The organism is Aromatoleum sp. (genome assembly GCF_032027225.1).
Taxonomy (GTDB): domain Bacteria; phylum Pseudomonadota; class Gammaproteobacteria; order Burkholderiales; family Rhodocyclaceae; genus Aromatoleum.
In genome coordinates this window covers 170,399-215,000 of the sequence record NZ_JAVSMM010000007.1, presented here as the reverse complement: position 1 = coordinate 215,000, position 44,602 = coordinate 170,399, and the positions used below count along the sequence as shown (strand labels likewise).

The 44,602-nt window shown below is 63.9% G+C and carries 39 protein-coding genes (2 of these 39 cut by a window edge); 22 read left to right on the top strand and 17 right to left on the bottom strand.

Translation table 11 applies throughout. The features are described from left to right. Positions 1-240 carry the 3' portion of a thymidylate synthase gene (locus ROZ37_RS10530; RefSeq protein WP_312659300.1) on the top strand. Its footprint begins 555 nt before the window's first position, so the window shows 240 of its 795 coding nt (coding positions 556-795); its start codon lies beyond the left edge, outside the window; it ends in the stop codon at positions 238-240. Continuing rightward, positions 237-743 (top strand): dihydrofolate reductase, encoded by a 507-nt coding sequence (locus tag ROZ37_RS10525; protein WP_312659298.1) that lies wholly within the window; start codon positions 237-239, stop codon positions 741-743. Before ROZ37_RS10530 ends, ROZ37_RS10525 begins: the two co-directional genes overlap by 4 nt. Before the next feature lie 59 nt (positions 744-802). Here the strand turns inward: ROZ37_RS10525 and ROZ37_RS10520 are convergent, their stop codons facing one another. From ROZ37_RS10520 to apbC, 3 genes are all read right to left on the bottom strand, one after another. Next, entirely contained in the window at positions 803-3,055 is a 2,253-nt protein-coding gene (locus tag ROZ37_RS10520) for an arginine/lysine/ornithine decarboxylase (protein WP_312659297.1), read from the bottom strand. A gap of 134 nt (positions 3,056-3,189) precedes the next feature. Next, positions 3,190-3,756: a dCTP deaminase gene (gene dcd / locus ROZ37_RS10515; protein WP_312659296.1), complete on the bottom strand. Its 567-nt coding sequence runs from the start codon at positions 3,754-3,756 to the stop codon at positions 3,190-3,192. 118 nt (positions 3,757-3,874) lie between these two features. Then, on the bottom strand, positions 3,875-4,966 hold the full coding sequence (gene apbC, locus ROZ37_RS10510; RefSeq protein WP_312659295.1) for an iron-sulfur cluster carrier protein ApbC: 1,092 nt from the start codon (positions 4,964-4,966) through the stop codon (positions 3,875-3,877). Positions 4,967-5,315: 349 nt separating this feature from the next. Between apbC and ROZ37_RS10505 the strand changes: the two genes are divergently transcribed. The 4 genes from ROZ37_RS10505 (at position 5,316) to ROZ37_RS10490 (ending at position 10,133) form a co-directional block, all read left to right on the top strand. Continuing rightward, on the top strand, positions 5,316-5,723 hold the full coding sequence (locus tag ROZ37_RS10505) for an OmpA family protein (protein WP_312659294.1): 408 nt from the start codon (positions 5,316-5,318) through the stop codon (positions 5,721-5,723). A 67-nt stretch (positions 5,724-5,790) separates the two neighbouring features. Then, positions 5,791-7,956, top strand: a complete 2,166-nt coding sequence (metG, locus tag ROZ37_RS10500; protein ID WP_312659293.1) for a methionine--tRNA ligase — start codon at positions 5,791-5,793, stop codon at positions 7,954-7,956. Positions 7,957-8,088: 132 nt separating this feature from the next. Beyond that, a complete protein-coding gene (locus tag ROZ37_RS10495; protein ID WP_312659292.1) occupies positions 8,089-9,777 on the top strand; it encodes a SulP family inorganic anion transporter in 1,689 nt (562 codons plus the stop codon). 53 nt (positions 9,778-9,830) lie between these two features. Further along, on the top strand, positions 9,831-10,133 hold the full coding sequence (locus tag ROZ37_RS10490; RefSeq protein WP_312659290.1) for an acylphosphatase: 303 nt from the start codon (positions 9,831-9,833) through the stop codon (positions 10,131-10,133). A gap of 257 nt (positions 10,134-10,390) precedes the next feature. Here ROZ37_RS10490 and ROZ37_RS10485 read toward each other — a convergent pair whose 3' ends face one another. From ROZ37_RS10485 to ROZ37_RS10465, 5 genes are all read right to left on the bottom strand, one after another. Then, positions 10,391-12,409, bottom strand: a complete 2,019-nt coding sequence (locus ROZ37_RS10485; RefSeq protein WP_312659289.1) for an MtrB/PioB family decaheme-associated outer membrane protein — start codon at positions 12,407-12,409, stop codon at positions 10,391-10,393. A 16-nt stretch (positions 12,410-12,425) separates the two neighbouring features. After that, positions 12,426-13,364 carry a DmsE family decaheme c-type cytochrome gene (locus ROZ37_RS10480; protein WP_312659288.1) on the bottom strand — a complete coding sequence of 313 codons (939 nt, stop codon included), beginning with the start codon at positions 13,362-13,364 and terminating at the stop codon, positions 12,426-12,428. A 76-nt stretch (positions 13,365-13,440) separates the two neighbouring features. Further along, positions 13,441-14,013, bottom strand: a complete 573-nt coding sequence (locus ROZ37_RS10475; protein WP_312659287.1) for a NapC/NirT family cytochrome c — start codon at positions 14,011-14,013, stop codon at positions 13,441-13,443. Positions 14,014-14,051: 38 nt separating this feature from the next. Beyond that, positions 14,052-14,381, bottom strand: coding sequence for a c-type cytochrome (locus tag ROZ37_RS10470; RefSeq protein ID WP_312659286.1), 330 nt, complete (start codon positions 14,379-14,381; stop codon positions 14,052-14,054). A 173-nt stretch (positions 14,382-14,554) separates the two neighbouring features. Then, positions 14,555-16,183, bottom strand: coding sequence for a methyl-accepting chemotaxis protein (locus tag ROZ37_RS10465; RefSeq protein ID WP_312659285.1), 1,629 nt, complete (start codon positions 16,181-16,183; stop codon positions 14,555-14,557). Between the two features lie 264 nt (positions 16,184-16,447). Here ROZ37_RS10465 and ROZ37_RS10460 point away from each other — a divergent pair, with 264 nt between their 5' ends. Next, positions 16,448-17,047 (top strand): peroxiredoxin, encoded by a 600-nt coding sequence (locus ROZ37_RS10460; protein ID WP_312659284.1) that lies wholly within the window; start codon positions 16,448-16,450, stop codon positions 17,045-17,047. A gap of 171 nt (positions 17,048-17,218) precedes the next feature. On the opposite strand, the gene dnaE is transcribed toward ROZ37_RS10460, so the two are convergent. The 6 genes from dnaE to ROZ37_RS10430 all read right to left on the bottom strand — a co-directional run bounded on the left by dnaE (position 17,219) and on the right by ROZ37_RS10430 (position 25,960). Continuing rightward, the gene (dnaE, locus tag ROZ37_RS10455) at positions 17,219-20,713 is read right to left on the bottom strand and encodes a DNA polymerase III subunit alpha (RefSeq protein WP_312659283.1); all 3,495 of its coding nucleotides are present in this window, start codon (positions 20,711-20,713) and stop codon (positions 17,219-17,221) included. Between the two features lie 43 nt (positions 20,714-20,756). Continuing rightward, the gene (locus tag ROZ37_RS10450; RefSeq protein WP_312659282.1) at positions 20,757-21,125 is read right to left on the bottom strand and encodes a hypothetical protein; all 369 of its coding nucleotides are present in this window, start codon (positions 21,123-21,125) and stop codon (positions 20,757-20,759) included. A 27-nt stretch (positions 21,126-21,152) separates the two neighbouring features. Next, complete coding sequence (locus ROZ37_RS10445; protein ID WP_312659281.1) at positions 21,153-22,127, bottom strand: quinone oxidoreductase; 975 nt, start codon at positions 22,125-22,127, stop codon at positions 21,153-21,155. A 79-nt stretch (positions 22,128-22,206) separates the two neighbouring features. After that, positions 22,207-23,352 (bottom strand): phospholipase A, encoded by a 1,146-nt coding sequence (locus ROZ37_RS10440; protein ID WP_312659279.1) that lies wholly within the window; start codon positions 23,350-23,352, stop codon positions 22,207-22,209. A 33-nt stretch (positions 23,353-23,385) separates the two neighbouring features. After that, entirely contained in the window at positions 23,386-23,586 is a 201-nt protein-coding gene (locus tag ROZ37_RS10435; protein WP_312659278.1) for a DUF2905 domain-containing protein, read from the bottom strand. 73 nt (positions 23,587-23,659) lie between these two features. Next, positions 23,660-25,960, bottom strand: coding sequence for an NADP-dependent malic enzyme (locus ROZ37_RS10430; protein ID WP_312659277.1), 2,301 nt, complete (start codon positions 25,958-25,960; stop codon positions 23,660-23,662). 373 nt (positions 25,961-26,333) lie between these two features. On the opposite strand from ROZ37_RS10430, the gene ROZ37_RS10425 reads away from it, so the two are divergent. Then, positions 26,334-27,113, top strand: coding sequence for a ParA family protein (locus ROZ37_RS10425; RefSeq protein WP_312659276.1), 780 nt, complete (start codon positions 26,334-26,336; stop codon positions 27,111-27,113). Between the two features lie 138 nt (positions 27,114-27,251). Here the strand turns inward: ROZ37_RS10425 and ROZ37_RS10420 are convergent, their stop codons facing one another. Next, complete coding sequence (locus ROZ37_RS10420; protein WP_312659275.1) at positions 27,252-29,471, bottom strand: UvrD-helicase domain-containing protein; 2,220 nt, start codon at positions 29,469-29,471, stop codon at positions 27,252-27,254. Between the two features lie 330 nt (positions 29,472-29,801). On the opposite strand from ROZ37_RS10420, the gene ROZ37_RS10415 reads away from it, so the two are divergent. The 9 genes from ROZ37_RS10415 (at position 29,802) to ROZ37_RS10375 (ending at position 38,589) form a co-directional block, all read left to right on the top strand. After that, on the top strand, positions 29,802-30,128 hold the full coding sequence (locus ROZ37_RS10415; RefSeq protein ID WP_312659274.1) for a hypothetical protein: 327 nt from the start codon (positions 29,802-29,804) through the stop codon (positions 30,126-30,128). Between the two features lie 293 nt (positions 30,129-30,421). After that, complete coding sequence (gene leuS, locus ROZ37_RS10410) at positions 30,422-33,136, top strand: leucine--tRNA ligase (RefSeq protein WP_312659273.1); 2,715 nt, start codon at positions 30,422-30,424, stop codon at positions 33,134-33,136. 12 nt (positions 33,137-33,148) lie between these two features. Then, on the top strand, positions 33,149-33,655 hold the full coding sequence (gene lptE, locus ROZ37_RS10405; protein WP_312659272.1) for an LPS assembly lipoprotein LptE: 507 nt from the start codon (positions 33,149-33,151) through the stop codon (positions 33,653-33,655). Further along, entirely contained in the window at positions 33,652-34,659 is a 1,008-nt protein-coding gene (gene holA / locus ROZ37_RS10400) for a DNA polymerase III subunit delta (RefSeq protein ID WP_312659271.1), read from the top strand. Before lptE ends, holA begins: the two co-directional genes overlap by 4 nt. Positions 34,660-34,836: 177 nt before the next feature. After that, on the top strand, positions 34,837-36,114 hold the full coding sequence (locus tag ROZ37_RS10395; RefSeq protein WP_312659270.1) for a glutamate-5-semialdehyde dehydrogenase: 1,278 nt from the start codon (positions 34,837-34,839) through the stop codon (positions 36,112-36,114). After that, positions 36,078-36,623: a methylated-DNA--[protein]-cysteine S-methyltransferase gene (locus tag ROZ37_RS10390; RefSeq protein ID WP_312659269.1), complete on the top strand. Its 546-nt coding sequence runs from the start codon at positions 36,078-36,080 to the stop codon at positions 36,621-36,623. The genes ROZ37_RS10395 and ROZ37_RS10390 overlap by 37 nt, the downstream gene beginning before the upstream one ends. Further along, positions 36,620-37,537 carry a site-specific tyrosine recombinase XerD gene (gene xerD / locus ROZ37_RS10385; RefSeq protein WP_312659268.1) on the top strand — a complete coding sequence of 306 codons (918 nt, stop codon included), beginning with the start codon at positions 36,620-36,622 and terminating at the stop codon, positions 37,535-37,537. The genes ROZ37_RS10390 and xerD overlap by 4 nt, the downstream gene beginning before the upstream one ends. Before the next feature lie 56 nt (positions 37,538-37,593). Next, positions 37,594-38,085 carry a Cys-tRNA(Pro) deacylase gene (gene ybaK / locus ROZ37_RS10380; RefSeq protein ID WP_312659267.1) on the top strand — a complete coding sequence of 164 codons (492 nt, stop codon included), beginning with the start codon at positions 37,594-37,596 and terminating at the stop codon, positions 38,083-38,085. A gap of 129 nt (positions 38,086-38,214) precedes the next feature. Then, positions 38,215-38,589, top strand: a complete 375-nt coding sequence (locus tag ROZ37_RS10375) for an H-NS histone family protein (protein ID WP_312659266.1) — start codon at positions 38,215-38,217, stop codon at positions 38,587-38,589. Between the two features lie 54 nt (positions 38,590-38,643). Here the strand turns inward: ROZ37_RS10375 and ROZ37_RS10370 are convergent, their stop codons facing one another. Then, positions 38,644-39,021, bottom strand: coding sequence for a dihydroneopterin aldolase (locus tag ROZ37_RS10370; protein WP_312659265.1), 378 nt, complete (start codon positions 39,019-39,021; stop codon positions 38,644-38,646). A gap of 41 nt (positions 39,022-39,062) precedes the next feature. Between ROZ37_RS10370 and plsY the strand changes: the two genes are divergently transcribed. Further along, the gene (plsY, locus tag ROZ37_RS10365; RefSeq protein WP_312659264.1) at positions 39,063-39,656 is read left to right on the top strand and encodes a glycerol-3-phosphate 1-O-acyltransferase PlsY; all 594 of its coding nucleotides are present in this window, start codon (positions 39,063-39,065) and stop codon (positions 39,654-39,656) included. A gap of 85 nt (positions 39,657-39,741) precedes the next feature. Here the strand turns inward: plsY and tsaD are convergent, their stop codons facing one another. After that, positions 39,742-40,776, bottom strand: a complete 1,035-nt coding sequence (tsaD, locus tag ROZ37_RS10360; protein WP_312659263.1) for a tRNA (adenosine(37)-N6)-threonylcarbamoyltransferase complex transferase subunit TsaD — start codon at positions 40,774-40,776, stop codon at positions 39,742-39,744. A gap of 144 nt (positions 40,777-40,920) precedes the next feature. Here tsaD and rpsU point away from each other — a divergent pair, with 144 nt between their 5' ends. The 4 genes from rpsU to rpoD all read left to right on the top strand — a co-directional run. Then, positions 40,921-41,133 carry a 30S ribosomal protein S21 gene (gene rpsU, locus ROZ37_RS10355; RefSeq protein ID WP_011238288.1) on the top strand — a complete coding sequence of 71 codons (213 nt, stop codon included), beginning with the start codon at positions 40,921-40,923 and terminating at the stop codon, positions 41,131-41,133. Positions 41,134-41,227: 94 nt separating this feature from the next. Continuing rightward, a complete protein-coding gene (locus ROZ37_RS10350) occupies positions 41,228-41,674 on the top strand; it encodes a GatB/YqeY domain-containing protein (RefSeq protein WP_312659260.1) in 447 nt (148 codons plus the stop codon). Positions 41,675-41,708: 34 nt separating this feature from the next. Then, positions 41,709-43,526 carry a DNA primase gene (dnaG, locus tag ROZ37_RS10345; RefSeq protein WP_312659258.1) on the top strand — a complete coding sequence of 606 codons (1,818 nt, stop codon included), beginning with the start codon at positions 41,709-41,711 and terminating at the stop codon, positions 43,524-43,526. 51 nt (positions 43,527-43,577) lie between these two features. Continuing rightward, on the top strand, positions 43,578-44,602 hold the 5' portion of the coding sequence (gene rpoD, locus ROZ37_RS10340; protein ID WP_312659257.1) for an RNA polymerase sigma factor RpoD. 964 nt of this gene lie beyond the right edge of the window; the window shows 1,025 of its 1,989 coding nt (coding positions 1-1,025); it begins with the start codon at positions 43,578-43,580; its stop codon lies beyond the right edge, outside the window.

Here is a 44,602-nt window from a genome sequence, read left to right as displayed (position 1 = left end):
ATGATGGTCGCACAAGTGTGCGACTTGGCACCGGGTGACTTCGTCTGGACCGGCGGTGATTGCCACCTCTACCTGAACCACCTCGAGCAGGCCAAGCTACAACTGGAGCGAGCACCTCGACCGCTCCCGTCGCTGCGCTTGAATCCGGAAGTGCGCGACATTTTCGCGTTCAGGTTCGAAGACTTCGCGCTCGAAGGTTACGACCCGCATCCTCACATCAAGGCGGACGTCGCAGTATGAGTGCGCGCCACCCCGAGATCATTTTCGTCGTTGCGGTTGCGCGCAACGGCGTGATCGGCCGCGAGAACCAGCTCCCGTGGCGCCTGAAGGCGGACCTCGCGCATTTCAAGGCGACGACGCTGGGTCATCCGATTTTGATGGGTCGAAAAACCTGGGAATCGCTCGGGAGGCCGCTGCCAGGACGTCGCAACCTCGTCGTCACGCGGAACACTGCCTACCCTGCTCCCGGAGCGGAAGTGTTCCCCGATATCGACGCAGCACTAGAAGCGGTCGGAACGGGCAAGGTTTACGTAATCGGCGGCGCCGAACTCTTCCGACAACTGTTGGATCGCGTCGACGTGCTCGTCCTCACCGAAGTCCTTGCCGACGTATCCGGAGACGTTTATTTCCCGACATTCGACCGAGGGGCTTTCACCGAGGAGCGGCGCGAGAGCCACCCGGCCGACAGCGAGAACGAATACCCGGTCGATTTCGTCGAACTGAGACGAAAGCCGGCGCGCTAGACGCCGCGCGCGCGGCCAACCCCAGCGGCAAGGAAACGCCCCGCCGCTTCCCCTTCGCATCAGCCCTGCTTTACGCAGTCGACGAAGTAGGCCACCGTGCCGTCGGTCTGCACTCGTACGAGCCCATGAATATCGGTCTCGAATCCCGGGAAGGCCGAGTTGAAATCGCGCGCGAACTTCAGGTAGCGCACAATTGTGGCGTTGAAGCGCTCGCCGGGGATCAACAGCGGGATTCCGGGGGGGTACGGCGTGACGAGCATCGCCGTCACACGACCCTCCAGTTCATCGATCGCGACGCGCTCGATCTCCCGATGAGCCATCTTCGCGAATGCGTCGGCGGGTTTCATCGCCGGCACCATATCCGACAGATACATCTCGGTTGTTAGCCGGGCAACGTCGTGGGCCTTGTAGAAGGTGTGGATTTGCGCGCACAAATCCTTCAGGCCGACCTTTTCGTAACGCGGATGCATCCCGATGAATTCGGGCATCACGCGCCACAGGGGCTGGTTCCGGTCGTAGTCGTCCTTGAACTGCTGAAGTTCCGTGACCAACGTGTTCCACCGGCCCTTCGTGATTCCGATGGTGAACATGATGAAAAACGAATACAGGCCGGTTTTCTCGACGATGATTCCGTGTTCTGCAAGATAGCGGGTGAGAATCCCTGCGGGAATGCCGGAGTCCGCGAAATCGCCATCCACGTCCAGCCCCGGCGTGATCACGGTAGCCTTGATCGGATCGAGCATGTTGAATTCGGGCGCGAGGTTGCCAAACCCGTGCCAGCGCTCCCCTGCCCTGAGCATCCAGTCTTCGCGCTCGCCGATGCCCTCCTCGGGCAGATACTCGGGCCCCCAGACCCGGAACCACCAGTCCGCGCTGCCGAATTCGGCGTCAACCTTGCGCATCGCGCGGCGAAACTCGACCGCTTCGGACAGCGACTCCTCGACCAGCGCCGGACCTCCCGGCGGTTCCATCATCGCGGCAGCGACGTCGCATGACGCGATGATCGAGTACTGCGGCGACGTCGACGTGTGCATCAGATAGGCTTCGTTGAACACATCGCGATCGAGGTTGCGCGTCTCGGAGTCCTGCACGAGGATCTGCGATGCCTGCGACAGTCCGGCCAGCAATTTGTGCGTCGATTGCGTGGAGAACACCATCGATTGCTTGCAGCGCGGGCGGTCGGCTCCGATCGCGTGATAGTCGCCGTAGAAATCGTGGAACGCGGCGTGCGGTAGCCACGCCTCGTCGAAATGCAGCGTGTCGATCTGGCCGTCGAGCATCTCCTTGATCGTCTCGACATTGTAGACGACGCCGTCGTAGGTCGATTGAGTGATCGTCAAGATGCGCGGCTTCTTGCTCGCAGCCTCGCGCGCGAACGGATTCGCCTCGATCTTCCGCCTGATCGTTTCCATGCGGAATTCGTCGAGCGGGATCGGGCCGATGATGCCGTAGTGGTTGCGGGTCGGCGTCAGGAATACCGGTACCGCGCCAGTCATGATGATCGAGTGCAGGATCGATTTGTGGCAATTCCGGTCGACGACGACGATGTCCCCGGGCGCGACCGTCGTATGCCAGACCATCTTGTTCGACGTCGACGTGCCATTGGTCACGAAGTACAGATGGTCGCAATTGAAGATGCGCGCGGCGTTGCGCTCCGAGGCGGCGACGGGGCCGGTGTGGTCGAGCAACTGTCCGAGTTCCTCGACGGCATTGCACACGTCGGCGCGCAGCATGTTCTCGCCGAAGAACTGGTGGAACATCTGCCCCACGGGGCTCTTCAGGAACGCGACTCCGCCAGAATGCCCCGGGCAGTGCCAGGAATAGGACCCGTCGGCCGCGTAGTGCGTGAGCGCGCGGAAGAACGGCGGGGCGAGACTTTCGAGATAGTTCTTCGCTTCGCGCATGATGTAGCGGGCGACGAATTCGGGAGTGTCCTCGAACATGTGGATGAACCCGTGCATTTCGCGCAGCACGTCGTTCGGGATGTGCCGGCTCGTGCGAGTTTCACCGTGCAGGAAGATCGGGATGTCGGCGTTACGGAAGCGAATTTCCTCGACGAACGCGCGAAGATCCGCAATGGCCTTGTCCGACGCCTCGGGCGACGAGAACTCCTCGTCATCGATCGACAGGATGAATGCCGAGCCGCGACTTTGCTGCTGCGCGAAGGATGTGAGGTCCCCGTAGCTCGTGACGCCCAGCACCTCCATCCCTTCGTCCTCGATCGCCTTCGCGAGCGCGCGAATACCGAGGCCGCTCGTGTTCTCGGAGCGGAAATCCTCGTCGATGATGATGATCGGAAAATGAAAGCGCATCCTTTTTCTCCAGCGTCGCCGCGAGCGCGCATCTTAATCGCGCAATGTCTGCTTTCCTGTTACGGAAAGCACGAAAGGGCCGTCATGCGGCCCGGTCCATCATCGAATGCTTTCAGTGCGGATGAGTTCGTGGTTTAGATTTTCGGCAGCGTCACGCCCGTCTGACCGAGATATTTGCCGCCCCGATCCTTGTACGACGTGGCGCACTCCTCGTCGGACTCGAAAAACAGCATCTGCGCAATGCCCTCGTTCGCGTAAATCTTCGCGGGCAATGGCGTCGTATTCGAGAACTCGAGCGTGACGTGCCCTTCCCACTCGGGCTCGAGCGGCGTCACGTTGACGATGATCCCGCAGCGCGCGTAGGTGGATTTCCCGAGACACACGGTGAGCACGCTGCGCGGGATGCGGAAATACTCGACCGTGCGCGCGAGCGCGAACGAGTTCGGCGGAATGATGCAGACGTCGCCGACGAAGTCGACGAAGTTGCGGGCATCGAAATCCTTCGGATCGACGATCGTCGAGTTGATATTCGTGAAGATCTTGAATTCGTTGGCGCACCGGACGTCGTAGCCGTAACTCGAGGTGCCATACGACACGATTTTTCCGGAGTCGTTCTGGCGAACGAGTTCGGGCGCGAACGGCTCGATCATGCCGTGCTGCTCCGCCATGCGGCGGATCCACTGATCGGACTTGATGGACATGGGGCGCGGTTTCCTCTGACGCAGGCCCGGCACCCGCCGGACGCGAAAAATCGCGTAGTTTAGGGCAAGCGCGGCGGGACCGAAAGCACGAAAAGCGGCCCCGCAGGACGCCCCCAGATCAGGTGTTCTTGATGACGATGTTCGGGAACTTGTGCGTCATGTCCTTCGCCTTCACGGCTACGCGCACGGCGACCTTGCGGGCTATCTCCTTGTAGAGCGACGCGATGCGTCCGTCCGGGTCCGAAGCGGTCGTCGGCGCGCCGTTGTCGGTCTCCTGCCGAATCTGGAGATCGAGCGGCAGCGCGCCAAGAAACGGCACGTTGTAGTCGGCGCACAGCTTCTCGCCGCCACCGGAACCGAAGATCGGCTCCTCGTGGCCGCAGTTGGAACAGATGTGGATGCTCATGTTCTCGACCACGCCAATGATCGGGACACCGACCTTCTCGAACATTTTCAGCCCCTTGCGCGCATCGAGCAGCGCGATGTCCTGGGGCGTGGTGACAATCACCGCGCCCGTCAGCGGAACAGTCTGCGACAGCGTGAGCTGGATGTCGCCGGTGCCCGGCGGCATGTCGATGATCAGGTAGTCGAGATCCTTCCAGTTTGTCTCCTTGAGCAGCTGGTTCAGCGCCTGCGTCGCCATCGGCCCACGCCAAACCATCGGCGTCTCGACATCGACGAGGAAGCCGATCGACATGACCTGCAGCCCATGCGCTTCGAGCGGCTCCATCGTCTTGCCGTCGATGGACTGCGGCCGCTGATCCCCGATTCCGAGCATCTGGGGCTGGGACGGACCGTAAATGTCGGCGTCGAGAATACCCACCCGCGCACCTTCGGCGGCGAGCGATAGCGCGAGATTCACCGACGTCGTGCTCTTGCCGACGCCGCCCTTGCCCGACGCGACCGCGATGATGTTCTTGACCCCGGGCAGCAGCTTCACGCCCTGCTGGACCGCGTGCGCGACGATCTTGCTGCTGATCTCGACCGTGACCCGGCCGACGCCGGAAAGCGACGACACCGCCGACGACAGCAGCTCGCGAAGCACCTCGTGCTGGCTTTTGGCGGGATAGCCGAGAACGACATCGAGGTGCACCTCGTCACCGCTGATGCCGACGTTGCGGATCGAACGCGTCGCGATGAAATCCTTGCCGGTATTGGGATCGACGACGCTCTTCAGGGCTTCGGTTACGGATTCCTGGGTAAGACTCATGGATACGGTCCTCGGAGATCGAAGGCCCGCGAACGGGGCCACAACGGAACAAATCATACATAAGCTGCGCCGCGCGCTCACCCTCGACGATAAAAGGGCGATTCGCAAAGCATCGTCGACCGCTAAAATGTTCGGCCTTCAATTCGTTTCCAACACGTGAGGGACCACCGCAAGGATGTCACCGTTCAAGGCCCTTTCCGCAGTTACCGCGTTCGCATTCCTGTCCGCTTGCGCGACCGCGCCCCAAGTGACCGAACCGGAAGCCACTACACCACCGGGGCAGGACGCCCCACCCGTCCCCAGGAAGGCCGGCCCGGCCTCCGATTGGCCCGCCGAACGCGGACGCATCATGAAAGGCTTGAGCGGGTCGGGCGACATCGCGCTTCAGGTTCGCGACGACGGTGCGCTGCAACTCCTTCTGCCCGGGGCCGACGCATTCTCGCGAGGAGCCGAGGAGCCAAAGGCATCGCTCCGGGACGCGCTCGACCGGATCGCGGCCGTGCTCGCGCCGATGACGGCGACCGACGTCCAGATATTCGGCCACACGGACAGCATGGCGAGCGAGCTGCACAATCTTCAGCTGTCGATCCGCCGGGCCGAGAAGGTCGCCGAGTATCTGCGTAGCCGTGGGGTCGCGCTGTCGCGACTGCGCGCCGACGGCAAAGGCGAGTCCGAACCGATTGCGGACAACCGGACCGAGGAAGGACGTGCGAAGAACCGCCGGGTCGAGATCATCGTCCGCCCCCTTGTTCGATAGATCGCGCCTGCGGCTTGCGCCGCGCCGCCCTTTGTTACACTCCTGTTTTTGATCGTTGCCGCTCACCATGTCCCGAAAAATCCTGGTCACGAACGCACTGCCCTACGCCAACGGCGACATCCACCTCGGTCATCTCGTCGGCTATATCCAGGGCGACATCTGGGTTCGCTACCAGCGCATGCGCGGGGACACGGTCCATTACGTTTGCGCGGACGACACGCACGGCACACCCGTGATGCTCCGCGCCGAAAAGGAGGGGATCACGCCGGAGGCGCTGATCGCGCGCGTTCATGGCGAGCACCTGCGTGATTTCACCGACTTCGGCGTCGCGTTCGACAACTATCACAGCACGCACAGCGAGGAGAACCGCGCCTACGCAGAGGACGTCTATGCGAAGCTCCGGGCGGCGGAGCTGATCGACACGCGGGCGATCGAGCAGTTCTACGATCCGGTGAAGGAGATGTTCCTGCCGGACCGCTTCATCAAGGGCGAATGCCCGAAATGCGGGGCGATCGACCAGTACGGGGACAACTGCGAGGTGTGCGGCGCCGCTTACGCTCCGACCGATCTCAAGAATCCTTACTCCGCAGTATCGGGCGCGAAGCCGGTGCTGAAGACGTCCGAACATTTCTTCTTCCGGCTTTCCGATGCACGCGCCGTGGCGTTCCTCCGTGACTGGACCGGGGGCACGAACGCAGCCGGCCACCGCCGCCTGCAAGCCGAGGCCGCCAACAAGATGAAGGAGTGGCTCGGCGACGCGACGACCGGCGAGAACACGCTCTCCGACTGGGACATCTCACGCGACGCGCCCTACTTCGGCTTCGAGATTCCCGGCGCACCCGGTAAATACTTCTACGTCTGGCTCGACGCGCCGATCGGCTATCTCGCGAGCTTTCGCAACCTCGCCGCGCGCCGTGACGATATCGTCGTCGAGGACTACACCGACGGACGTCGCGCCGAAGCGGCCGGAACCGAGATGGTCCATTTCATCGGCAAGGACATCCTGTACTTCCACGCGCTGTTCTGGCCGGCGATGCTGCAATTTGCGGGCTACCGCACGCCGTCGCAGTTGTGTGTCAACGGATTCCTGACCGTAGACGGCTCCAAGATGAGCAAGAGCCGCGGCACCTTCATCACCGCACGCTCGTACGTCACGCAGGGCCTCAACCCCGAGTGGCTGCGCTACTACTTCGCGACGAAATCGAACGGAACGATGGAAGACGTCGACCTGAACCTCGACGACATGATTGCGAAGGTCAATTCGGACCTCATCGGCAAGTACGTAAACATCGCGAGCCGCTGCGCCGGATTCATCGCGAAGCGCTTCGACGGCAAGCTGGGTGCGAGCGACGCCACTGCCACCGCGGATTTCGAAACCGCATTCCAGTCCGGTGCGATCGCGGAGGCGTACGATGAGCGCGACTACGGCCGGGCGCTGCGCGAGATCATGCGGCTCGCCGACGTGGCGAACCAGTACGTCAATGATCACAAGCCGTGGGAACTCGCGAAGCTCGACGGTCAGGAGGCGCGGTTGCATACCGTCTGCAGCACGGCGCTGACGCTGTTCCGCGACCTCACGCGCTACCTGAAGCCCGTGCTGCCGGCCCTGGCAGCGAAAATCGAAAGCTTCCTTTCGATCGAGCCGCTCGACTGGCAGGGCTCGTGGGAGCCGCTTCCGGCGGGACATGCAATCAATGCCTACGCACACCTCATGACCCGGGTCGAGCGCAAGCAGATCGATGCGCTGCTCGACGCGAACCGCGAGTCCCTGGCTCCGGCCATCGCCGATACGAAGACCGCCGCGAAGGCCGCCGAGCATTCGCAGCAGCGCCATGCCGAAAAGCAGCAGAAGTCGGCGCAGGCCGCGGAAACGGCGATGGAACACATCTCGATCGACGATTTCTCGAAGGTGGATTTGCGCATCGCGCGCATCGTCAGCGCGGAGCACGTCGAAGGTGCGGACAAGCTGATCCGGCTGCAACTCGATATCGGCGAGACGGAAAACGGCCAGATGAAGCCGCGCCAGGTGTTCGCGGGCATCAAATCGGCCTACGACCCGGCGACGCTCGTCGGGCGCCTCACCGTGATGGTTGCAAACCTCGCGCCGCGTAAGATGAAGTTCGGTCTAAGTGAAGGCATGGTGCTGGCTGCGTCGGATCCAGACGGCAGGACCGGCGGACTCTACATCCTGTCGCCCGACACCGGAGCGACCGCGGGAATGCGCGTCAAGTAGAGGTCCGCACACCTGACATGCCTCTGACCCCCTCGAAACGCTGGATGGTGCGACAGCGCACCGCGCCCGGGCTGCTGAATCTCGTCAGCACCCGGCGCACTCAGCAACGAAACGAGGAATTCAGGAGGCTTCATGATCAGGTTTCGGCCAAAACTTTTTGACACCCTGCCCGGCTACAGTCGGGCCGCATTCACACAGGACTTTTCGTCCGGCATCACGGTCGGCGTCCTCGCCCTGCCGCTCGCGATGGCATTCGCGATCGCCAGCGGCATGAGCCCGACCGCCGGCATCTGGACCGCGATCGTCGCGGGTTTCCTGATCGCCGCGCTCGGCGGCTCTCACGTGCAGATCGGAGGCCCGACCGGCGCGTTCATTCCCATCGTGTACGCGATCGTCGCCGATTACGGCGTTCAGAGCCTGCTGATCGCGACGATGATGTCCGGCGTGATGCTGTTCGCGATGGGCGCTTTCCGCCTCGGCAACATGATCCGCTTCATTCCGGTGTCGGTCGTCATCGGATTCACGAACGGCATCGCGGTCGTCATCTTCATCTCGCAGATCAAGGATTTTCTCGGCCTGTCGATCGACAGTCTGCCCGGCGAGTTCTTCGCGAAGATGGAAGTGCTGTTCGGTGCGCTGGGTACGATAGACGGCCCGACGGTGGCGGTCGCCATCGCATCGATCGCCGTGCTGCTGTCGTGGAATCGCGTCGCGACCCGCGTGGCGTGGATGCGCCGGCTTCCCGGCCCCCTCGCGGTGCTGATCATCGCGACCGCGGTCAACGCGCTATTCCAGATGCCGGTCGACACGATCGGCAGCCGCTTCGGCGGCATCCCGCAGGAAATCCCGCCGATCGGGTTGCCTGAGCTTTCCCTGGGGACGCTCGGCAAACTGATCGCGCCGGCCGTGACGATCGCGCTCCTCGGCGCAATCGAGTCGCTGCTGTCGGCCCGCGTCGCCGACAGTCTCATCGACAACCGCCACGACCCCAACCAGGAGTTGATGGCGCAAGGGATTGCGAATATCGCCGCACCACTGTTCGGCGGCTTCGCGGCAACCGGCGCCATCGCGCGCACCGCGACGAACATCCGCACCGGCGGCCGCACTCCCGTCGCCGGCATGGTCCACTCCCTCGTGCTCCTCGCGGTCGTGCTCGCGCTCGCGCCACTCGCGAGCCATATTCCGCTCGCGACGCTGTCGGCGATCGTCGTCATCGTGTCCGTCAATATGGGCGACTGGCACGCGTTCAGCTGGAATGAACTCAAGCGCTACTCGGCGCAGTATCGGCTGATCCTGCTCGGCACCTTCTTCGTCACGGTCGTCTTCGATCTGACGCTCGCGGTGGAACTCGGGATGGCGCTCGCAAGTCTGTTTTTCATCTACCGGATGTCGGATCTCACGCGCATCGAGCGGGTCCAGCTCGAGGATCACTACGGCGTGGTAGCGCTGTCCCGCCCCGACGGAACGCCGCGCATCCTCGCGTACCGTGTGTTCGGCAGCCTCTTCTTCGGCGCGGCGAACAAGCTCGAGAACCTGATGCTTATGCAGGACGGCCATCCCGACGTGGTCATTCTCGACATGGAAAAGGTGATCAACATCGACACGACCGGACTCGACGCGCTGCAGACCCTGCACCGCACGCTGAAGAAGCGCGGCGCCGATCTGATCCTCTGCGATCTCAACGCCCAGCCGGCATCGATTGTCGCGCGCTCCGGGTTCCGCGATTCGCTCGGCGAAGAGCAGGTCGTCGCGAATCTCACCGAAGCGCTGATGCGCGCGCAGAGAATGCGCGGGCATGAACCGGAGTTGTCGTATGTATGACGCGGCTGTGATCCGCAGTCCGAACGCGTGGGAGCGTTGCACTGAGATCCTCGATGCGTGAGCAGCATGACGAGTCCGGGCGCACTGCGCTGCGGCTCACCGTGTATGGGCGGGTCCAGGGGGTGAGCTATCGCGCTAACGCCCAGACCGAAGCTTTGCACCTCGGGCTGCAAGGATGGATACGCAACCGGCACGACGGTGCGGTCGAAGCGCTGGTGATCGGACCGCACTCGCGGGTCGACGCGTTTGTCGAATGGGCGCGCAACGGGCCGCCGGGCGCACGAGTCGACCGACTGGAAGTGTCGATCGCCGAGTTCGAGAAGGTAGACGCGTTTTCGGTGTGGCCCACGGTCTAAGGCAAAAACCTCGGGAGCACGTGGGCCTCAAGGGAATAGAGCGCCCTGAAAGCCGACTGAAGACGAAAGCTCGACGGTCCCCATGAGACGCACGAAAGAAGCCGCGCACTTCAGCGACGCAGGCGACGAGCCCACGCCACGAACATACAATGAGGGCGGTTAGAGTCCGTCGCTGACCGTTCCGGAAGTACAAAGTAAAACGGCCCGCCTGTCCGAAAACAGGCGGGCCGTTTGCCGTCACTCAGGCCGTCAGCCGATCAACGCCATGCGTAGCGCATCGAGACGCCGATGAAGGTTGCTTTCTGGCTGTCGTCTTGCGACAGAGTCGTGCCGTCGGAGTACGCGAAGCTCGACCAAACCCAATCGTTCGTGCTCCAGCGGTCGTGGATCGCATCGAAGCGCACCGAGAGGTCTTGGCGCATCTCGTATTCGGCGAACAGCTTCAGCGTCCGGAGAGTGTACTTCACGTCCGGGAGCAACGCGGTCGCGGTCGGCACGCCACTGAGACCGTAGTCGCTGCGGTCGTGGGAGTACTGGATGTCGCCCCCGACCTTCCAGCGCTCGTTAAGCTTCCCGCGCAGCCCGAGGCCGAACGCCTCGGTGCGCTGCTTCACCTCGGCCGACCACGGCGTGTGGACCGTGCCGATGCGCGTGCTCGAGTCGTTGTCGATCCGCGACTTCTCGCGGGACGCCCACCCGAGAGCCTGCCACGCGTCGGAGATCGAGTACGACGCGTCGAGCGACACGAAAGTCGAGCGACCGTCGTCGAGCCCGAGCTTGGCGCCGCTATAGTCGTCGCGCGAGACGTCCGCGAGCAGTTGCACCGACAGCTGTTCGGCGGGAGCCCAGTCGAGTTTCAGGCGGACCTTGTCGCGCTCCCGGTCCGCAATATGCAGCGGAGCGACCGGACCAGTCACAGGGAACGAGGCGGGGTTCTGGAAGCGGGAACCGTCGCGGTCGCTATTCACATAGCCGATCGAGCCGTTCAGCGTCTCCCCAAGCGACCGGCGGAGCTCGACCCGGTACGAGAGCTCGTCGGTCTCCTCGCGATAGTTTACCTGCCGCACAGCGATGACGTTGCGGCGACGTTCCTCGTAGTCGACACCACCGATCACGCGGAAATCGGCGGGCAAGAGGTAACTCGCTTCGACCTTTCCGGTCCTGCTGCGAAGCGAACGAGGTTCGTTGAACGCATTGACGGTCGTCGACACGGGCGGGAAATACTGCCGCACCGGGGTCTCGTCGTCACGGTCCTCGTACTTGAAGTTCGCCAGCAGTGAGAGCTTGGGCATCGGACGTGCCGTCAGGCCCGCTTGAAGCAACGTCGTCTCGACACGTCCGTCTAGGTTGCTGCGGCCCGGCGCCGACGCGACGATGAAGCTGTCGTCCTGAGTCGCGATGCCGCGTGCGACCTTGAAGTTTGCGCGGGTCGTCGGCGTGAAGCTGTAGCCGCCGGTCAGGTAGAGTTGATGCGCCTCGTTGTCCGGCGGCAGTGCGATCGGACTCAAATTGTTGACATTCGCCCCCGACGCAAACGGAAAGACCGTTAGCGACCGGTTGTCGTTGTTGAAGAACGAGCCGTAGTAGCCACCCGAAAGCTGCAGTTTCTCCCCGGTAAAACCGAGGATCACATCGACCTGACGCATGGTCTGGTCGATCGGCTCGGCGAGAAACTGCCGGCCGTCGAATCGACCGCGACCGAACAGCCGGTCGCCTTCCTTGGTCTCGTTCTTGAAGCGAACCTGAACGTCGAGCCCGTTGCCGAGGAATTTCTGACCCGTGATCGTCACGCCCTCGCGTTCCGTCTTCAGTCTCTTGTCGAATCCCGCGCCAATCGCGACCGGCGTCACCATCTGGATGTCGTCGCCGATCCCCCGCAGCCCGGTGTTGACGACGTACTGCGAATAGCGCGGGATCTTGCTGTACTCGATACCGTAGCGCCAGTTGCCCTGGCGCTCGTGCTCGACGCGTACGCTGCGGGACTCGAGCCCGAGGTTACGCGCATCGAACCGGTACCAGGTGCCTGTGGCATCGTCACGACGCAAGTAGTCGACATTGCCGATCGCATAGAGCCCGCTGTCCTTCAACCCGCTGTACTGACCGAAGCGGATCACGTCGTCGCTCAGGTAACCCGCGCCGAATTGGACCGAGCTTTCCGGACGGATCAGTCGGGTCACCTCTTCGTTGTCCTGCGCGAGCGCCGATCCGAACACCATCGACAGCGACGCGGCTATGACGGTCAGCCCTTGAGGGCGAATCTGGGTCGTCTTTTTCATGATCGTTCTCCCCTTCTTAGCGACGCAAGCCGCGCCCGTCTGCGGTCGAGGGATTGTTGGAACCGTGGATCTGCGTATGGCAGTTCACGCATCCGCGGCCGACCGCGAATGCCGAGTTGCCTTCGACCGTCGGAACCGTACCCTGGTGAGTACTCGGCTCATGGCACTGCTGGCACAGGAACGGGGCCCGCTGCTTCAACAGGTTGTCATTCACCGTACCGTGCGGGTTGTGACAGATCGTGCAGTCTTCGGTGACCGGCTGATGACTACGCACGAACGGTCCGCGCTTCTCCATGTGGCACGTGTAGCAGGTCTCGACGACGCTATCCCGGACCATCATCTTCTCGCCCGCCGTGCCGTGAGGATTGTGGCAGTCGGAACACGCGACCTTGCCTTCCTTGATCGGATGGTGGGACGGACGGTTGACCTGGGCGCGCTGCTCCTTGTGGCACGCGAAGCACACTTCCGGCTGGGTCTGCTTGTCGCGGACCTTGTCGTGCTGCGTGTGCACCTGGTGGCACGACGTACAGGCAACATCACGGGCGGCGTGCAGGTTCGTCTGCCAGTGGATGCGCTTGCCGCCCTGGTGGCAGTTCAGGCAGGCCTGGTTGCGCTTTTCGACCGGGGTCTTGGAGTCCTTGACGTAATTAACGTCCGGCGACGGGCGCTCGGAAACGCCTTCGGGCTTGTTGATGTGCGTCGGGCTCTCGCCGTGACAGCTCGTACAGGTCGGCGTGCGCTCGTCCGCGACGGTGCCGTGCTTCGTCTTGCCGATGGCCAGCACCGGATATGCCTCGGTCTCATCGTGACAGCGCGTACACACTTTGTCGCCGGTCAGCACGAGGTCCTTTCGTTCCCCGTCATCCGCCCCCCAGGCGTTCGCTCCGCCGAGCAAGGCGATGCTCAGCAGTGCGGCCGGCATCCAGCGCCGAACGCTTCTCAAATCGATTTTCATCTTGTTTTCCCCTTCTTGCTTGATGCGGTTACAGCCAATTACCCGACAACTCTTGCGAGTTCGCCGGAATCCTTCCTCACTTCGCGCTGAAATCGATTTCCTGCGGCCCCGGGCCTTCCGGCTCCTGGTGGGCGATGCCGAAGTGGCATTCGACGCAGGTCAGGTTCTCGCGCTTAGCGCGTTCGTGTCGGGTTTGTGCTCGCTCGGATTGCAGTTCCGAACTCATGGCACTTTCGCTATGGCAGTTCCGGCATTCGCGGGAATCGGTGCGCTTCATCGTCGCCCATACCCTCTTTGCCAGTTCGTAGCGGTGCTCTTCGAATTTCTCGGGCGTATCGATCTTGCCCGTCAGCTTTGCCCACAGTTCGCCGGTGGCCTGCACCTTGCGGACGAGCAGCGGGCCGGTGTCGCGCGGGACGTGGCAGTCGGGACAGGTTGCCCTGACGCCCGACGCATTGCGGTCGTGGGGAGTTTCCTTGTATTCCGCGTAGACGTTGTCCCGCATCTCGTGACATCCGATGCAGAACGCTTCGGTATTGGTCCACTTCAGGCCTGCGATCGCGCCGCCCCCGATCACGAGGGCGACGATTCCGGCGATCGCCAGCAGGAACCAGGGAGACCGCTGTCCCAACCACCGAGTAATTGTCATGCTGCCTCGCTGGCCCGTTAATGGGCTTCAATTCATTTTTAAAGCGAAAGGATCCACTGAACGACGTTCTTGACCTGCGCCGGATCGTCCGTCTTCAGGGTCTCGTGATCTTCTTCCTTGCCGTCGACCTTCACTTTGCTCGGCTCGGTGACGTGCTTGGTCAGCTTCTGCTCGGCGTCGGTTTCGCCCTTGTGCTTGGCGGAGACTTCCTTGTACGACGGGCCATCCTTCTTCTTGTCGATCGCGTGACAGGTCAGGCACTTGCTCTTGCGAACGAGCGCTTCGGCTGCCTTGGCGTCGACTGCGGCAGCAGGCAGGCTCACGGTGGTGGTGGCGATCGCGACCGCGATCAACGACAGATATTTCATGCTCGACTCCTTCTGCAGATGCTGCGGATAAGGATAAATCCGCGTTGAACTCAGGGTTTCTTATAGCCCGGGAAAACCCTTACAACAATGACGGGTACTACGGATGTTGCAAAATGTGTACACGTTAGAAACGGCCGCTTGACGAAACGAAACTGTTCGCCAAGCCCCTGAAATCAAACCCGGAAACGGCGGATTTCATCGCGCAGTTCGGAGGCCAGGCGCTCGAGGCTCTGGGTCGCGGCCGCCACGTCGTCGAGCGACATGCTCGTCTTCTGCGCCAGACCGGCGATCATCTCGACGCTGTTAGCGGCGAGGTTGCTCGCCTGCATCTGCTCCTCCGTCGCGGTCGCGATGCTGTTCATGCCGTCCGCAACGCCACCTGCCGTCGTCATGTTGCTTTGGAGGGCCGCCGAGACGTGCAGCATCGACTCGCGGATCAGTTGCAGCGCTTCCGAACCCTGCGCAATCGCGGCCCGGACGTTCTCGGACCCGCCGTTGAGGTTGCGCGTGACGTCGTCGATGTCGCTTGCCGAGCGGGTCGATTTCTCCGCCAGCTTGCGTACTTCGTCGGCAACGACGGCGAAGCCGCGGCCGTGCTCGCCGGCGCGAGCGGCTTCGATCGCGGCATTGAGCGCAAGCAGGTTCGTCTGGTCGGCGATCTCCTTGACCCGCGCGGTGAGACTAGAGATCGAGTCGGTGTGCTGGATGAACTGGCCGACCGTGTCGGTCATTTTGCTCACGGCCGTTTCGACGTCGCTGAGACGCCCGGTCAACTCGGACACATCCGCGTTGCCCTGCTCCGCGCGCGCGAGGCTGGTACGCGCGAGCTCGAGGACTTCGCCGCTCGCCTGGGCGACCGACACGATGCTCGCCGCCATCTCCTCGACCGCCGACGCGGCCGACGCGGATTTCTCGGACTGTTCGCCCGCTCCGCTGCGGATCTGCCCGGTTCCGGCCTGCAGCTCGGTTGCCGCGCTGGACACCTGATCGGCCGATGCGGAAATCTTGCGGATCACGCCCTGGAGCTTTTCCATCACGCGGTTGAAGTAGGCCGCCGCCTGCCCCACCTCATCCTGCCCGTTGATGGGCAGCCGCTGGGTGAGGTCACCTTCGCCATCGGCGATGTCGCGAAGGCGGTGGGCCATCGCGCCGAGCGGGGCGGCGACGAAACGCTGCAGGAACATGAAGACGCACAGAAGCACGATGCCCAGCGCAACCGCAGCGCCCCCGATCAGCTTCGTGCGAGCCGCGCTCATCGCCGCATCGGTGCGGGCGAGGGAGACTTCCATCGTCACCGCACCCAGCACCGTACCGGCCGGGAACTCATCGTGGCACTCCATGCAGTTCTTGCCGAGGTAGTTTTCGCTGCTGATCGCAGGGAACACCGCCTTCAGCACCTTGCCGTGCTGGGGATCGTCGCGGACCTCGAAGAGCGGCTTGGCGCTCTCGATGACGGTTTTCTCGTCGGGACCTACGCGCATCTCCTCCTCGTCCCCGTCCCCGAACTGGTGCACTACCGGTTGCCCGCGGACCACGCGCAGGTCGGTCATGCCCGACGACTGCTTCACCTGATCGAAATAGATCGCCCGGTGCCTGATCGTCTTCGTCGTCTTCATGAACACGAGCGCCGCCATCGTCATCTGATTGACGCTCTCGGCGAAATCATGCGACTGCTCGATCGCCATGCGCTCCTGTTCGGCCGACACCCAGACGACGAGCGTCGTTCCGACGGCGATCAGCAGGGTGCCGATCGCGAGGATGAGGCGCACCCAGATAGGGGAGTTCTTGAGTCTTTCGATCATGACGATTTCCAATTTTCGCGAGATGCGGGACGGACGTACGGCCGACGGATACCAGTTCGGCTGTAAGTAACGGTAACTTGCGCGGAACATTTAACAAATGTCGAATTCAATGGGAAACGGCCCGCATTTCACGAATCGCGGGATACGGCGACAGGCAGCGATAGACAGCGGCTATCGACACCTCAGTGCAATTGCAATTTGACTGCCCCTGAGCGCTGGGTGAAGATGCCGCTGCACTAATCCCACCGGACAAGGAGAGATGACATGGCAGTTCTCGTAGGCAAGCAGGCCCCGAATTTCACAGCGACCGCCGTCCTCGGCAACAACGAAATCAAGGAAATCACGTTCTCCGAGTTCACCCGGGGCAAGTATGCGGTCGTGTTTTTCTACCCGCTGGACTTCACCTTCGTCTGCCCGTCCGAACTGATCGCGTTCGACCATCGGCTCGAGGAGTTCAAGAAGCGCGGCGTTGAGGTGCTGAGCGTTTCGATCGACAGCCAATTCACCCACCTGGCATGGAAAAACACGCCGGTCAACAACGGCGGCATCGGTCAGGTGCAGTACGCGATGGTCGCCGACGTGAAGCACGAGATCTGCCGCGCCTATGACGTCGAATCCGCGGGCGGTGTCGCGTTCCGCGGGTCGTTCCTGATCGACAAGTCGGGCGTCGTGCGCCACCAGGTCGTCAACGACCTGCCGCTGGGACGCAACGTCGACGAGATGCTGCGGATGGTCGATGCGCTGCAATTCACCGAAGAGCACGGCGAGGTCTGCCCCGCCGGCTGGAACAAGGGCAAGGCCGGCATGAAGGCCGACCCGAGCGGCGTCGCAAGCTACCTGTCGCAGCACGCCCAAGAGCTCTGATCGGCGCGATCCGCATCGATAAAAAAGCCGCGGACTCGCAAGAGCCGCGGCTTTTTGTTGGTGGAATTCCAAGCGTCCAGGTGTGCCGAGGCGTCATGCGTGCGGCGCTTTTCCCCGAGCGGGGCGCGGATTCTCTCCCCCCGTCCGCGACCGAACCGCCAACGACAGGGGTCAGTTCGGGTAAAGCACCTCGACCGCATCGTTCGGCAGCCATTCGCGCAGCCCGTCGAGCAGCGCGTCGTCGATCCGCACCCGCCAGCCTTCGCCGAAGGGGAGCTCCGCCTCCGCCTGTTCATTGCGGTAGCGCACGCGGACCGGGCAGCCGCCGGCGCGGAATGGCGTCAGCAGCGCCTGCAGACGATCGGCGGCGGCCGCGGCACCGCCCGACGCTTTCACTTCCCTGTTCACGACGAGTTGCAGCGCGCGAGCAAACCGGGACCGTGCTTCGCCGAGCGTCATCAGTTTGTCGGCGACGATACGCAGGCCGCCCGTGAAGTCGTCGTTGCTGACCTTGCCTTCGACCACCAGGACTTCGTCCGTGACGATCTTCGCGCGCTGTCCGTCGAAGAGCTCCGAAAACACCGAGACTTCACGAACCTGGCTGCCGTCGTCGAGCACGACGAACGCCATCTTGCCGCGTGCGGTCATCTTCGTCCGCACGTCCATGACGACGCCGGCGAGCAGCGACAGGTCGCGCGACGGCTCGATGTCGGCAAGCGGCCGACGGACGAAGCGCCGAACTTCCTTGCGGAAGCTGTTGAACGGATGGCCCGACAGAAAGAAGCCGATCGCGAGCTTCTCTTCCTTCAGCCGTTCGCGCTCGGTCCATGGACGGGCATGCACGTATTCGGGCGGCGCTCCCGCGGCCTCGGGGATCAGATCGAACAGCCCGCCCTGCATTGCGTTGGCCGCCGCCTGCTCGGCGGCTTCCATCGCCAGGCTCACCGTCGCGAGCAGGCGCGCGCGATTCGCAGTGCCGCTCGGTTCGATCAGGTCGAACGCGCCCGAGCGGATCAGCGCTTCGATGACCCGCCGGTTCACCATGCGGCGATCGACGCGCCCGCAGAAATCGAACAAATCCTTGAACGGGCCGCCGACCTCACGCGCTGCGAGGATCGCGCGTACCGCCGGCTCGCCCACGCCTTTCACCGCGCCGAGGCCGTAGCGGATCGTCTTGCGGTCGGTCGGCACGAAGCGGAAGTCCGAGGCGTTGACGTCCGGCGGCAGGATCGTCAGCCCGTTCGCGATCGAATCCTCGAAGAAGATCTTGATCGTGTCCGTGTTGTCGAGGTCGGCGGACATCGTTGCGGCCATGAAGGCCGCGCAGTGATGCGCCTTCAGCCACGCGGTGTGATACGTGACGACCGCATAGGCCGCGGTGTGCGACTTGTTGAAGCCGTACTCCGCGAACTTCGTCATCAGGTCGAAGAGCTGCTCCGCGAGCGCCGGGTCGTAGCCCTTCTGCTTCGCACCGGCGGCGATCGTCTCGCGGTGCTTCGCCATCTCGTCGGCCTTCTTCTTGCCCATCGCGCGGCGCAGCATGTCGGCGCCGCCGAGCGTGTAGCCGCCGATGATCTGCGAGATCTGCATCACCTGTTCCTGATACACGATCACGCCGTAGGTCGGCTCGAGACTGGCCTTCAGGTCCGGGTGGAAGTAGTCGATCTCCTGCTGGCCCTTCTTGCGCAGGATGAAGTCGTCGACCATGCCGGAGCCGAGCGGGCCGGGGCGGTAGAGCGCAAGGACCGCGATGATGTCCTCGAAGCGGTCGGGCGCGAGCTTCTTGAGGAGCTTCTTCATCCCGTCCGATTCGACCTGGAAGATCGCCGTCGTATTGGCGTCCTTCAGGATCTGATAGGCGGCGGGGTCGGTGAACGGGAGTGCTGCAAGATCGGGCTTCTCGCCGGTCAGGCGTTCGACGTATTCGACTGCGAGCTCGATGATCGTGAGGTTGCGGAGTCCCAGGAAGTCGAATTTCACGAGGCCGACCGCCTCGACGTCGTCCTTGTCGAACTGCGATACCGGCGTCGCGTCGTCGCCGTCGGCGATGTACAGCGGGCAGAAGTCGGTGAGCTTGCCGGGCGCGATCAGTACGCCGCCCGCGTGCATGCCGACGTTGCGAGAGAGGCCTTCGAGCGGCTCGGCGAGGCTCCACAATTCCTGCACCGACTCGCCGTCGTTGCCGTCCTTCATCATCTCGCCGACCTGCGGCTCCATCTCGTACGCCTTCGCGAGCGAGACCGGCTTCGCGCCCTCGATCGGGATCAGCTTCGACAAGCGATCGCACAGGCCATACGGCAGATCGAGCACGCGGCCGACGTCGCGCACGACCGCTTTCGACGCCATCGTTCCGAAAGTCGCGATCTGGCTGACCGCGTCCTTGCCGTAGCGATCGCGCACGTATTCGATGACGCGGTAGCGATTGTCCTGGCAAAAGTCGATGTCGAAGTCGGGCATCGACACGCGCTCGGGGTTCAGGAAGCGCTCGAACAGCAGCGCGTACTCGGTCGGGTCGAGGTCGGTGATCTTCAGGGAGTACGCGACGAGCGAGCCCGCACCTGAACCCCGGCCGGGCCCGACCGGCACGCCGTTGCTCTTCGCCCACTGGATGAAGTCCGCAACGATCAGGAAGTAGCCGGGGAAGCCCATCTGGATGATCGTGTCGGTCTCGAACTTCAACCGTGCCTCGTAGCGCGGCCGCTCCTGCTCACGCCGCTCGGGATCCGCGTAAAGGTGGGCGAGCCGCTCCTCGAGGCCCTTCTTCGCCTCCAGCACGAGGAAGTCGTCGAGGCTCATGCCGTCCGGCGTCGGAAACTGCGGCAGGAAGTTCTTGCCGAGTTGCACCGTGAGCGAGCAGCGGCGCGCGATCTCGACCGAGTTTTCGAGCGCCTCGGGCAGATCCGCGAAGAGCTCGCACATCTCGTCCTGGCTCTTGAGGTACTGCTCCTCGGTGAAGTCGCGCGGGCGGCGCCTGTCGGCGAGGACGTAGCCCTGCGCGATGCACACGCGCGCCTCGTGCGCCTTGAAGTCCTCACGCTTCAGGAACTGCACCGGGTGCGTCGCGACGACCGGCAGCCCGAGGCGGCCGGCGAGCTGCACCGCGTGGCGGATGTACGTTTCCGTGCCCGGGTGACCGGCGCGCTGCAACTCGATGTAGAACGCATCCGGGAACAGCGCCGACCATTCGGCCGCGAGGCGCTCCGCCAGTTCGATATTGCCGTTCGCGAGCGCCTGCCCGACGTCGCCCATCGTCGCGCCGGACAGGCACAGCAGATCGGCCGCCGCACCGTCGGCGAACCATTGCTGGCGCATCTCGGCGCGGCCGCGGAACTTGTTGTCGAGATAGGCGCGTGTCAGCAGTTCGCAGAGCTGCCCGTAGCCCTTGCGGTTCTTGCAGATCAGCAGCACGCGGAACGGCTTGTCGCGGTCGGCGTCGTTCGTGATCCACGCATCGACGCCGACGACCGGCTTGATCCCCTTGCCGCGCGTGCCCTTGTAGAACTTGACCATCCCGAACAGGTTCGCGAGGTCGGAAATGCCGAGCGCCGGCATGTTGTCGGCAGCGGCGCGAGCGATCGCCGCATCGATCTGGACGATGCCGTCCGAGATCGAGTATTCGGAGTGCAGGCGGAGATGGATGAAGCGCGGATCGTGTGGGGCGGTCATGGGGCCGGATTTTACCCGATGACCCGCCTCCCCACGCCGCGGATCAACGGCCGCCGGCCGCTTCGCGCGCCTGGGCCAGCGCCTGCTTGCGCATCCGGTCCGCCTCGAGGATCTCCGCCTGCTGCTCGGCCGACAAGGGCGCGCCGAGTTCGACTTCGAGCGCCGCGATGAGCCGCATCGCCGTCGACGTGATGCGATGCTCATCGGGCATCGCCTTGCGCACCTGCTTCGGGGTGGTCCCGGTGATCCGCGCGACTTCGGACACGAAGTGATCCTCGATACGCCGGTTTGCGGCGGCGACGAACGCGGTTTCGGCCGGATTCATCGCCCCGCGCCCTGCTGGCTGCGCCACCGCCGACGGAACGGGCTGCGTGGCCAGCACCAACAGCGACAGCAAGATTGTGCGCTTCAAGCGGCGTGGGTCCATATCACCTCGATATCACGGCAACAGGATCGTCGAGCCGGTCGTGCGGCGGGCTTCCAGGTCGCGGTGCGCCAGCATCGCGTCCTTCAGCTGATAGCGCTGATTGACTTCGATCCTGACCTTGCCGGAGCCGACGACCTCGAAAAGCTCGTCCGCCATCGCGACGAGGTCTTCCCGCTTCGCCGTGTAGGCGGCAATTCCGGGGCGCGTAATGTACAGCGACCCCATCGTGTTGAGCAGACTCAGATCGAACGGGGGCACCGGCCCCGACGCCGCACCGAACAGCACCATCATCCCCAGCGGTCGCAGGCAGCCCAGCGAATCCATGAAGGTGTCCTTGCCGATCGAGTCGTATACGACGGGAAGACCGGCACCGCCGGTGATTTCCCGGACGCGCTCGGCGAAGTTCTCGCGCGTGTAGACGATCGGGTGATCGCAGCCGTGCGCCTGCGCGAGGCGGGCCTTTTCATCCGAGCCGACGGTCCCGATGACCGTCGCGCCGAGCGCCTTCGCCCATTGGCACGCGATGAGGCCCACGCCGCCGGCGGCCGCATGGATCAGCACGGTATCGCCCGGCTGGACCCGATACGTGCGACGCAACAGGTATTGAGCGGTCAGTCCCTGCAGCATCATCGCTGCGCCCTGCTCGAACGAAATCGCGTCGGGCAGCTTCACGACGCGGTGGGCGGGAATATTGCGGACCTCGGAATACGCGCCGAGCGGTCCGCCGCCATATGCGACGCGGTCGCCGGGCGCGAAATCGCTGACGCCTTCGCCCACCGCCTCGACCACGCCCGCGCCCTCGACCCCGATCCCCGAAGGCAGCGGCACTGGGTAGAGGCCGCTGCGGTGATAGGTGTCGATGTAGTTCAGACCCACCGCGTGGTGCCGCAGCCGCACTTCACCCGCTGCAGGCGCGGGCACATCGACATCCTCCCACTGAAGCACTTCGGGCCCGCCGGTCTGATGGAAGCGAATCGCGTTGGGCATGAACCTCTCCTTCTGTCGGAAATTGCGTGGCCGGGCAACAGCCCGCCGGCGTCGCCGGTAATCTTCGCGGGACGTTGGGTCAGCGCTGGATCGAGAAGCCGATTCTAAACTGCGTGTCCTGAGACTTGTTGTAGTCAAGCAGTGTTTCACCGACGCCGTCGAAAACCTGCAGATGCAGATAGATCGCCGTTTCCGACAGGACGCGCTGGGTCAGCGGATACGAAAGATCGAGCTGCGTGCTGCCCTCCCACCCTGCGGCCCGACGGAGCCGGAGCCGCGCGAGCCATCCGTCGTCGCGCCCGAAGCGCAGCCCGAGCTCGCTGTAGCCGCGGTAACGGTAGATATCGGGATTCTCGTTGCGGTCGAGATAAGTCCACACTTTCGGGGTCACGCCGACATAGGACCCGTTGCCGAGGCCGAAGCGCCAGTCCACCGTCGCGAACAGCGTGTCGATGCTGCGCGACGACTCGCCGTCGCGGCCATTCGATTCGTGCTCGTAACCGGCGCGCGCTCCGACGCGGTGCTCGCTCGCGGGATCCGCCGCGAAGTGCCAGTCGTAGAAGAACGAGGGCCGGTAGCTGGTGTCGCGAAACGGTTTCGAGTCGGCCCCAAGATCCCACAAGGAAGTCTGGGTGTAGCCGAAATGCAGCCCACGGAGCGCGGGCAGCGACTCCACGATGGCGCTGTCCGGGTCGAAGATCCGGTACTTGAAGCTCAACTGAAGACGCGCAGTATCGTCGTCCACGCCGATGAGGAAATACATCGGCTCATTCACCGTCAACGCCGGCTCGGGCGCCGCCGCGGCGACCGCGGCGACGGCGGCGACGGTGGCGGGCGGCGCGGGAACGTCATTTTCGCCGGGCGCCGGCGGCGCATCCTGAGCAAGCAGCACGAGCCGGGACGAGTTGCGGTCCGCGAGTCGAAGCACGACCGGACCGATGACCCCGACCGGCCAGTCTCCGACGAAGTCGCGCCGGATCGCGGAGTCTCCCGTTTGTCCCGCCGGAGCGAGATCGAGATTCAGCAGTCGTTCTCCGCTCTCGGCGATCAGCTTCAGGCGCTCGGGCAGCGGCTCGTCCGCGGCAGCGTTATCGCGCACGAGCGAAATCGTGAAGGGCTGTCCGGCCACGACCCGGGTCGCGAACGAAGACAGCAGCCAATCCGCATGAGCGGGCAGCGCGATCGCCGAAACGGCAGCGAACAGCGAAATTCGGAATGCGCGCATCCGGGCGCTCCGTCTACGTAGGAAAAAGACCGGCTAACGCCGGAATAGCCACAGGATCAGGCTGATCACGATCGAGACGATCAGTCCCGTCGTCAAGGGGAAATGGAAGCTGAAGCCTTCGCGCTCGACGTGAAAATCGCCGGGGAGCCGCCCGAACGGAAGGCGGGACACCCAAGGCCACAGCACGCCGACCACGACGGTCAGCGCGCCGACGATGATGAGCAGGCGTTGCATGGCGCGCCTCGCGTCGTGCTCGAATCGACGCGCACCCGCAAACCCGTCCCGGGTCGGCGGGTGCGGGTTGCCCTTACGCCTTCGTCGTCTGGAGGCGCTGCTCGCACGCGTCGACGACCGCCACCGCGGTGATGTTGACGAGGCGGCGCACCGTTGCGGACGGTGTCAGGATGTGCACCGGCAGCTTCGCGCCGAGCAGCATCGGACCGATCGAGACGCCGTCGCCGTTGGCCACCTTCATCAGATTAAACGAGATGTTCGCCGCGTCGAGGTTCGGCATCACCATCAGGTTCGCTTCGCCGACGAGCGACGATTCCGGATTCACCTTGGCACGGATCGCCGGCGAAATGGCCGAATCACCGTGCATCTCGCCGTCGCACTCGAGGTCCGGCGACGTGCGGCGCAGGATGTCCGCCGCTTCGCGCATCTTGCGCGCCGACGCCGAGCGCGAGCTGCCGAAGTTCGAATGCGACAGCAGCGCGACCCGCGGCTCGAGGCCGAAGCGGCGTAGCTCGTCGGCCGCCATGCGCGCGATTTCGGCGACTTCTTCGGCGTTCGGGTTCTCGTTGAGGTACGGGTCGGTGATCGCGAGCATGCGCTTCGGGAGCAGCAGCAGGCTCATCGTCGCGAAGAGTTTGGCGCCCGGCTTAAGGCCAATGACGTTCTCGACCTGGCTGAAGTGGTAGTCGTAGGTGCCGAAGGTGCCGCAGACCAGCGCGTCCGCGTCGCCGCGGCGGAGCACCATGCAGCCGATCAGCGTCGTGTCGCGCCGCATCTTCGCCTTCGCGATGTCGGGCGTAACGCCGTCGCGGCACATCATGCGGTGGTATTCCTGCCACAGCTCGCGGTAACGCGGGTCGGACTCCGGATTGATGATGTCGAAGTCGCGACCGGGCACGAGGTTCAGGCCGATCTTCTGGATCCGCATCTCGATGACGCTCGGGCGGCCGATCAGGATCGGACGCGCGATCTCCTCGTCGATGACGACGCGGGCCGCGTGCAGCACGCGCTCGTCTTCGCCTTCGGCGTACAGCACGCGCTTCAGTTCTGCCGGCACGCGCTTCGCGGCCGAGAACACCGGCTTCATCACGATGCCCGACGTGTAGACGAAATCGGACAGGCTGGCCGCATAGGCCTGGAGGTCGGCGATCGGCGTCGTCGCGACGCCGGACTCCATCGCCGCCTTGGCGACCGCGGGCGCGATCTTGACGATCAGGCGCGGATCAAACGGGCTCGGGATGATGTACTCGGGGCCGAAGCGCAAGTCCTCGCGGTCGTAGGCCGCGGCGACGATGTCGCTCTGCTCCGCCTGCGCGAGGTCGGCGATCGCCTTCACGCACGCAAGCTTCATCTCCTCGGTGATCTTCGTCGCGCCGGCATCGAGCGCGCCGCGGAAGATGAACGGGAAGCACAGGACGTTATTGACCTGGTTCGGGTAATCCGAACGGCCGGTCGCGATGATGCAGTCCGGGCGCGCTTCCTTCGCGACTTCCGGCAGGATCTCCGGATTCGGGTTCGCGAGCGCGAAGATCAGCGGCTTGTCGGCCATGCGCTTGACCATTTCGGGCTTCAGCACGCCCGCGGTCGACAGGCCGAGGAATACGTCGGCGCCCTCGATGACGTCACCCAGCGTCTTCGCGTCGGTGCGCTGCGCGTAGCGCGCTTTGTTCGACTCCATGTTCTCGTCGCGACCGGCGCTGATGACGCCTTTCGAGTCGCAGACATAGACGTTCTCTCGCTTCAGTCCGAGGCTCACCATCAGGTCGAGGCACGCGATTGCCGCGGCGCCCGCGCCGGAGCAGACGAGCTTCACCTTGCCGATGTCCTTGCCGACGATCTTCAGGCCGTTGATCAGGCCCGCCGACGAAATGATCGCGGTGCCGTGCTGGTCGTCGTGGAAGACGGGGATGTTCATCCGCTCGCGCAGCTTCTTCTCGATGTAGAAGCACTCCGGCGCCTTGATGTCTTCGAGATTGATGCCGCCGAGCGTCGGCTCGAGCGACGCGATGATCTCGATCAGCTTGTCCGGATCCTTCTCCGACAGCTCGATGTCGAAGACGTCGATGTTCGCGAACTTCTTGAACAGGCAGCCCTTGCCTTCCATGACCGGCTTGGCGGCAAGCGGGCCGATGTTGCCGAGCCCGAGCACCGCGGTGCCGTTGGTGACGACCGCGACGAGGTTGCCGCGCGAAGTCAGTTCGCGCGCCTCGTTGGGCTCAGCGACGATCGCATCGCACGCGGCGGCGACGCCCGGCGAGTACGCGAGCGCGAGGTCGCGCTGGTTCGTGAGGCTTTTCGTGGGAACGACCGAAATCTTGCCGCGCGTCGGGGAACGGTGATAGTCGAGTGCTGCGGCGATGAAATCCTGATCCATGTTCTCCCTCTCGGTTTGGATGAGTTGTTCTGTCTGGACGTGCGGGTGCCGGAAAATACGCGCCTACCCGCGCTTCGCCAATTGCGTAAACCCGCAGGCGCAATTTCCATTGCGTGCGGGCGACGGGTGACGATCACGGCGCGGGGCCGCGACGGGGCAATCCGGATTTCACATGACAGAGGCCTGAAAACGCCCGACAGGGGCCGATTTCGGCGCGCAGCAAGTTTAGCGCAGCGCCCGTCAGCTTGGGCAGGGATTGGTACGGGTTCACAAAACCGAAACGCGTGGGCGCAGCGGGAAAAGCGCGACCTATAACCCCTAACCGGTATGGTTTTTGGCACAATCCCGCAGCAGTCACGAAAGGAAGGCCAAAATGCGGCGCGTGGTGTTCAATCAGAAGGGCGGAGTCGGCAAATCGACCATTACCTGCAATCTCGCTGCGATCAGTGCGCAGCAAGGCAGCCGGACTCTCGTCGTCGATCTCGATCCCCAAGGCAATTCGACACAATACCTGCTCGGCTGCGGCGGCGAGACGCTTGAGGCGACCCTCGCGGACTTTTTCGATCAAACGCTGAACTTCAAGCTGAATCCGAAGCGAACCGAGCAGTTCATCGTCGCCAGCCCGTTCGAAGGGCTCGACGTGATGCCGTCGCATCCGGCGCTCGAAGATCTGCAAGGCAAGCTCGAATCGCGCTACAAGATCTACAAGCTGCGCGATGCGCTCGACGAACTGTCGCAGGATTACGACGTCGTCTACATCGACACGCCGCCGGCGCTCAACTTCTTTACCCGCTCGGCGCTGATCGCCGCGAACGGCTGCCTGATCCCGTTCGACTGCGACGAGTTTTCCCGCCGAGCGCTGTACTCGCTGCTCGAGAACGTGCAGGAGATTCGCGCGGACCACAACCGTGATCTTGCCGTCGAAGGCATCGTCGTCAACCAGTTCCAGGCACGCGCAGGACTGCCTCAGAAAGTCGTCCAGGAATTGATCGACGAGGGTCTTCCGGTGCTCACGCCCTACCTGTCCGCATCGGTGAAGATCAAGGAGTCCCACGAACAGTCGCGGCCGATGATCCACCTCGACCCGAAGCACAAGCTCGCGCAGGAGTTCGTCGCGCTGCACGATACGCTCGCACGCAAATACGGCACCTGACGCTCGTCCACGACCCGCGGTTCGCGCCATCGCGAGCCGTTGTCGGCCGCCGTCCTCGTCGCCCCGCGCCCGCGCAATGGCGAACGGGAACGCGACCCGGACCGCTGGTTCAGCGGTTCGCACATCGCAGCACTTCGCTCAGACCGGCGTGAGCTTCGCGACGCCGAGCAGCAGCCACTTGATGCCGGCCGCCCCGAAATTGATCTGCACGCGTGCGTCGGACCCGCTGCCCTCGGCGGCGACGATGACGCCCTTGCCGAACTTCGCGTGGCTGACCGTCTGGCCGATGCGCAGTCCGCCGACCTCCTGATTGCGGCGAGGCGGCACCGGTGCCGATTTCGCAACGGCGGCGCGCGACGGCTCGTAATAGCCCCCGAACCCGCTCCTCGCGGCACTCGCGCGCGAACTCGGCGCCGAAAGCCACTTCGTCAGCACCTCCGGAATCTCCTCGAGGAAGCGTGAGCGAAGGTTGTAGCGTGTCTGCCCGTGCAGCATCCGGCTCTGCGCGAACGACAGATAGAGCCGTTCCCGCGCGCGCGTGACCGCGACGTACATCAGGCGCCGCTCCTCCTCGAGCCCCTCGGTCTCCAGGATGCTGTTCTCGTGCGGAAACAGTCCCTCCTCGAGGCCGGACAGGAACACGACGTCGAATTCGAGCCCTTTCGAAGAGTGCACCGTCATCAGCTGCACCGCATCGCTCCCGGCATCGGCCTGGTGCTCGCCCGCCTCGAGCGACGCGTGCGCGAGGAAGTCCGCGAGCAAGGCGTGCGGCTGATCGAGCGCTTCGGCGCCCGCGCCGGATTCGGCGAGAAAATTGGCCGCCGCATTGATCAGCTCGTCGAGGTTTTCGAGCCGCTCCTGCCCTTCCTTCTCGTTGCGATAGTGCGCACGCAGGCCCGAGGCATCGAGGACGTGATCGACCATCTCGGGCAGCGGCAGCTTCGCCGTGTCGCGCCGCAAGCCCTCGATGAGGCGCACGAACTGCGCCAGCACCGTCCCGGGCTTGCCGGCGAGATGCGGGACCGATGCGTACAGACTGCTGTTCCAGGTCTTCGCCGCGTCCTGCAGCACTTCCAGCGACCGCGCACCGATGCCGCGGGCCGGGAAGTTCACGACGCGGCTGAACGCCGTGTCGTCGTCCGCGTTCGCGATCAGCCGCAGGTATGCGAGCGCATGCTTGATCTCCTGTCGCTCGAAGAAGCGCAGGCCGCCATACACGCGGTACGGAATTCCCGCCGAAAAGAGCTGATGTTCGAGCACGCGCGACTGGGCGTTGGAGCGATAAAGCAGCGCGACGTCCGAGCGGCTCGCTCCGTCACGCACGAGCGATTGGATCTCCTCGACGATCCAGCGCGCCTCGTCGAGATCGGCGAGTGCCTCGAAAACGCGAATCGGCTCCCCGGCGCCGCGCTCGGTCCACAAATTCTTGCCGAGGCGCGCGGTATTGTGACGAATGATTGCGTTCGCGGCGTCGAGAATATTGCCGTGAGAGCGGTAGTTCTGCTCAAGGCGGATCACGTTCGAGACCTGGAACTCGCGCTCGAAGTCCCGCATGTTGCCGACCTCGGCCCCGCGAAAGCGATAGATCGACTGGTCGTCGTCTCCGACGCAGAAAAGGCTCGCGCCGCCGTCCCGCCCCTCGTCCGCGAGCAGTTTCAGCCAGCGATATTGCAGTCGGTTCGTGTCCTGGAACTCGTCGACGAGGATGTGCCGGAAACGGCGCTGATAGTGTTGGCGAAGCGGCTCGTTGCGCTCGAGCAGTTCGAAGCTGCGAAGCAACAACTCCGCAAAATCCACAACAGACTCGCGCTGGCACTGCACCTCATACTCCGTATAAAGCTCTACCCGGCGGCGGGTATATTCATCCCAGGCTTCGACGGCGTGCGGACGCAGGCCCGCCTCCTTCTGGGCGTTGATGAAATGCTGCAGTTCGCGGGGCGGAAATTTTTCGTCATCGACGTTGAGCGCCTTGAGCAGCCGCTTGATTGCGGCGAGCTGGTCGCCCGAGTCGAGGATCTGGAAGAGTTGCGGCAAACCGGCGTCGCGATGGTGGGTACGCAGTAAACGGTTGCAGAGGCCATGGAAGGTACCGATCCACATGCTGCGCGCCGAGCGGTTGAAGTTCAGCGGAAGCATTGCCGACAGACGCGCGAGCAGTTCCTTCGCGGCCTTGTTCGTAAAAGTAACGGCAAGAACGCCATGCGGATCCACCTGTCCTGTCTGGACGAGCCATGCAATGCGAGTCGTCAGGACGCGAGTCTTGCCGGATCCGGCACCGGCGAGGATCAAGGCGTGCTGGGACGGCAATGTGACCGCCTGGAGTTGCTGGGGATTGAGATTGGCTAGCAGGTCTGACATCGAGGTTTCCTTGGTTGCCCGTGATTTTACCGGGCCCGGAGGAAGGCTGGAGCAGGAGCGCGCGAACCGCGCGAATGGAACGAGCAGGGGAACGGGTGATGAGGTGTTGCGCTGCCGCAACACGCACTTGATCAAACTACCGTCTTTCCATTATTTTTTGAATTGTGCGTAGCAACATTTGATTGAGGTTTATCAAGGACGCTGCGAGTGGTTCCAAGGAAAAATGCCGGAACCTCTGATGTTGCAGCGCATTAACGGCGCCAGACGGAAGGGTAGGCTTACGAGGCTTGCCCGGGCGCACGAGGCCGACAAGGCCACTGGAGAACAGACATGAAGACACCGAAGCTTTTGCCCTGGTATGCCAGCAAAGCCGGCGTATCGCTCGAACGCGCGACCGTGCTGTGGTACAAGGCCGTGCGCGAAGCCACCGCCGCGACGGGCTGGGTCGGCAACGCCGAATACTGGGGCGAGGCGATGAACACCTTCCAGCGGTTGCTCGAAGAGGAACAGGCCACGATGTGCGCACCGCGCGTCATGCCGCTCGTGCGCACCCAGAATCGCCTGTGGCGCCTGCCGCTGACCGCGTTCGAAGACGTCGTGTCGGCGATGTCCGCGAACTGGCATCAACATTCCGGCGGCCCGCGCAAAGCGGCCTGAGCCCTTCCCGAACCTCCCGCGACGCCTCGACGTCGCGGCACCCCCTCCCTCCTCTCCGTTCATGGAGATTTTGCATCCGGCTCGACCGGATGCATTTTTTTGTCTTCGGCCCGGCATCGACAACGCGCATAGAGGCGCGCGCGGTTGAAGCAGTCCCGTCTTCCGCACGGCTCCCGGATCGCAACCCGGCAAGCGTAGCGTCGATCGATCGGATCGCGCAGCGCCTCGCGTCCGGCGGGCCCCGCCTTCGCGATATACTTGCGCGTTTTCCACGCCGCGACTCCAGCCCCGCCATGCAGGACAAATACACTCCCGCCGCAGTCGAAGCCGCCGCCCAGCAGCACTGGGAGGACACCGAGGCCTTCCGTGTCGCCGAGGACGCCGGCAAGCCGAAGTACTACTGCCTGAGCATGTTCCCGTATCCGTCGGGAAAGCTCCACATGGGGCACGTGCGCAATTACACGATCGGCGACGTGCTGTCGCGCTACCACCGGATGCGTGGCTACAACGTGCTGCAACCGATGGGGTGGGACGCGTTCGGGATGCCGGCCGAGAACGCCGCAATCCAGAACAATGTGCCGCCGGCGAAATGGACCTACGCGAACATCGAATACATGAAGGCGCAGCTGAAGCGTCTCGGTTTCGCGATCGACTGGTCGCGCGAACTCGCGACCTGCAAACCCGACTATTACCGTTGGGAGCAGTGGCTGTTCACGCGCCTGTACGAGAAAGGGCTGATCTACAAGAAACTTGGCACAGTGAACTGGGACCCGGTCGATGAGACCGTGCTCGCGAACGAGCAGGTCATCGACGGCCGCGGCTGGCGCAGTGGCGCGCTGATCGAGAAGCGCGAGATCCCGATGTACTACATGAAGATCACCGCCTACGCGGATGAGCTTCTCGATGCGCTCGACACGCTGCCGGGCTGGCCGGAGCAGGTCAAGCTGATGCAGAAGAACTGGATCGGCCGCTCCGAAGGCGTAGAGGTCCATTTCCCGTACGACGTCGCGACGATCGGCCACCCGGGCGTGCTGAAGGTGTTCACGACACGCGCGGACACGCTGATGGGCGCGACCTACGTCGCGGTCGCCGCCGAGCACCCGCTCGCGCTGCAGGCGGCCGCAAACAACCCCGCGCTCGCCGCATTCGTCGAGGAATGCCGGCACGGCGGCGTCGCCGAGGCGGACCTCGCGACGATGGAAAAGAAAGGGATGGCGACCGGGCTGCGTGTCGTGCACCCGATCACCGGCGAACATCTCGATGTCTGGGTCGCCAACTACGTGCTGATGGGTTACGGCGAAGGCGCGGTGATGGCCGTCCCGGCGCACGACGAGCGGGATTTCGCGTTCGCGACCAAGTACAAGCTGGCCGTCCGCCAGGTCGTAGATGCTCAAGCAGCAGACTCTGGATTTCAGCAATCCATCGCGGACACTCGGAAGAACCGCGAAAAGCTTCCCGAGCAGCGAGAGTTCTCTGCCTCCTTTAGCAAAATTACAAGTGATTTCAGTTCTTCCCGATGGTTGGATTGGTATGCAGCTCATGGCCGGCTCGTCAATTCCGGCAAATACGACGGCCTGCACTTCCAGGAGGCGGTCGACGCCATCGCGGCCGACCTCGACGCGAAGGGCCTGGGCGCAAAGCGCACGCAATACCGGCTGCGCGACTGGGGCATTTCGCGCCAGCGCTACTGGGGATGCCCGATCCCGATGATCCGCTGCGGCGACTGCGGCGACGTGCCGGTGCCCGACGACCAGTTGCCGGTCGTGCTGCCCGAGAACGTCGAAATCACCGGCCGCGGGTCACCGCTCGCGAAGATGCCGGAGTTCTACGAATGCGACTGCCCGAAGTGCGGCAAGCCGGCAAAGCGTGAAACGGACACGATGGACACGTTCGTCGAGTCCTCGTGGTACTTCCTGCGCTACGCCTCGACCGACAACGCGGACGCGATGCTCGACGGACGCGTCAATTACTGGGCCCCGGTCGACCAGTACATCGGCGGCATCGAGCACGCGATCCTCCACCTGCTCTACTCGCGCTTCTTCACACGCGCGATGCGCGACGAAGGCCTCGTCAATGTCTCGGAACCCTTCACGAACCTGTTGACGCAGGGAATGGTCGTCGCCGAAACCTATTACCGCGACGCGGCAGGCGGCAAGAAGCAGTGGATCAACCCGGCCGACGTCGCGATCGAGCGTGACGAAAAAGGCCGCGTGGTCGCCGCTAAGCTCGTCGCCGACGACCAGCCGGTCATCATCGGCGGCACCGAAAAGATGTCGAAGTCGAAGAACAACGGCGTCGACCCGCAGGCCCTCGTCGACCAGTACGGCGCGGACACCGCACGCCTCTTCATCATCTTCGCCTCGCCGCCCGACCAGCAGCTCGAATGGTCCGACTCCGGCGTCGAAGGGGCGTATCGCTTCCTGCGGCGCGTGTGGGCGTTCGGTCACGCCTTCGCGAGCGAATTCCGCCCGCAGCTGCCAGCCGAACGCCGCTTGCCGGTCGGACAAGTGCCCGAGACGCTCGCGGCCGTGCGACGGGAAATCCACGCCAACCTCAAACAGGCGAACTACGACTTCGGCAAGCATCAATTCAACACCGTCGTTTCCGCGGCGATGAAGACGCTTAACTCGCTCGAGAAGGCGCCGCGCGACGATGTCGCCGCTCACGCCGAAGTCGCCGAGGAAGGCCTGGGCATCCTGCTGCGCCTCCTCGCGCCCATCACCCCGCACATCACGCAGGCCCTATGGCACGACTGCGGCTTCGGCGGCGAACTGCTCGATGCGAACTGGCCGGAGCCTTCCGAGGACGCGCTGAAACAGGACGAAATCGATCTCGTCCTGCAGGTCAACGGCAAGCTCCGTGGCAACGTTCGGGTGTCGGCGGGTGCAAGCGCATCGGAGATCGAAGCGCTCGCGCTGGCGTCGGAAGCGGCGCAGCGGTTCATGGAAGGCAAGCCGCCGCGCAAGGTGATCGTGGTGCCGGGCCGCCTCGTCAATATCGTCGTCTGACACGGATTGCCGATGACCTCCCCCGTTCGCCGCCGTCTCATTCTCGCCCTAGGCGCCGCCGCGATGGCGACCTCGCTGCCAGGTTGCGGCTTTCAGCTCCGCGGCCCGCGGCCGCTTCCGTTTTCGAGCATCCACCTCGGCGTCAGCACCCATTCCGATCTCGGCTCCTCGCTGCGCCGGCGGATTCTCGCGAACGGCAACACCGAAGTCGTGGACGACCCCGCGAAGGCGGAAGTCCGCCTCGAGATCCTGCAGAATGCGGCCGACCGCGAAATCCTGACGCTCACCGGCGCCGGCAAGGTGCGCGAGTACGAACTCCGGCACACCATGACATTCCGTCTCGTCGGTCGCAACGGTGCCGAGTGGGTCGCGCCCACGACGATCGCGGCAAAGCGTGAATACAACTTCGACGACTCGCAGGTGCTCGCGAAGGAGCAGGAAGAAGCGCTGCTTTTCCGCGACATGCAGGCCGATCTCGTCGACCAGCTGATACGCCGCCTCGCCGCAGCCAATCCGTGAATCTGCGGCCCGACCAGTTACGCGCCCATCTCGACAAGCCGCTCGCACCGCTCTACCTGCTGCACGGCAACGAGCCGCTGCTCGTCCTCGAAGCGGCCGACCTCGTGCGCGCGGCGGCGCGGCGGCAAGGTTTCGAAGAACGCGAAACGCTCGTCGTCGGCCAGGGTTTTCGCTGGGACACGCTCGCCGGGGCCGCGGGCAATTTCTCGCTGTTCGGCGGCTCGAAGCTGATCGACCTGCGCATCCCGAACGGGAAACCGGGACGCGAAGGGGGCGACGCGCTGCAGCGGCATGCCCGTACTGCCGGCAGCGGGATCGTCACGCTCATCACGCTGCCCGAAGTCGATTGGGCAACGCGCAAGACCGCGTGGTACACGGGGCTCGCCGAAGCGGGCATCGCCGTGGAGCTGAACGCGCCCGAACGCGAGCGTCTGCCGGAGTGGATCGCCGGGCGCCTCGCGCTGCAGAAGCAGGTTGCCGAGCCCGAGGCCCTGAGTTTCATCGCCGAGCACGTCGAAGGCAACCTGCTCGCCGCGCATCAGGAAATCCTCAAGCTCGGCCTGCTCCATGGCGAGGGCCGACTCGGCGCCGACGACGTCCGCAACGCGGTGCTCAACGTCGCCCGCTACGACATCGACAAGCTGCGGCAGGCGCTGATCGAAGGGGATCCGGCGCGCTGCACGCGACTCCTCGAAGGATTGCACGGAGAAGGCACGGCACCGCCGCTCGTGCTGTGGGCGCTCGCGAACGAGACCCGCACACTCGCAGCGCTCGCGAGCGGGCTTGCGTCGGGCCAGCCGCTCGCAAACCTGATGAAGGCCGAGCGCATCTTCGACGAACGTCGCAGGCAGGCAATCCAGCGCGCATTGCCGCGCCTGCGGCCGGCAGCCCTGCGCGCGGCCCTGCTGCATGCTGCAAAGATCGACCGCATCATCAAGGGTCTCGCCGCCGGAGACGTCTGGGACGAATTCCTGCAACTTGCGCTGCGAATCTGCCGCCGCTGAGCGCTCTCATCAGCGACGGTTTGCTCCGGCTATCGTCGCGCTGACGGTGTGTTCGTCCCGCTGCATATCCCGCCCGGCACCTTTCGCTGAATCGGATTACCGTTGCGGTCCGTGCGAGGCTGGCAGATCGGGCCCGATCGATGCTTTAATTTCGTTTTACCGGCATTCGAGACCGCCATGGAACTCCGCAATTACATGCAGACGCTCGGCCGCGCCGCCCGCGCCGCTTCCCGCGTGCTCGCGGCCGCGACAACGGCCAGCAAGAACGACGCCCTCCTCGCGATGGCCGCGTCGATCCGCGAACGTCGTGCGCAACTGCTCGCGGCCAACGCGCTCGACCTCGAAGCGGCACGGGCCGCGGGGCTCGAACCGGCGCTGATCGACCGCCTCACCCTGACGGACAAGGGCGTCGAGGCAATGGCCGAAGGGCTCGAACAAGTGGCCGCGCTACCCGATCCGGTCGGCGAAATCACCGATGTGAAACGCCGCCCCTCCGGCATCGAGGTCGGAAAAATGCGGGTGCCGCTAGGCGTCATCGGCATCATTTACGAAGCGCGGCCGAACGTGACTGCAGACGCCGCGGCGCTGTGTCTGAAGTCCGGCAACGCGGCGATCCTGCGCGGGGGCAAGGAAGCGCTGCATTGCAACCAGGCGATCGCAGCCTGCGTCCGCGACGGGCTCGCCGCCGCCGGCCTTCCCGCGAGTGCGGTACAGGTGGTCGAAACGACCGACCGCGCGGCCGTCGGTCATCTGATCACGATGCCGGAATTCGTCGACGTCATCGTCCCGCGCGGAGGCAAAGGCCTGATCGAGCGCATTTCGGCCGAAGCCCGCGTGCCCGTGATCAAGCATCTCGACGGCAACTGCCACGTCTATATCGATTCGGATGCGGATCCCGCGAAGGTCGTTCCGATCGTCGAAAATGCGAAAACGCAGCGCTATGGCACCTGCAATACCGCCGAGTCCCTGCTCGTCGCCCGCGACGTCGCGGCACGCTTCCTGCCCGAAATCGGCCGCATGCTCGCCGCGAAGGATGTCGAAATGCGCGGCTGCGCAGAGTCGTTGTCGATCCTGCGCGAAGCGGGCGTCTCCGAACAGAAGCTCCGCGCGGCAACCGAGCAGGATTGGCACGAGGAATATCTTGCGCCGGTAATCGCGGTAAAGGTGGTCGCCGATATCGACGACGCGATCGCCCATATCAACAATTACAGCTCGGGTCATACGGAAGCGATCGTCAGCGAGAACTACACGAAGGCGATGCGCTTTCTGCGCGAAGTCGATTCCTCTTCGGTGATGATCAATGCCTCCACTCGCTTCGCGGACGGCTTCGAATACGGGCTCGGCGCGGAAATCGGCATTTCAACCGACAAGATCCATGCTCGGGGACCGGTCGGACTCGAGGGGCTGACGAGCCAGAAATGGATCGTGTTCGGCCACGGGGAGACGCGGCGCTGACTTCCGCTCGCAATACCGCAGGTCGCGCGGTCGGTTCGTCTTCGGACCACTTCGCGGCCGTCCTCTCGTTGCCGTTCAGCGCGTTCGGCATCCGCCTCGCCGGAGATGTCGTCGACGAGCTCGTGTTCCTGCCGCCCGAGACTCCGCCGTCGGCCCCTGATTGCGCGCTCGCCGAGCAGGTCGCGTTGCAGATCGGTCGGTGGCTCACCGATCCCGAGCAACCTTTCGAATTGCCACTCGCGATCCGCGGCACCGCTTTCCAGCGCCGGGTTTGGAACGCGATCGCTGCTATTCCGCTCGGCGAGTATCGGCGCTACGGCGCCCTCGCATCCGAGCTCCATACCGCTGCGAGAGCGGTCGGTCAGGCGTGCGGCGCGAATCCGTTTCCACTCGTGATTCCGTGCCACAGGGTTGTTTCGGCGGCCGGACTCGGGGGATTCGCCAACGCGACCGACGGTTATCTGATCGACGCGAAGAATTGGCTGCTGGAGTTCGAGGCCGCCCATTGAGCGGCATCGAGACAAACCTGAGCGCGGAAACCCGTGCCGAACTCGATGCTTTCATCGATGAGGTCTGGCTCGAACACGGCCTCGCCCGCAATACGTTATCCGCCTATCGCAGCGATCTCGCCCTTTTCGCTCTTTGGCTCGGCAAGCGCGGCACACAATTACGCGCTGCATGCGCCGATGACCTTGCCGCCTATCTCGCCGAATTCTCGCAGCGATCCAAACCATCGAGCCAACGTCGCCTGCTCTCCGCGTGGCGACGCTATTACCGCACTCTGCTTTCGAATGGCCGGATCATCGACGACCCGACCGTTCTGCTCGACCCGCCAATGCGCGCCGAGCGGTTTCCGAAAACATTGTCCGAGGCCCAGGTTGAAGCGCTGCTCGCCGCGCCCGATGCCGACACGATTTTCGGCCTTCGCGACCGCGCCATGCTCGAAGTTCTGTACGCGGCCGGCCTGCGCGTTTCCGAGCTCGTCGGACTGAAGATATTCGCGGTCAACCTGATCGACGGCGTGATTCGAGTCACCGGCAAGGGCGACAAGGAACGGCTCGTCCCGCTCGGCGAAGCGGCCGTCGACTGGATGCAAAAATACTTGGCGGAAGCCCGGCCCCCCCTTCTCTCCGGCAGAGTCAGCGATGATGTCTTTCTGACGCGATTCGGGGCCGGCATGACGCGCCAAATGTTCTGGCGGATCATCAAGCACTATGCGATCAGTGGCGGAATCTCCCCCACATCGATTTCCCCGCACACGTTGCGCCATGCATTTGCGACCCACCTGATCAACCATGGCGCCGATTTGCGCGTCGTGCAGCTGCTGCTCGGGCACGCCGACATTTCCACGACGCAAATCTATACCCACGTTGCGCGCGAACGACTGAAGGCCTTGCACGCCCGCCACCATCCGCGCGGCTGACATTACCGCGAAAGTCGGCGGGAAGAAACGACACCAATGAATCCAGGAGCGAGTGCATGAGCAAACCCGGATCGCGGGCGCCGGAAACGCCCGCCACCCGTTTCCTAAAGCAGCATCACATCCCGTACTCGACGCATCTTTATCCGTATGAGCCGCATGGCGGAACGCGGACGTCGGCGCGCGAACTGAACGTATCGGAACATTCGGTCGTCAAGACGCTTGTGATGGAAGACGAGAACGCCAGCCCGCTGCTCGTGCTCATGCACGGAGATCGCAAGGTATCGACGAAGGAACTGGCCCGACAGATGGGCCGCAAACGCATCGCGCCGTGCCCCCCGGAGCGAGCCACGCACCACTCCGGCTATCTCGTCGGCGGAACCTCGCCATTCGGCACTCGCAAACCGCTTCCGGTATTCGTCGAGAAGACGATCCTCGATCTGCCGCTCATTTATATCAACGGCGGACGGCGGGGCTTTCTCGTGAGCGTGAACCCCAATGATCTGTCGCGCGTATTGAGCGTGCAGATCGTCAATGCGGCAATTGAATGATTTTTCATCCCAGGATTCTAATTCCGAAGCTTTACTGGCAGAATAAGTATGCCGGGCCGTTGACATGGCAAAACTACGGATTGACGACCCGGCCTCATATCAAGACAAAATTCAATAACTGGAGAAACCATGGAACTGGCCAAGCTGTCGCTGACTGAATTGCGCCGCCTTCAATCGCGGGTCGAGACCGAGATTCGCCGGAGGAGCGATAGCGCCCGCCGTGATTTGCTCAAGAAAGTGCAGAAAATGGCGGCCGAAGAGGGGCTGTCGCTCAGCGATCTCCTCGGCAGCGCTTCTTCAACCGGCGAGGAAAAGCAGCCTTCCGCCGCCAAGCGCAAGACCAAGCCTGCGGCAAAGAAGAACGGTACGCTGCCGGCGAAATACCGTCATCCCGAAAACCCCGCAGTTGGCTGGAGCGGGCGGGGCAGAAAGCCGCAATGGGTGATCGACTGGCTCGCGCAGGACAAACCGCTGGCCGAACTGGAAGCGAGCGCAGGGAAATAAAGAGCCACGGGAACGCCTTCTCGAATCGACCTGTCGCCGATCGGGCGTTCCCGCTCAGCTGGCGGAAGGCGGGAGCGAAATGCCTTCCCGCCCCCGCTGGATGTACACGCCGACGCGGCGCACACCTTTCATTACTCCCATCTTTGCAATCCGGATCTTGACCCACGGTGCACCGAACTCATCGAACAGCAGATTGACGACGAATTCGCCCAGAGTCTCGATCAGATTGAAGTGCCGGTTCAGGAGCTCGTGACGGATCCGCTCTATCACTTCGGCGTAGTTGATCGTGTCGCCTATGTCGTCGCGTTCCGCAGCCGAATCCGGCACCCCGAACGTAAGGTTGAATTCGACGGTTTGCGGCGCGGCCTTCTCGCGGGGATAGATCCCGACCCAGGCCTGAACCCGCAGTTCCTCGATGAAGATGAAATCCATGTTGTTTCCCGATTAGAATCGCGGCAATTTTAGGTGAAAACATGACCCTTCTGCCTTTATTGCTCGCGGCCTATGCGCTCGGGTCGATTCCATTCGCGATCGTTTCGAGCCGCCTGTTCGGCCTCGCCGATCCCCGGAAATACGGCTCCGGAAACCCCGGCGCGACGAATGTGCTGCGCAGCGGCAACAAGACGGCAGCATTGGTGACCCTCGTCGGCGATTGCCTTAAGGGCTGGCTCGCCGTATGGGCCGCGGCACGACTCGGTTTTTCACCGCTCGAAGCGGCGCTCGCCGGCCTCGCCGCATTCCTCGGCCACGTATTCAGCGTCTTTCTGCGATTCAACGGCGGCAAAGGGGTCGCGACCGCGCTCGGCGTTCTCGCCGGAATCAACGGGTGGATCGCATTCGTCGCGCTGTCTGTCTGGCTCGCTGTCGCATTCTTAACACGATACTCGTCGGTCGCTGCGCTGTCGGCGGCCGCGGCGGCGCCGATCGCGGGGCTCGTACTGCTCGGCCCAGACCCGATCGTCGTCGTTCTGGTGATTGTTGCCGCCGTACTGGTCTGGCGTCACACAGCGAACATTCGCAAATTGCTCAGCGGCACCGAAAGCAAGATCGGCGGTCGACGCGCCTGAAACAACGGAAACACCTGGAACCTCGCCGTCAGGCGCTCAAGCTTGCCACGCCGGCGACCCGACCTTCCCTTTTCACTTGCATCGGTCACCCGGAAACGCCGGGAGCCTTCAGGTCGGCGAGCGGCCAGCGAGGAAAGACGCGCACCGCAAAACTGTCCGCTCCCGCCTGTCCGGCCGCAAAGCGACGAGCACCGGCGAACGCGATCATTGCGCCGTTATCGGTGCAAAGTTCCGGTTCGGGGTAATACACTTCCCAGCCCTTGCGCCGCGATGACGCATCGAGGCGCTCGCGCAGCTTTCGATTCGCCCCTACTCCGCCCGCCACGACGAGCCGCGTCAGACCGGTCTGCTGCAACGCCATGAGCGATTTCGCGGACAGCACCTCGACGACCGCCTCCTGGAAGTCCGCAGCGAGGTCGGCCGCGTCCCGTTCCGGACGCCACTCCTGCCGTGACACGACATTGAGCACCGCGGTCTTGAGGCCGCTGAAGCTGAAGTCGAGATCGCCGGAATGCAGCATCGGGCGCGGCAGACGGAATCGCCCGACCTCGCCGGCTTCGGCAAGTCGCGCCAGCTGAGGCCCGCCCGGATAACCGAGACCGATTAGCTTCGCGGTCTTGTCGAAGGCTTCGCCGGCCGCATCGTCGAGCGTTTCACCGAGCAACACATATTCGCCGACGCCGGTCACCTGCATCAGCTGCGTGTGACCTCCGGAGACCAGCAACGCGACGAACGGAAACTCGGGCGGCTCGGCTGCGAGCAGCGGCGACAGCAGATGACCTTCGAGATGATGAACCGGCAATACCGGCACGCCGAGCGAAAGGCCGAAGGCCTCAGCAAAGCTCGCACCGACGAGCAGCGCACCCGCAAGCCCCGGGCCGGCCGTGTACGCGATCGCATCGAGCTCGCCCGCGCTACACTCCGAAGCAGCGAGTACCTGTCTGACGAGCAGCGGGAGACGGCGGATATGATCGCGCGACGCGAGCTCGGGGACGACGCCGCCGTATTCGGCGTGCAGCTCGATTTGCGAATGCACGCAATGCCCGAGCAAGCCGCGTTCGGTGTCGAACACCGCTACGCCCGTTTCATCGCACGAAGTTTCGATTCCCAGCACTCTCATTCCTGACCGCCTATGGCCCTTTGCGTCGAGAACCGTCCATTCTACCGGCCCGCACGACGAGAGGCTAAGGTTGTACTTGGCGAGGAATGCTCGCGCCGCTATAATCCACCTTTTTCCGCCCACAGACACTCAAGGAAGCAAGCAATGCCGGGTATCCGCGTCAAGGAAAACGAGCCGTTCGAAGTCGCCATTCGCCGCTTCAAGCGCACCATCGAAAAAACCGGTTTGCTGACCGAGCTTCGCGCCCGCGAGTTCTACGAAAAGCCGACCGCGGAACGCAAGCGCAAGTCCGCCGCCGCAGTGAAGCGCAACCACAAGCGCCTGCGCAGCCAGACCCTGCCGCCGAAGCTGTACTGATCCTTTCGGTTTCAGTCGGCGGATCTCCACGCCGGGCGCGGATCATAGGATCGCGCCCGGCGTGGCGTTTTCATTTTTCGATCGAGAGCACGCCATGTCTCTGAAGGCCCGAATCCAGGACGACATGAAAGCAGCGCTGCGCGCGAAGGATAGCGCGAGGCTGTCCGCGGTGCGCCTGCTGATCGCCGCGATCAAGCAGCGCGAGATCGACGAGCGAGTCGAGCTCGACGACAGCGCGGTCATGGCGACGGTGGAAAAGCTGGTCAAGCAGCGCCGTGACGCGGCGACCCAGTACGACGCGGCCAATCGCCCAGAACTCGCGGCGAACGAGCGCTTCGAGATCGACGTGCTGTCGGCCTACCTGCCGGAAGCGTTGTCCGACACGGAACTCGACGCCGAGATCGACGCAGCGCTGGCGGAGAGCAAGGCCAGCAGCCCCGCCGACATCGGTCGGGTGATGGCCGCGCTGAAGCCTCGCCTGGCCGGCCGCGCGGACATGTCGGAGGCCTCCCGACGGGTGCGCGAAAAGCTCTCCCGCTGAATTACCGCCGCATCGGGCGAGCATCCGCTCGACCATGATCCCGCAGTCATTCATCCAGGACCTCCTCGCCCGCGTCGATATCGTCGACGTCATCGAGCCTTACCTGCCCCTGAAGAAGGGCGGCGCGAACTACTTCGCCTGCTGCCCGTTTCACGGCGAAAAGTCGCCGTCTTTTTCCGTCAGCCCGAGCAAGCAGTTCTACCACTGCTTCGGTTGCGGCGCGCATGGCAGCGCGATCGGCTTCCTGATGGAATACACCGGACTGCCGTTCGTCGAAGCCGTCAAGGAGCTGGCTTCGCGCGCGGGACTTCAGGTTCCGCAGGAGGGCGGCGTCGGCCCACGGATCGAAGCCGGGCAAAATGACGCCCTCGTCGACGCGATGTCGCGAGCGGCGCGCTTTTACCGCGACCAGCTGAAACACGCGCCGGCAGCGATTGCCTACCTCAAACGTCGAGGTGTCTCCGGCGAAGTCGCTGCCCGCTTCGGCATTGGTTACGCGCCCGACGACTGGCAGGGTTTGCAAAAGACCTTCACCGAATACGATTCGAAGACGCTCCTCGACGCAGGTCTCGTCATCGAGAATGAAGCGGGACGCCGGTACGACCGCTTCCGCAACCGGATCATCTTCCCGATCCAGGACCGTCGCGGCCGCGTCATCGCATTCGGCGGCCGGGTGCTCGACGGCGGCGAGCCGAAATACCTGAACTCGCCCGAAACGCCGCTTTTCGAAAAAGGGCGTGAACTCTACGGCCTGACGCAGGCGCAAAAGTCGATCCGCGACAGCGGCTATGCCCTCGTCGTCGAGGGCTACATGGATGTCGTCGCGCTCGCGCAGTTCGACATCGGCAACGCGGTCGCGACGCTCGGCACGGCGACGACGCCGCACCACATCCACGCACTGCTGCGTCACTCGCAGCGTATCGTCTTCTGCTTCGACGGCGATGCTGCGGGTCGCAAAGCCGCCTGGCGCGGACTGGAGTCCGCCCTCGAAGCCCTGCGCGACGACGTCACACTTGCTTTCCTTTTCCTGCCCGAACAGCACGACCCGGACTCGTTCGTTCGCGCCGAAGGCAGCGAAGCCTTCCGCCAGGCGGCCGCGGCCGCGACGCCGCTCGCGACCTTTTTACTCAACGAACTCAAGGCGAGTTGCCCGCCCGACACCGCGGAAGGACGCGCGCGCCTCGTGCATGAAGCGAAGCCGCTCGTGACCCGCATCGCCGCGCCGATGCTCCGGCTGCAGGTGATCAAGGCGGTCGCCGAACTCGGCGGATTCAGTCAGGCCGAGGTCGAGCGGGCGTTCGGGCTCGACCTCGCAGCGCCCACAGCGGCAAGCAGAGTCGAGTCGGGCGACCGGCCGGCGTGGCGGTCCGGTAACGCCGCCGCACGACCTCCTCGCGGTCGTCGCAAACCCCCGTCGGCGACCGCAACCCTGCTGCGCCTCGTGCTGCAGCACCCGGTCCTGGCCGCGCGACTGCCGGTGGACCTGGTCCCAGCGACGAACCCCGAGGGCGAGGCGCTGGTCGCAATCATCGACGCGACGAGCACAGGCGACCTTCCCGCGAACGCAGGGCTCGGCGCGCTGGTCGAACGCTTCCGTGAGACAGCCCACGGCGAAGTGCTGGCGCGATGCGCCGGCGAGCTCGTCGAAGCGGAATTCGACGACGACATCGTGGAAACGCTGTTCGAAGACGCGCTGCGCAAGCTCCACGCCGACGCGATCGCCCGCGAAATCGAGGAATTGACCGCGAGGGAGCGCGAGACCGGACTGTCGTCGACCGAACGCCGCCGCCTCGCCGCGCTGCTAATGGAAAAAATGAAACTCGTCAACGTCGGAAAAGTCAAAGATTTTTAGTATATAATTGTCGGTTTTCCGAATCTTCTCTAGCCCCATTCAAGGAGTGCCATGGCCCGCGAAAAAACCAAGGATTCGCGCAAGGACAGCCCGAAAGGACGTGCCTCCAGAGCCAAAGACAAGAACACGCTGATGGCCGAGGGCCCGCAGGTTGCGCCGCTCGACGCCGAGGTTCGCCGTACCCGCCTCAAGACCCTGATCACGCTGGGCAAGGAGCGCGGCTACCTGACGTACGCCGAAATCAGCGACCATCTGCCCGATGACGTCGCGGACGCCGAGCAGATCGAAGGCATCATCGCGACCTTCAACAACATGGGCATCCGCGTCTTCGACGAAGCCCCTGCCGCCGAAGATCTGCTGATGTCGGACAGCGTGCCGACCACCGTGGACGAGGACGTCGCCGAGGAAGAGGCCGAGCAGGCACTGTCTTCCGTCGACTCCGAATTCGGCCGGACGACCGACCCGGTCCGCATGTACATGCGCGAAATGGGCACCGTCGAGCTGCTGACGCGCGAAGGCGAAATCGAGATCGCGAAGCGGATCGAGGACGGCCTGCGCCACATGGTCCAGGCGATCTCGGCGTGCCCGACGACGATTGCCGAGATGCTCGAGATCACCGACAAGGTCGCGCGCGACGAGATGCGCATCGATGAGCTCATCGACGGCCTGATCGATCCGAACGCGGCCGAGGCGGAAGAAGAACTCTCCGAGAGCACCGAGGAGGAACCCGCGGCGAGCGAGGACGAGGGCGGCGACGACGAGAGCGAAGACGACGACGAGAGCGACGAGGACAAGGAAGCTGCGGCGAACGCTGCGACCCTGCTGCAACTCAAGACCGACGCCCTCGCCCGCTTCAGCGTGATTCGGGACTTCCACACGAACAAGATGGAGGTACTGGAGCAGCGCGGATCGCAAGACCCGGCCTATCTCGACCTGCAGCGGCAGATCTCGGACGAGCTGCTCAATATCCGCTTCACCGCGAAGTCGATCGAGCGCCTGTGCGATTCGGTGCGGCACATGGTCGAGCAGGTGCGCGGCCACGAGCGCCAGATCTTGCAGCTGTGCGTCGACCGCGC

What these genes read in the sequence shown, in the direction of transcription:
- ROZ37_RS10480 (WP_312659288.1), bottom strand. Translation starts at nt 13,364, where the DNA reads ATGAAAATCGATTTGAGAAGCGTTCGGCGCTGGATGCCGGCCGCACTG.
- ROZ37_RS10485 (WP_312659289.1), bottom strand. Translation starts at nt 12,409, where the DNA reads ATGAAAAAGACGACCCAGATTCGCCCTCAAGGGCTGACCGTCATAGCC.
- ROZ37_RS10505 (WP_312659294.1), top strand. Translation starts at nt 5,316, where the DNA reads ATGAAAGGCTTGAGCGGGTCGGGCGACATCGCGCTTCAGGTTCGCGAC.
- ROZ37_RS10460 (WP_312659284.1), top strand. Translation starts at nt 16,448, where the DNA reads ATGGCAGTTCTCGTAGGCAAGCAGGCCCCGAATTTCACAGCGACCGCC.
- ROZ37_RS10470 (WP_312659286.1), bottom strand. Translation starts at nt 14,381, where the DNA reads ATGAAATATCTGTCGTTGATCGCGGTCGCGATCGCCACCACCACCGTG.
- ROZ37_RS10475 (WP_312659287.1), bottom strand. Translation starts at nt 14,013, where the DNA reads ATGACAATTACTCGGTGGTTGGGACAGCGGTCTCCCTGGTTCCTGCTG.
- rpsU (WP_011238288.1), top strand. Translation starts at nt 40,921, where the DNA reads ATGCCGGGTATCCGCGTCAAGGAAAACGAGCCGTTCGAAGTCGCCATT.
- ROZ37_RS10495 (WP_312659292.1), top strand. Translation starts at nt 8,089, where the DNA reads ATGATCAGGTTTCGGCCAAAACTTTTTGACACCCTGCCCGGCTACAGT.
- plsY (WP_312659264.1), top strand. Translation starts at nt 39,063, where the DNA reads ATGACCCTTCTGCCTTTATTGCTCGCGGCCTATGCGCTCGGGTCGATT.
- ROZ37_RS10420 (WP_312659275.1), bottom strand. Translation starts at nt 29,471, where the DNA reads ATGTCAGACCTGCTAGCCAATCTCAATCCCCAGCAACTCCAGGCGGTC.
- ROZ37_RS10445 (WP_312659281.1), bottom strand. Translation starts at nt 22,127, where the DNA reads ATGCCCAACGCGATTCGCTTCCATCAGACCGGCGGGCCCGAAGTGCTT.
- ROZ37_RS10435 (WP_312659278.1), bottom strand. Translation starts at nt 23,586, where the DNA reads ATGCAACGCCTGCTCATCATCGTCGGCGCGCTGACCGTCGTGGTCGGC.
- dcd (WP_312659296.1), bottom strand. Translation starts at nt 3,756, where the DNA reads ATGTCCATCAAGTCCGATCAGTGGATCCGCCGCATGGCGGAGCAGCAC.
- ROZ37_RS10350 (WP_312659260.1), top strand. Translation starts at nt 41,228, where the DNA reads ATGTCTCTGAAGGCCCGAATCCAGGACGACATGAAAGCAGCGCTGCGC.
- ROZ37_RS10430 (WP_312659277.1), bottom strand. Translation starts at nt 25,960, where the DNA reads ATGGATCAGGATTTCATCGCCGCAGCACTCGACTATCACCGTTCCCCG.
- ROZ37_RS10465 (WP_312659285.1), bottom strand. Translation starts at nt 16,183, where the DNA reads ATGATCGAAAGACTCAAGAACTCCCCTATCTGGGTGCGCCTCATCCTC.
- ROZ37_RS10390 (WP_312659269.1), top strand. Translation starts at nt 36,078, where the DNA reads ATGGATCGTGTTCGGCCACGGGGAGACGCGGCGCTGACTTCCGCTCGC.
- ROZ37_RS10490 (WP_312659290.1), top strand. Translation starts at nt 9,831, where the DNA reads ATGCGTGAGCAGCATGACGAGTCCGGGCGCACTGCGCTGCGGCTCACC.
- dnaG (WP_312659258.1), top strand. Translation starts at nt 41,709, where the DNA reads ATGATCCCGCAGTCATTCATCCAGGACCTCCTCGCCCGCGTCGATATC.
- ROZ37_RS10375 (WP_312659266.1), top strand. Translation starts at nt 38,215, where the DNA reads ATGGAACTGGCCAAGCTGTCGCTGACTGAATTGCGCCGCCTTCAATCG.
- ROZ37_RS10520 (WP_312659297.1), bottom strand. Translation starts at nt 3,055, where the DNA reads ATGCGCTTTCATTTTCCGATCATCATCATCGACGAGGATTTCCGCTCC.
- apbC (WP_312659295.1), bottom strand. Translation starts at nt 4,966, where the DNA reads ATGAGTCTTACCCAGGAATCCGTAACCGAAGCCCTGAAGAGCGTCGTC.
- ROZ37_RS10415 (WP_312659274.1), top strand. Translation starts at nt 29,802, where the DNA reads ATGAAGACACCGAAGCTTTTGCCCTGGTATGCCAGCAAAGCCGGCGTA.
- leuS (WP_312659273.1), top strand. Translation starts at nt 30,422, where the DNA reads ATGCAGGACAAATACACTCCCGCCGCAGTCGAAGCCGCCGCCCAGCAG.
- ROZ37_RS10425 (WP_312659276.1), top strand. Translation starts at nt 26,334, where the DNA reads ATGCGGCGCGTGGTGTTCAATCAGAAGGGCGGAGTCGGCAAATCGACC.
- ROZ37_RS10440 (WP_312659279.1), bottom strand. Translation starts at nt 23,352, where the DNA reads ATGCGCGCATTCCGAATTTCGCTGTTCGCTGCCGTTTCGGCGATCGCG.
- ROZ37_RS10370 (WP_312659265.1), bottom strand. Translation starts at nt 39,021, where the DNA reads ATGGATTTCATCTTCATCGAGGAACTGCGGGTTCAGGCCTGGGTCGGG.
- ROZ37_RS10525 (WP_312659298.1), top strand. Translation starts at nt 237, where the DNA reads ATGAGTGCGCGCCACCCCGAGATCATTTTCGTCGTTGCGGTTGCGCGC.
- dnaE (WP_312659283.1), bottom strand. Translation starts at nt 20,713, where the DNA reads ATGACCGCCCCACACGATCCGCGCTTCATCCATCTCCGCCTGCACTCC.
- ROZ37_RS10395 (WP_312659270.1), top strand. Translation starts at nt 34,837, where the DNA reads ATGGAACTCCGCAATTACATGCAGACGCTCGGCCGCGCCGCCCGCGCC.
- ybaK (WP_312659267.1), top strand. Translation starts at nt 37,594, where the DNA reads ATGAGCAAACCCGGATCGCGGGCGCCGGAAACGCCCGCCACCCGTTTC.
- lptE (WP_312659272.1), top strand. Translation starts at nt 33,149, where the DNA reads ATGACCTCCCCCGTTCGCCGCCGTCTCATTCTCGCCCTAGGCGCCGCC.
- tsaD (WP_312659263.1), bottom strand. Translation starts at nt 40,776, where the DNA reads ATGAGAGTGCTGGGAATCGAAACTTCGTGCGATGAAACGGGCGTAGCG.
- metG (WP_312659293.1), top strand. Translation starts at nt 5,791, where the DNA reads ATGTCCCGAAAAATCCTGGTCACGAACGCACTGCCCTACGCCAACGGC.